Raw genomic sequence first — 56,640 nt, 5'->3', positions numbered from 1 at the left:
GCGGAACGAGGCCACCTGATCGAATTCGAAGCCGTTTTCCGGGCTGCCGACATCGATGCCGTATTTCTGAATGAGCTGCGGCACCAGCGCGCCGCGGTAGCGCTTGCCGTTCCGTTGAATCCCCGCGATCTTGTCGAAGAAGGACGACAGGATCCGCGCATAGGGGTTGCGCACGCAGGTGAAGGCATAGGATTTGTGCGCCCTGACATTCGCCTCGATCGGCTTTTGGCTTTGCTCCTGGCTCCACTTGTGCAGCCCCGCCGTGCTGTCATGGATGTCGCCGTCGAAAAACCGCCCGTGATCGGAATAGAACATGATCTGCCCGATCGAGGAGCAGGCGCATTTCGGAACGACCCGATAGACGACGCTCTCGCTCTCGGTCATCCAAGTGCCGGGAAACCCCATGGTGTGAACCTCCAGTCGCAGTGCGCCAAGCCTGTCACACCACTCTTCAAGAATTCCTACCCTTGAAGCAAAGAACCTCTGTTTTTTCAATGTCCTTTGACGGTATCTAGGCGAATAGGGCATAACTGGCACGGCTTGTTTCCAATATGGCAAAAATCGCCTTCATCCTGCTGACCCATAAAGACCCCGACGGGATCATCGCGCAGGCCGAACGGCTGACCTCGGCGGGGGATTTCGTCGCGATCCATTTCGATGCCCGCGCCAGCCGCGACGATTACGCGCGGATCCGCGCGGCGCTGGCGACCAATCCCGCCGTCACCTTCGCGCGCAGGCGGCACAAATGCGGCTGGGGGGAATGGAGCCTCGTCGCCGCGACGCTCTCGGCGGTCGAAGCGGCGCTCGAGGCCTTTCCGCAGGCGACGCATCTCTACATGCTCTCGGGCGATTGCATGCAGATCAAGACCGCCGAATATGCGCATCGCTTTCTGGACGCCGAGGATGCCGATTACATCGAATGTTTCGATTTCTATGCCTCGGACTGGATCAAGACCGGCTTCAAGGAAGAACGGCTCGCCTATCGGCACTGGTTCAACGAACGCACGCAAAAGACGCTGTTCTACACCTCGTTCGAATGGCAAAGGCGGCTTGGCCTGACGCGGCGGGTGCCCGCGGATCTGCAGATGATGATCGGCTCGCAATGGTGGTGCCTGCGCCGCAGCACCATCGCGGCGGTGCTTGATTTCGCCGCCCGCCGCCGCGACGTGATGCGGTTTTTCCGCACCACCTGGATCCCGGACGAGACCTTCTTTCAGACCATCGTGCCGCATCTGGTCCCCGAAGCCGAGATCCGCCGCCGCACCCTGACCTTTCTGATGTTCACCGATTACGGCATGCCGGTGACCTTCTACAACGACCATTACGACCTGCTCGTGTCGCAAGATTACCTGTTCGCGCGCAAGATCAGCGCCGATGCGCTGACGCTGAAAGCGCAGCTGAGCGCGCTCTGGGAACAGCGCGACGTGTCCTTCACCGTCTCGAACGAGGGGCGGGCGCTGTTCAGCTTCCTGACCGGGCGCGGCCGCGAGGGGCGCCGTTTCGCACCGCGCTTTTGGGAACGCGAATCCAGCCTTGGCCGCGACCGCACCCTGCTTCTGGTCGTGTGCAAGAAATGGCATGTGGCCAAGCGTCTGGTCGAGCAGGTCCGCCAGCAGGCGGGCGTGGCGGCGGTGGAGTATATCTTCAACGAAGACGGCGGCCTGCCCGATCTGGGCGGGATCGAGCGCTCGGTGGAGAAGCGCAACCGGCATCGCCGCGCGCTGTTGCGGATGCTCTTCGACTACCATCAGACCGACCGGCTGGTGCTCTGCCTCGATCCGGCGGCGATCGATCTGATGCGGGATTTCGCCACCGACAAATGCACGGTGCGGCTGCTTGAAATCGAATGCGCCTTTTCCGACGCCTATCTGATCGGTCATGCCCGCCGCGTCGGGCTGGCGGGCGACAGCACCCCGCCCGAGGTGCTCGACCGGCTTTTGCCGACGATCCGCAACGACCTGCGCCACGAAAGCGACCAGATGCGCGACGCGGGCTTCCCGGTCTTCCTGCGGATGCGCCAGTGCGACAGCCCGGAGGAGAACGCCGTCCCGCTGGCGGCGTTTCTGGGCATCGCGCCCGATCTTGCACATCGCATCGCGGCGACCGATTATCTGTTCGTCGATTGAGGAGAACGCCCTTGGCCTATGTCTATGATCCCACGAACATCTTCGCCCGCATCCTGCGCGGCGAGATCCCCAACCGCACGGTGCTCGACACCGCGCACACGCTGGCCTTCCGCGACATCGCGCCGAAAGCCCCCGATCATGTGCTGGTGATCCCCAAGGGCCCCTATGTCACCTACGATCATTTCTGCGCCGAAGCGTCCGAGGCCGAGATCGTCGATTTCACCCGCGCCGTGGCCAAGGTGGTGAGCCTGATCGGCGCCGAGGCGCATTCCGGGGCCAAGGGCTTCCGCGCCATCACCAATGCCGGTGAAAACGGCGTGCAGGAAGTGCCGCATTTCCACCTGCACATCCTGGCCGGGCGCTGCATCGGCCCGATGGTCGTCACCGACTGACGCCCGCCCCGGCCGCCCCCGCGAAAGGGCGTATTTGGACCAAGAAGAAACGGCATCGGCTTCTTCTTGGCGAAAATACGCTGGGGGGCCCGGGGGGCGAAGCCCCCCGTCCTTAACGTTGTGGGGGGGCAAAGCCCCCGGCCGCCTGCCGAGGGGGGCCGCGCGGAACGCTTGCGCGCTGCGGCGTTATTTCGCATAACTCCGTCCGACCCATTTGCCGCGCTCAGGAGCCAGCCATGTCGAACGCCCCCGAAATCAAGGTCGTCACCCATTGGAAAGGCGCCTGCGACGGCGGCGAAGGCGCTTTGGGCCACCCCAAGGTGTATCTGACCATCCCGCGCGAGAGCGGCGAGATCTGCTGCCCCTATTGCGGCAAGAAATTCATCATCGACCGCGCCAACGCCGTCGAAGACCACTGAGCCCGCGCCCCGCGACGATGCAAAGGCGGCCCCGCGGCCGCCTTTTCGTTTGCGGGGGGCTGTGGCACAACGAAGCAAAAGAGGAGGCGCACATGAGTTTCGGAAAAGGCTGCCATCTGCATCTGATCGACGGCTCGGCCTTCATCTTCCGCGCCTATCACGCGCTGCCGCCGCTGACGCGCAAATCCGACGGGCTGCCCGTCGGCGCCGTGGCGGGCTTCACCAACATGATCTTCCGCTACATCGAAGACGCGCGGGGCGCCGATGCGCCCACCCATGCGGCGGTGATTTTCGACTACAGTTCCAAGACCTTCCGCAACGAGATCTATCCCGCCTACAAGGAAAACCGCCCCCCCGCGCCCGAGGATCTGCGGCCGCAATTCCCGCTGACCCGCGACGCCACCCGCGCCTTCAACCTCGCCTGTCTGGAAATCGAGGGCTTCGAGGCCGATGACATCATCGCCACTCTTGCGCGCCAAGCGCGCGAGGCGGGCGGGCGGGTCACGATCATTTCCTCGGACAAGGATCTGATGCAGCTGGTGGGCGATGGCGTGGTGATGCTGGATGCGATGAAGAATATCGTCATCGGTCCCGAGGAGGTCGAGGCGAAATTCGGCGTGCGGCCGAACCGGGTGATCGACGTGCAGGCGCTGGCGGGCGATTCCGTCGACAACGTGCCCGGCGCCCCCGGCATCGGCATCAAGACCGCGGCGCAGCTGATTGCGGATTATGGCGATCTGGAAACGCTGCTGGCGCGGGCGGGCGAGATCAAGCAGCCCAAGCGGCGCGAAACGCTGCTCAATTTCGCCGAGCAGATCCGGGTCTCGAAACGGCTCGTCACGCTCGAGGACCATGTGCCGCTCGACTTCGGGCTCGACAGTCTCGAGGTGAAGGAGCCCGAGCCCGAGGCGCTGATCGCTTTCCTGGAGGCGATGGAGTTCCGCAACCTGACCAAGCGCGTGGCCGAGAAATTCGGCCGCGAAATCCCGGTTGGCGCCCCCGCGCCCAAATCTGATGCCGCCGCGCGCTGGGCCGAGGGGGCGGCGCCGCAGGCCCGGATCCAACCGCAGGCCGAGGATGTCGCGCCGATCGACCCCGGCCGCTATCTGTGCATCACCGAGGCCGCCGCGCTGCGCGACTTTCTGGCCGAGGCGCAGGCAACCGGCGTGCTGGCCGTCGATACCGAGACCACCTCGCTGGACGAGATGCAGGCCGATCTGGTCGGTGTCTCGCTTTGCACCGGGCCGGGGCGGGCCTGCTACATTCCGCTGGGCCATACGACCGGCGGCGACGATCTTTTCGGCACCACCGCGCGGGCGGCGGGGCAGATGCCGATGGACGAAGCGCTTGCGATCCTGAAGCCGGTTCTGGAGGATGAAAGCATCCTGAAGATCGGCCAGAACATGAAATACGACTGGAAGATCTTCGCCCGGCGCAACATCCGCGTCGCGCCTTTCGATGACACGATGCTGATGTCCTATGCGATGTTTTCCGGCCTGCACGGGCATGGAATGGACGCGCTGTCCGAGGAATATCTGCAGCACCGGCCGATCCCGATCAAGGAGCTGATCGGCACCGGCAAGGCGCAGATCACCTTTGACAAGGTTCCCGTGGACAAGGCCACGGCTTACGCGGCCGAGGATGCCGAGATCACCTTCCGGCTCTGGGCCGCCTTCAAGCCGCAGCTGCACCGGGCCAGGGTGACGACGGTCTATGAGACGCTGGAACGCCCGCTGGTGCCGGTTCTGGCGGAAATGGAGATGGCGGGGGTCAAGGTCGATCCCGCCGTCCTCGCCCGGATGTCGAATGTCTTTGCGCAGCGCATGGCGGGGCTTGAGGAGGAAATTCAAGCCCTTGCAGGCCAGCCCTTCAACGTGGGCAGCCCCAAGCAGCTGGGCGAGATCCTGTTTGACAAGCTGGGCGTGCCGGGCGGCGAAAAGGGCAAGACCGGGGCCTGGGCGACCGGGGCCGATGTGCTCGAAGACATCACCACGATGGAGGATCACAAACAGGCGGCAGAGCTGGCTTCGAAGGTGCTCGACTGGCGCCAGATCGCCAAGCTGAAATCCACCTACACGGATGCGCTGCAGACGCATGTGAACCCCGAGACCGGCCGGGTGCACACCTCTTACAGCATCGCGGGGGCGAACACCGGGCGGCTGGCCTCGACCGATCCGAACCTGCAGAACATCCCCGTGCGCAGCGATGAAGGCCGCCGCATCCGCGAGGCTTTCGTGGCAACGCCGGGGCATCGCATCGTCTCGCTCGATTACTCGCAGATCGAACTCCGCATCCTTGCCCATGTCGCGAACCTGCCCGAGATGAAGGCGGCTTTCGCCCGTGGCATCGACATTCACGCGATGACGGCGTCCGAAATGTTCGGCGTTCCGGTCGAGGGGATGGACCCGATGGTGCGCCGCCGCGCCAAGGCGATCAACTTCGGCGTCATCTATGGCATCTCGGGCTTCGGTCTTGCGCGCAACCTGCGCATCCCGCGGAGCGAGGCGCAGGGCTTCATCGACCGCTATTTCGAGCGGTTCCCGGGCATCCGCGCCTATATGGACGAAACCGTGGCCTTCGCCAAGGCGCAGGGCTTCGTGCAAACGCTTTTCGGCCGCAAGATCCACACGCCCGAGATCAACGCCAAGGGGCCCGGCGCGGGCTTTGCCAAACGCGCCGCGATCAACGCGCCGATTCAGGGGGCGGCGGCCGACATCATCCGCCGCGCGATGATCCGCATGCCCGCCGCCATCGCGCATCTGCCCGCAAGGATGCTCTTGCAGGTGCATGACGAACTGATCTTCGAGGTTGCGGAAAGCGCCGTCGATCCGCTGATCGCGGTGGCGCGCGCGGTGATGGAAGGCGCGGCCGATCCGGCGGTGCAGCTTTCGGTGCCGCTTGTCGTCGATGCGGGGCAGGGGGCCAGCTGGGCCGAGGCGCATTGAGCCCCGCCATTTGCGCTGCATCAGGGCGGGCGGCCCCGCCGCATGCTTTGCTGCCGTCAAACGGAGGTGTGCGATGCGTGCGATTCTGATCTGCTTCGGCGGGGCGATGGGGCTGGCGGCCTGCATGGGGGCGGTCGATCTGACGGCGCCCTCGCCCGCAAGGGACTATGCCGATTACTGTGCGGGCTGCCATGGCACCGGGGGCGATCCCGGGCCGATCGCGCAGGAGCTGAAGCTGCATCCGGTCTCGCTGGCCGATCTGACGATGATGAACGACGGCCGCTTTCCCGAGGCGCGGGTGATGTCGAAGATCGTCGGGCACCGCGAACATGGCGAGATGATCGGGGCGCAGGCGGGCGAGATGCCGTCCTTCGAGCCGATGCTGGACGGGCCGGTGGTGCTTTACGACACGGGCGACGGCATCGCGACGCCGACCCCGGCGCGGCTGGTGCGGCTGATGGAATACATCAAGGGCATGCAGCAATAACCGCCTGCCACGGCAACGAAAAAGGGCGCCCTTGCGGGCGCCCTTCGATCTTCCCCGGCAGGGAAGATTACATCATGTCCATGCCGCCCATGCCGCCCATGCCGCCGGCCGGGGCCGCTTTCGGCTCGGGCTTCTCGGCGATCATGCATTCGGTGGTGATCAGCAGACCGGCGATCGAGGCCGCATCTTCCAGCGCGGTGCGGGTGACCTTGGCCGGGTCGATGACGCCGAAGCCGAACATGTCGCCATATTCCTCGGTCTGGGCGTTGAAGCCGAAGGCCGGGTCAGCCGATTCACGCACCTTGCCCGCAACCACGGCGCCATCGACGCCCGCGTTTTCGGCGATCTGACGCAGCGGCGCTTCCAGCGCGCGACGCACGATCGAGATGCCCGCATCCTGATCCGAATTCGCGCCGGTCAGGTCGTTCAGCTTCTTCGCGGCCTGAACCAGAGCCACGCCGCCGCCGACGATGATGCCTTCCTGCACGGCCGCGCGGGTGGCGTTCAGCGCGTCGTCCACACGGTCCTTGCGCTCTTTCACTTCGACTTCGGTCATGCCGCCGACGCGGATCACCGCAACGCCGCCCGCCAGTTTGGCCACGCGCTCTTGCAGTTTCTCACGGTCGTAGTCCGAGGTGGTTTCCTCGATCTGGGTGCGGATCTGGCTGACGCGGGCGGCGATTTCCGCCTTGTCGCCATGACCGTCGACGATCGTGGTGTTCTCTTTCGAGATCGTCACTTTCTTCGCCCGGCCCAGCATGTCGAGCGTGACGTTTTCCAGCTTCATGCCCAGATCGTCCGAGATCACCTGACCGCCGGTCAGGATCGCGATGTCCTGCAGCATCGCCTTGCGACGATCGCCGAAGCCCGGCGCCTTGACGGCGGCGATCTTCAGGCCGCCACGCAGCTTGTTGACCACGAGGGTCGCCAGCGCTTCGCCTTCAACGTCTTCCGCGACGATGATCAGCGGACGGGTCGACTGGATCACGGCTTCCAGGAGCGGCACCATCGGCTGCAGCGAGCTGAGTTTTTTCTCGTGCAGCAGGATGTAGGCGTCTTCGAGATCCGCGATCATCTTGTCGGGGTTGGTCACGAAGTAGGGCGAGAGATAGCCGCGGTCGAATTGCATCCCTTCGACGACTTCGACTTCGGTGTCCATGCCCTTGTTTTCTTCGACGGTGATCACACCCTCGTTGCCGACTTTCTGCATCGCATCGGCGATGAAGCGGCCGATCTGGGCTTCGCCGTTCGCCGAGATGGTGCCGACTTGCGCGACTTCGTCGCTGTCTTTCACCGGGCGGGCGGCGGATTTGATCGCTTCGACGACCGTGGTGGTGGCCAGGTCGATGCCGCGCTTCAGATCCATCGGGTTCATGCCCGCGGCGACGGCTTTCATGCCTTCGCGGACAATGGCTTGCGCCAGAACGGTCGCGGTGGTGGTGCCGTCACCGGCTTCGTCGTTGGTGCGGGAAGCGACTTCCTTCACCATCTGCGCGCCCATGTTCTCGAACTTGTCGGAAAGTTCGATTTCCTTGGCGACCGAGACACCGTCCTTGGTGATGCGCGGGGCGCCGAAGGATTTTTCGATCACCACGTTGCGGCCTTTCGGGCCGAGCGTCACCTTGACCGCATCGGCCAGGATGTTGACGCCGCGCAGCATCCGGTCGCGGGCGTCGGTCGAGAATTTGACTTCTTTGGCTGCCATTCTTTCGGCTCCTTCAAATATCGTGGGGGATCAGGGTCTTCTCGTCGATTACGAGATGATCCCCATGATGTCCGACTCTTTCATGATCAGCATCTCGACGCCATCCAGCGTGACTTCGGTGCCCGACCATTTGCCGAACAGGATGCGATCGCCCACGGCGACCGAGGGCGCGATCAGCTCGCCCGAATCCTTGCGCGCGCCGGCGCCGACGGCGACAACTTCGCCCTCGGCCGGTTTTTCCTTCGCCGTATCGGGGATGATCAGGCCGCCCTTGGTTTTTTCTTCGCTTTGAACGCGTTTGACCAGCACGCGGTCATGCAGCGGTTTGAATGCCATCTGGGTCACTCCCTAAGGTTCCAGGTTCATGCTTTCAGCACTCGACGTTGGCGAGTGCTAACGACCCGGGAGTTAGTCATCGCCCCCCCGGCCTGTCAACACCCGGGGTCGGAAAAATTTGCACGGGCGCCGATCACGCGCCGTGATGCTGCAGGTGCGAAATGGCGTGGGCAAGACGTGACAAGCGGGGGCCAAGGCCCTATAAAGCGCCAAAATCCCCATCCAACACCCGAGGAACGCATGACCACCAAGGTTTTCGGCCACAAATCCCCCGACACCGACTCGACCGGCTCGCCCATCATCTGGGCCTGGTACATGACCGAGGTGCTGGGCCAGCCCGCGAAACCGGTGCTGCTGGGCGAGCCCAACACCGAAGCGGCCTTCGTGCTGAGCCACTGGGATCTGCCGAAACCCGAGATCATCGCGGGCGTCGACGCCGGTGACAAGGTCGTCATCGTCGACACGAACAACCCGGCCGAGCTGCCCGAGGGCATCAACAAGGCCGACATCCTGGCCATCATCGACCACCACAAGCTGGTCGGTGGTCTGGAAACCAAGGGCCCGATCGACATCACCATCCGCCCGCTGGCCTGCACCGCCACGATCATGTTCGACCTGATGGGCGAGGCGGTGGCGAAAGCCCCGCGCGGCATCAAGGGCGCGATGCTGTCGTGCATCCTGTCCGACACGCTGGAATTCCGCAGCCCCACCACCACCGCGCATGACAAGGCCGTGTGCGAGAAACTGGCCGCCGATCTGGGCGTGGACATGGCCGCGCTGGCCACCGCGATGTTCGAGGCGAAATCGGACGTGTCCGAGTTCTCGGATGCCGCGCTCTTGCGGATGGATTCGAAAGAATACACCGTCGATGGCAAGGAGCTGCGCGTCTCGGTGCTGGAAACCACCGCGCCGAAGCTGATCCTGGACCGCAAGGACAGCCTGATGGAATCGATGGTCGATGTGGCCAAGGAAGACGGCGCCGATCAGGTGCTTCTGTTCGTCGTCGACATCCTGAAGGAAGAGGCGACGCTGCTGGTGCCGAACGATTTCGTCAAGCGCATCGCCGAGGCCTCTTTCCCCTGCACCGTGACCGGCGACACCGTGGTTTTGCCGGGCATCATGAGCCGCAAGAAACAGATCATCCCGGCGCTGAAGGTCTGAACGGATCTTGTCGCCCGGGCGACCGGATCAGGCGGGGGGGCTTCGGCTCCCCCGTTTCATTTCGGGGGGCGTGACGTCAGGCGGGTCTGCCGCAGGATTGCATCCGCAAGCCGGGCGCAAGGCCACAAGCCGCGCTGGTCAGCGCGCCGGTTCAAATTCACGAAGGGGGAAGTTGGTGGCGAGGGGGGGACTCGAACCCCCGACCCCGTGATTATGAGTCACGTGCTCTAACCTGCTGAGCTACCTAGCCACTGGCGGCGTCACTAAGGGATGGCGGCGGGGGCGTCAAGGGCGAAATCGGGAAAAAGTGCTTCAGGCCAGCAACCGCCCTGCCGCAGCCATGACATCGGCCGCCAGCGCGGCCAAAGCCTCGGGGGCAAGGCTCGCGGCTGCAATCTCGATCACCCGGTGATCCTGCCGCGCGCGGTGCTTGTCGTAGCGCGGATCGTAATGGCGCTGCATCAGCTCGGCCGCCAGCGCCTCGAAGGCCCGCGCCCCGGCCAGCCCATGCCAGCGGTGGATCACCTCGGCGGGGTGATAGGGGCGCAGCTGGTCGATCAGCCGCGACAGCCGCAAGGGATCGGCGACGATATCGGCATAGGCCCGCGCCAGATAGGCCGCGCGCGCGGGCAGGGGCGCCGCCAGCCGCAGTCGCGGCGCCGCCCGCAGCGCCGCCCACAGGCTTTTCGGCAGCTGGATCTGCCCCACCTTGGCGCTTTCGCCCTCCAGGATCACCGGCCGCGCCGGATCCAGCTGCGCCAAGGCCAGCGCCAGCCTGCCCTCGAAGCCGGTCTGCGCCGGTTGCCCGCCCGGCAGCGCGCCAAAGATCGAGCCGCGGTGATTGGCCAGCCTCTCGAGGTCGATCACCTGCGCGCCCTGCGCCCGGGCGGCCTGCAAGATCGCGGTCTTGGCCGAGCCGGTGTTGCCATCCAGCACGACGACCGGCGCCCGGATCGGCTGCGCCAGCGTCTCCAGCACCAGCCGCCGCCAGCTCTTGTAGCCGCCCTCGAGCAGATCGGTGCGCCAGCCCACCGCGCGCAGGATCGTCGCAAACGACCCCGAGCGCTGCCCGCCGCGCCAGCAATAGACCAAGGGCCGCCAGCCCCCGGTCTTGTCCGCCAAAGGGCCCTCCAGATGCGCGGCGACATTCCGCGCCACCAGCGCCGCGCCGATCTTGCGCGCGTCAAAGGGCGAGACCTGCTTGTAGATCGTGCCGACCCGGGCGCGTTCCGCATCCGAGAGCGCGGGCAGGTTGATCGCCCCCGGAAGATGATCAAGCGCATATTCCGCAGGCGAGCGCACGTCGATGATCGTGTCAAAATCAAGCGCCGCCGCCTCGGCGACCGAGGTCAGAAGCATCAGTAGACCGTGACCGGCGTGCCCAGCTCGACCACCTTGTAAAGCGCCATCACATGATCGTTCACCATGCGCAGGCAGCCGTTCGAGACGGCATGGCCGATCGAGGCGGGCTCGATCGTGCCATGGATGCGGATGCCGGTGTCATGGCCGTTCTGGAACAGATACATGGCCCGCGCCCCCAGCGGGTTGCCCGGGCCCCCGGCCATGCCGGTTTCGGCATATTTCGCGTAATGGCTGGGGCTGCGCTTCACCATCTCGGGGGTGGGTTTCCAGCTCGGCCATTCGACTTTCCGCGCCACCGTGGCCTGACCGCGGAACTGCAGCTCCGCGCGGCCGACGGCCACGCCGTAGCGCATCGCCTTGCCCGGCGCGATGATGTGGTAAAGGAAGAACTTGTCCGAGACGACGATGATCGAGCCCACCGCCAGATCGGGCTTCACATCCACCTCGGTCGGGTAGAATTGCGGCGCGATCGGCCAGGTCTTGGCGGGGGCAACCGCCGCCGGAGACGCCGCCGCAGGCGCGGCAGCGGCGGCCGGAGCCGCGGCGGGGGCCTGCGCGAAGAGCGGCTTTGCAGCCACGCCCAGCGCGGCCAGACTTGTCAGAAAAGTGCGGCGATACATGCAGGTCTCCCGGTTCGGTTGGGGCAGGCTAGCAAAGCGCCTGCCCCCGCTCAACGTCAAAAGGGGGGGGAGCCTACTCCGACTTGCCCAGCGCCGCGGCCTCCATCTGCGCCTCGTGCTCGCGCCGCAGCGCCTTGCGCAGCTCGGCCGCCTTCCAGCGCAGCATCTCGGTCTCGTCCGCAGGCTCCAGCATCGGCACCGGCACGGTCTTGCCGGTCTCATCCACCGCGACCATGGTGAAATAGCAGCTGTTGGTGTGCCGCCGCGTGCCCTCGCGGATGTTTTCCGCCTCGACCCGGATGCCGATCTCCATCGAGGACCGCCCGGTGTGGTTCACCGAGGCGCGAAACCGCACCAGCTCGCCGACATGGATCGGTTCCTTGAAGATCACCTGATCGACGGAAATCGTCACCGCATAGCGCCCCGAATAGCGCGAGGCGAGCGAGAAGGCGACGCGATCAAGCCAGTTCAGCAGCGCGCCCCCGTGCACCTTGCCGGAAAAATTCGCCAGATCCGGCGTCATCAACACGGTCATTTCCAGCGTCTTGCGCTCTTCGGCGGACAAAGGGTTCATCATCGGTGACCTCGTGCAAATCGAAAACGTGCCAGAGGCGTATTTCAGCCAAGAAGAAACTGCCACAGCTTCTTGGCACATTTGCGCGATCGGAGAATTGGCCGCAACCCGGCGCCCTTTTACCTTGGCGCAAATATCCCGGGGGGGCGTCCCGCAGGGACGGGGGGGCAGCGCCCCCCTAGCCGGTCAGATGCCGCAGGCCCTGCGTGACATCGGTGCGCACCGCCAGCCGCAGCCCCGGTTCGTCGCCCGCCCGCAGCGCCGCCAGAATCAGCCGGTGATGCCGCGGCGGCTCGGTGCGGGGGAACTTGCCGTGCAGCTGCCGCATCGTCGGGCCCAGCTGCAGCCAGACCGTTTCCAGCACGGCCAGCATCGCCGGGGCCTGGGCGCGCAGGTAAAGCGTGCGGTGGAATTCCAGATTGGTGCGGATATAGGCCACCGCATCGCGCCGCGCGACGGCCTCGGCATTCGCCGTGTTGATCGCGGACAGCCGGTCGATCAGCGCCAGATGCGCGCGGGGCAGGGCGCGCGAGGCCAGTTCCGGCTCGATCAGCGCGCGCAGCGCCGCCAGCTCCTCGATCCGCTCGTTCGTCAGCTCCGGCGTCGAGACCCGGCCCGAGGACGACAGCGTCAGCGCCCCCTCGGCCACCAGCCGGCGCAAAGCCTCGCGCACCGGGGTCATCGACAGGCCATATTGCTTGCCAAGGCCGCGCAGCGTCATCGCCTGGCCGGGCGCGAGCTCGCCGGTCAGGATCTGCTGGCGCAGGCTGCGGTAAAGCCGGTCATGCGCGGCGGTTTCGGTCGGTCGGGTCGCGGGTTGGGCCATGCCCCTTTGTGATCACGAATCCGGTCGCGGTCAATCCGTCAGACGGATCGCCTGCAGCGCCGCGCCGTTTTGTTTCAGCCAGGCCCGATGCGCGGCATAATCCGGGCAAAGCCGCGCCACCACCGCCCAGAAGGCCGGGGAATGGTTCATCTCGGCCAGATGCGCGACCTCATGCGCGGCGACGTAATCGAGCACCTCGGGCGGTGCCATGATCAGCCGCCAGCTGTAAGAGAGCGACCCATCGGGCGCGCAGGAGCCCCAGCGCGAACGGGTGTCGCGCAGCGTGATGCGCTTGAACGGGCGGCCAAGGGCTTTCGCATGGGTCTCGGTCGCGGCCTGCAACCGGATCCGGGCGCAGTGGCGCAAAAACGTCTCCAGCCGCGCGCCGAGCCGATCTTCGCCCGCGGGGACCAGCAGCCGGTCCCCCTCGCGTCTGGGTGCGCGCAAGGCCGCCGCCTCGATCCGCAGCGCCTGCCCCTCGAAGGGCAGAAGGTCGCCAAAGCCCGGACGGCTTTGCGCGGGCAGCTGCGAAAGCGTGCCGCGCAGCCAATCCGACTGCGCCGCGGCAAAGGCCACCGCCTCGGCCAGCCGGGCGCGGGCGGGCAGGGTCAGCGTCACCGCGCCGTCGATCCGGCTGACGCGCAGCGAAAACCGCCGCGCCCGGGCCGAGCGGCGCAGATGCACGGCGACACCGGGCAGATCGGGCAGGATCAGGGGGCTTTCGGTCATCGCGGGCTCTGGTCCGGCTGGAAGCGACAGGTTGCACGCGAAAAGGCTTTGACACCCCGCGGCGGTTGTGGCAGTTGGCTGCGACTCTGTGCGATAGAGCTTGCCAGGAGACTTCCATGCCGAAAGAGGATTGGGGCGTCAAGCGCCTCTGCCCGCATTGCGCGAGCCGGTTCTATGATCTGGCCAAAGACCCGATGACCTGCCCGGTCTGTTCGAACAGCTTCAGCCTTGAAAGCCTGACGGCCGCGGGCCGCAGCCGTGTGATGGTGTCCGACAAGGTTGCCCCGCGCGCGGCGGATCTTGATGTCGATGATCTGACCGATGACGATCTGGACGAAGACGGCGGCGACGTCGATCTGGACGACGATCTGCTCGAGGATGACGAGGACGACAACGTCTCGCTGGATGACATCGCCGATGTGGCGGGCGGCGAAGACGAAGCTTGAGTCGGCCCGAAAGGGGCGGATCACGGAAAAGACGGGACCGGGCGCGAGGGCAACTTCGCGCCTTTTCCTTTGCCGCAAGGGGGTTTTCAGGGGGCTGAAAAATTTTGCGACGAGGCGTGTTTTTTCCTCTTGCGCCCGTCGCTTGAGGTCCATATACACCGCTTCACGCAAGACGGAAACGTCAAGCGGACCCGGTGGGGTCATAGCTCAGATGGGAGAGCGCTTGAATGGCATTCAAGAGGTCCGGGGTTCGATTCCCCGTGGCTCCACCAAATAAAACAAAGACTTGAACGACAGTCGCCCCGCCTCGTGCGGGGCGTCGTCGTTTTCGGGGGGGCGAATGGGGCAGCTGGCGAGAGCTTCTGTCAGCTCGTTGCCGTGGCCCCTGCGCTGGTGCCGCTGCGTCGTTACCCGGGGGCGTTTCCGGTGCCTGTCTCCCCGCCGCCGATGCCGGATCGACGCCCCGCCGCGGGTGGGCTGGGGCGGGCGATCCGACCTCGAAGGGAACATGTCGCGTCGGCCAAGGCGCGCCGGTCTGGCCGCGGCGGAAGCCCCCGGCGGGCCGTCTCGGGCCCTGCGAGCGCGCTTGATCGTTGCCGCGGCAGGGCGCGGCGCATCGTGGCTTTTCGGCTTGGCGGCCGCAGAAGGGCCGCAGAAGGGCCGCAGAGGGGCCGCCGTCGATGATGGCGACGTGGCTCGGGTGCCGTCTGGGGCGGTTCTGTCAGAAGATGGTCCGCGGCTTGCGGCAAGGCGCCTGGATCACCGCGAAATCCGCGCTGCGTGGCGCGCGGGGCCGATCTCTGCCTGTGCGGAAATCGGCCCGGTCGGATCGCCGCTTGCGCCGCGATCCGGTTTTCAGAACGGCCGCGTCCTCAGCGATGCGCGGCGTAGATCTGCGCGATGCGGTCCACCGCCGCTTCGGCCGACATTTCCTCGCTTTCGCCGGTGCGGCGCGAGGTCACCTCGACGACGCCATTGCCCAGACCACGCGGGCCGACGGTGATCCGCCACGGCAGGCCGATCAGATCCATCGTGGCGAATTTCGCCCCCGCGCGTTCGTCGCGGTCGTCGTAAAGCGGATCGAGGCCCTGCGCCACCAGCGCCTTGTAGATCCCGGCGCAGGCCGCGTCGGTCGCCGCGTCGCCCTGTTTCAGGTTGACGATGCCGACATGGAAGGGCGTCACACCCTCGGGCCAGATGATGCCGCGCTCGTCATGGTTCGCCTCGATCAGCGCGCCCAGCAGCCGCGAGACGCCGATGCCGTGCGAACCCATCTCGACCGGCACGCGCGAGCCATCGGGGGTGACGACGGTGGCGCCCATCGCTTCGGAATATTTCGTGCCGAAGTAGAAGATCTGCCCGACTTCGATGCCGCGGCCGACGCAGCGGCGCTCTTCCGGGATTTCGTTGAACACCGCCGCGTCGTGGGTTTCGTCGGTGCGGGCGTAAAGCGTGGTGAATTCCTGACAGATCGCCGCCACCTGATCGCGGTCGTCGTAATCCACCGCCCGATTGCCCAGTTTCAGATCGGGCACCTGCGCGTCATAGAAGACCTCGGATTCGCCGGTCTGGGCAAGGACGAGGAATTCATGCGTGTTGTCGCCGCCGATCGGGCCCGAGGCGGCGCGCATCGGAATCGCGGTCAGCCCCATGCGCTCATAGGTGCGCAGATAGCTGACCATGTGGCGGTTGTAGGCATGCAGCGCGTCTTCGCGGGTCAGGTCGAAGTTGTAGCCGTCTTTCATGTAGAATTCGCGGCCGCGCATGACGCCGAAGCGCGGGCGGACCTCGTCGCGGAACTTCCATTGGATGTGGTAAAGCGTCAGCGGCAGATCCTTGTAGGACGAGACATGGGCGCGGAAGATGTCGGTGATCATCTCCTCGTTCGTCGGGCCGTACAGCATCTCGCGTTCGTGCCGGTCCTTGATGCGCAGCATTTCCTGACCGTAATCGTCGTAGCGGCCGGATTCCCGCCACAGATCGGCCGGTTGCAGCGTCGGCATCAGAAGCGGAATGTGACCGGCGCGGATCTGTTCCTCGTGCACGATCTGCTCGATGCGCTTGAGCACCTTGAAGCCGAGCGGCAGCCAGGAATAGATCCCCGCCGCCTGCTGCTTGATCATGCCTGCGCGCAGCATCAGCCGGTGGCTGACGATCTGCGCCTCGGCGGGGTTTTCCTTGAGAACGGGGAGGAAGTAGCGGGAAAGGCGCATGGACAAGCCTCGGCACAGGGTTTCGTTGCGCAAGTGGGTAGTGGAAACGGCGTCGCGGGGCAAGATGGGCCGGGGCCACCGCGGGCCGGGCGCGCGCCGCCGCGGTGCCGGACCTGTCCAAAAAGACAGCCGTCACACGCCGGAAACGCGATCTTGTCGCAGTCGGGCCATGGCGGATCGGGTGTATCCTGTGACCGTCGTCCGTAACCCAATGGACAAGGCCAATTCCGGCTGACGTCATGCTGCACAGCGGACGAAAGAGGAGGAGACCATGGCTATTACTGGACTTCCCGTCACCGGTGGCAACAATACCGTGACCGTCACGCCAACCGGGATCTACAGCGTCAATGCCGAGGGGGGCGTCGACACGCTGGTGGTGAATTACGCGGCGCTCACCAGCGACATCATCTATGAATATGCGGGCAACGGCTTTTATCGCTTCACCGATTATCTCGCGTCCAGCATCGATTTCTACAACTTCGAGCGCTTCATCCTGCGCGGCGGATCGGGGGATGACGACCTGCGCGGGGCCAATGACGTCGACCAGCTTTACGGCGGGGCCGGGGCCGACAGCCTGACCAGCGGGCTCGGTGCCGACACGATCGACGGCGGCGCGGGGGTCGACCGCTGGACCGCCGGTTACGGCGCCGTCACCGGCAATGTGCTGATCACGCTCTCTGCCGATCCCGCGATCACCCAGCTGGTCGCGGCCACCGGCGCCCGCTTCAGCCAGATCGAGACGCTCTCGATCACCACCGGCATCGGCGATGACGCGATCAACACCTCGGCCTTTGTCGGCAATGATGACATCTCGACCGGCAACGGCAGCGATCAGGTCAACGGCGGGCGCGGCATCGACTGGGTCAATGGCGGCGACGGCACCGACATCCTGATCTTCGACTGGTCCGCGATCACCGATCCGAGCTTCGCGATCCGCAATTCCTATGTCTCGAACGGCTGGTATCGCTATGCGGCGCTCAGCGGCGATCAGGTGAACTACATCAACTTCGAGCGCTATTTCCTGACCGGCGGCGCGGGCAACGACTGGCTCTCGGGCGCGGGGCTGGCCGACCGGCTGACCGGCAATGGCGGCAATGATACGCTGATCGGCGGCACCGGGGCCGACACCGTCGCGGGCGGCGCCGGGATCGACCTGTGGCAGGTCGACCTGTCCGACATCGAGGCGAACACCACGGTCAGCCTGATCAGCCAGACCAGCAACACCGGCGCGGTGCTCAGCGGCATCGAACGGCTGACCTATACCGGCTCGGCCTTCGACGACACCGTCCTGGCGCAATCCGGGCGCTACAACGACAGCTTCAGCATGGGCGCGGGCGACGATTCCGTCACCACCGGCCGCGGCGTCGACGGCGCCAATGGCGAGGCGGGCGAAGACCTGCTGGTGATGAACTGGTCGGCCATCACCGATGCCACCCAGGGGATCAGCCGCAACTATGTCTCGAACGGCTGGTATAGCTTCAGCGCGGCCAGCGGCGACCGTCTGGATTACATCAACTTCGAACGCTTCTTCCTGACCGGCGGGGCGGGCAGCGACTATCTGCTTGGCGCGGCGCTGAACGACCGGCTGGTCGGCAATGGCGGCGATGACACGCTCTCGGGCGGCGGCGGGGTCGACGTGATCACCGGCGGCGACGGCGTGGACCTGTGGGAGGCGAACCTCTCGGAACACGAGACCAACGTCACCATCAACTTCCAGACCCAGACCACGAATTACGGTGCGGTGATCAGCGGGCTGGAACGGCTGAATTACACCGGCACCGCGATGCGCGATCTCATCACCACCCGCAGCGGCGCTTATGACGACACCCTCTATCTGGGCGCGGGCAATGACAGCGCCGCGGTCTGGCGCGGCGTCGATGCGGTCAATGGCGCCGAGGGCGAGGACACGCTGATCCTCGACTGGTCGGGCATCGCCGGGGCGACGCAGGGCATCACCTACAGCTATGTCTCGAACGGCTGGTATCGCTTCAGCTCGACCAGCGGTGATCGGGTCGATTTCATCAACATCGAGCATTACGACATGACCGGCGGCGCGGGCCATGACAGCCTGGTCGGCGGCGCGATGACCGACACTTTGCGCGGCGGCGCGGGCAATGACACGCTGGACAGCGGCGCCGGGCGGGCGGTGATCGACGGCGGCGCGGGCACCGACCTGTGGCGGGCGGATCTGTCGGCGATCTCGGCGGGGCTGCGCTTCAGCGCGACGGCCAGCCAGACCGCGGCGCAGGCGACCGGCTCGGGCTGCGACGTGCGCAACATCGAACAGGTCAGCCTGACCGGCGGCGCCGGGGCCGATCTGATCGACACCACCGGCCAAAGCGGCAACGACTGGTTCGCGGGCAATGCGGGCAATGACACCGTCTCGCTCGGGCTGGGTCAGGACGGGTTCGACGGCGGCGCCGGGGTCGATCTGCTGATCCTCGACTATTCCGCCAGCACCGAGGCGATCCAGAGCCGCTACACCTCGAACGGCTGGAACCGCTACGGCGAACAGGGCGACGCGCATTTCCTCGACTACATCAACGTCGAGCGCTTCAACGTGACCGGCGGCGCCGGGGCCGACACGCTGATCGGCGCCGGGGCGGCCGACACGCTGACCGGCGGCGCGGGCAATGACTGGCTCAATGGCGGGGCCGGGGCCGACGCGATCAACGGCGGCGCGGGCGTCGACACTTGGCAGGCCAGCTATGCGGGCGCGACGGTGGTGATCGGGCTGACGCTGAGCGCGACGGGCGCGGCCACGGTGAGCGGGGCGGGCACGGTCCTGACCGGGATCGAGGCGGTCTCGCTGACCACCGGGCAGAATGCCGACATCGTCAACCTCTCGGCGGGGACCGGCAATGACGCGGTGGCGACGAACGAGGGCAACGACACCGTCAATCTGGGCCGCGGCCGGTCGGAATGGGCGGATGGCGGCGCGGGCAGCGACAGCCTGACGCTGAACGCCTCGCTGGCGACGGCGGGGCTGCGGATGGATTACGTCTCGAACGGCGCCTATCACATCTATGCCGCCGACGGCAGCTATGATGCGACCTTCAACAACTTCGAGACCTACAACATCGTCGGTTCGGCCCGCAACGACCGGCTTTACGCCTTTGGCGGCAACGACCGGATCAGCACCGGCGCCGGCAATGACATCCTGAACGGCGGCGACGGCAACGACACGCTGCTCGGCGGCGCGGGGGCGGATGTGTTCCAGTTCACCAACCTTTACGGCTGCGGCATCGACACGATCGCCGATGGCGCCATCGGCGACCGGCTGCGGCTGAGCGGGCTGACGCTGACCGGCATCAGCAACGGCGCGGGCACGACGCTTGGCGCCGGGCAGATCGCCGTCTCCGCCGCGGGCGGGGTGACGACGCTGGCGATCGGCCTGGACGGCACCGCCGGGGCGGATCTGACGATCCGGCTGACGGGCACCTTCACCGCGGCCGATTTCAGCCTCTCGGGCAGCGACGTCATCTTCATCTGACGCGCTCCGTCTCGCCCGGGGATGTCCCGGGCGGGGCTTTGCCGCCTCATCACCGGGCCTGCCCGCGATCTGCGGATCCACACCGGATCGTGAGCCCGTCCCGGCCCCGAACCGATTGAAAACAAAGCCCGCGCCGCAAGGCCGCGGGCTTTTTCCTCACGTCCCGGGCACGGGCTCTTGAGCGAACGTGTTTCGATGTTCCCGGTCAAAATATTGAACTTGTTCGGAAAAATGCAAATCTTGCGGGCATGACGCATCTTTGCTGAAGGAAGAGTAAGATGAAAAAGCTCAGTGTTGCGATCGCCGCGATGGCCAGCCTCGCCGCCCCCGCCTTTGCCGGTGGCCTCTCCGCGCCCGTGGTCGAAAGCGAACCGACGGTGGCGGCGACCCCGGCGCCCGCGCCCGTGCAAGCCTGGGACGGGTTCTATGCCGGTATCACCGGCGGCTCTGTCACCGGCGGCGGCGCGAGCTACACGCCCGACGGCACCGCCTTTGGCATGGGCCGCGGCAGCTACGGCGTGATGGGCGGCTACAATCTGCAATCGGGCGCGCTCGTCTACGGTGGCGAGATCGCGGCTCAGGCCACCGACTTCAACCTCGATGGGGCGCCGGGCAAGTTCGACAACATGATCGACCTGAAGGCCCGCGCCGGGATGGCCTATGGCAAGGCGCTGCCCTATGCCTTCGTCGGCTATTCGCGCGGCGACTGGAAGAACGGCGATGGCCAGACGAACGGCGCGGCCGACGGCATGAACTACGGTCTGGGCGTCGATTACGCGGTGAACGACAAATGGTCGGTCGGTGCGGAACTGATGCGCCGCGAGCTCAGCACCGATTTCAACGGGTCTGCGCGCAGCATCGACACCAATTTCAACACCGTGCAGGTGCGCGCGGGCTTCCGGTTCTGAGCCGGAGCGCTTGCGACACACCGGGGAGGGGGGCTCTGCCCCCCGTCCTTTCAGGACTCCCCCCGGGATGTTTGCACCAAGGTGAAACAACGCCCTTTCACCTTGGTGCAAATATCCCGGGGGGTGAATTGGCCGAAGGCCAAGAGGGGGGCAGCGCCCCCCTTTTGCCTGCGCAAAAGCGCCACGGTTGACACGCCTGCCGCCGCGTCGCATAGACCGTTCATCATAACCCGCAACCGGGCGCTTTGTAGCCGCCAAACCGACGAGGAGGACGCATGTCCCAAATCTCCCTTTCCTTTCCCGATGGCGCGAAGCGCGATTACCCCGCAGGGGTGACGGCGGCCGAAGTGGCGGCCTCGATCTCGCCCTCGCTGGCGAAGGCGGCGATCTCGGCGAACCTCGATGGCGCGCATTGGGATCTGCAATGGCCGATCACGCGCGACGCCCGGATTTCGATCAACACGATGAAGGACCCGGTTCCGGCGCTGGAGCTGATCCGGCACGATCTGGCCCATATCATGGCCCGCGCGGTGCAGGAGATCTGGCCCGATGTGAAGGTGACGATCGGCCCGGTCCGCGATGCGGGCTGGTTTTACGATTTCGACCGCGCCGAGCCCTTCACCCCCGAAGACCTTGGCCAGATCGAAGCGCGGATGAAGCAGATCATCAACGCCCGCGAGCCGGTGAAGACCGAAGTCTGGTCGCGCGCCGATGCCATCGCGCATTACGAAAAATCGGGCGAGCCCTACAAGGTCGAGCTGGTGAACCGCATCCCCGAGGGGGAAGACCTGCGGATGTATTGGCACGGGAGCTGGCAGGATCTGTGCCGCGGCCCGCATCTGCAACACACGGGCCAGGTGCCCGCCGACGCCTTCAAGCTGACCCATGTCGCGGGCGCCTATTGGCTGGGCGACAGCACGCGGCCGATGCTGCAGCGCATCTACGGCATCGCCTTCCGCTCGCGCGATGACCTGAAAGCCCATCTGACCATGCTCGAGGAGGCCGCCAAACGCGACCACCGCAAGCTGGGCCGCGAGATGGACCTTTACCACATGCAGGAGGAAGCGCCGGGCCAGGTGTTCTGGCATCCGAACGGCTGGACCATCTACACCACGCTGCAAGATTACATGCGTCGCCGCCAGCGCGCCGACGGCTATGTCGAGGTGAACACGCCGCAGGTGGTGAACCGCAAGCTCTGGGAGGCCTCGGGGCACTGGGAAAACTACCGCGAGAACATGTTCATCGTCGAAGTCGATGAAGAGGGCGCGCGGGAAAAGGTGATCAACGCGCTCAAGCCGATGAACTGCCCCTGCCATGTGCAGATCTTCAACGTCGGGCTGAAATCCTACCGCGATCTGCCCTTGCGGATGGCGGAATTCGGCTCCTGCGCGCGGTATGAACCCTCGGGGGCGTTGCATGGCATCATGCGGGTGCGCGGCTTCACGCAAGACGACGCGCATATCTTCTGCATGCCCGATCAGATCGAGGCGGAAACGAAGAAATTCATCGAATTCCTGTCCGCCGTCTATGCCGATCTGGGCTTCGACACATGGCGCATCAAGCTGTCGACCCGGCCGGAAAAGCGGATCGGGACCGAGGAAAGCTGGGATCATGCCGAAGCCGCGCTGGCCAATGCCGTCACCGCGGCCGGGCATGAATACGAGATTTTCGAGGGCGAGGGGGCGTTTTACGGGCCGAAGCTCGAATTCGTGCTGACCGATGCGATCGGGCGCGACTGGCAATGCGGCACGCTGCAGGTGGACCCGAACCTGCCCGAGCGGCTCGATGCGAATTACATCGGCCCCGACGGCGCGAAACACCGCCCGATCATGCTGCACCGCGCCTGTCTGGGCAGCTTCGAGCGCTTCATCGGGATTCTGATCGAATCGCATGCGGGCAAGCTGCCGCTGTGGCTGGCGCCGCGGCAGGTCGTCGTCGCCTCGATCACCTCGGAGGCCGATGATTACGTCGAAGAGGTCGCGGCGACGCTGATCGCGGCGGGGATTCGCGCCGAATGCGACACCCGCAACGAAAAGATCAACTACAAGGTCCGCGAGCACAGCCTGGGCAAGGTGCCCTATATCTTCGCCATCGGCGCGAAAGAGGTCGAGACGCGCACCGTTTCGGTCCGCCGTCTGGGCGATACCCGCACCGAGACGGTGGCGCTGGATGCGATCGTCGCTGCGCTGAAGGCCGAGGCGACACCGCCCGATCTGCGCTGAAATCGCCGCCTGAACGACCGGGACGCCATGGGGAAACCTGTGGCGTTCCTGCATTTTCAAGCCCTGCGCGGCTATGGCGCGGGGCGCGCGGAAGGGGCGGCTGTTTTGGCTTTGTTCCGGCTTTTGGCCGTCTGACAACACCCTGAAACTATTCCATCTTCAACTTGGGGATGCAAAAATGTCGCAGCCTTTGAAATCAGCGCCTGCGGCGCTTTGGCCGTTGATTTTTGGACGGTCTATGGCACGCTTCCCTTCGCGTGAACTGGACTTTCCTACCGCTCCCTTTTCGGGGCAGCCGGAAGACACTGGAAGACCTGGCTGCACGTCCGGGGGCAATGTCGCCCCAGGCCAATACGAGGAGAGAGACATGGCTACCGGAACCGTGAAATGGTTCAACACCACCAAGGGCTACGGGTTCATCGCCCCCGATGGTGGTGGCAAGGACGTCTTCGTCCACATCTCGGCGGTGGAACGCGCCGGGCTGAAGTCGCTCAGCGACAACCAGAAGATCAGCTTCGAACTGATCTCGGGGCGCGACGGCCGCTCGTCGGCGGGCGATCTGAAACTTCTCTGAACGACGCTCCTGCCGTCGAGAAGGCCCGCGGCGCCCACGCGGGCTTTTTTCTTTTCCGGGGTGTCTCAGTCTTGCAGATCGCCTGCGCTCAGTCTTGCAGATCGCCGACCCCAAGCCCCAGCGAGGCCGCCAGTGCGACCAGCTCCAGCCGGCTGGGGGTGTGACGCCGCGCTTCGATCGCGGTGATGGTTTCGGGATCGACGCCCGATTCCCGGGCAAGATCGCTCACGCTCATCCGGGCGGCGCGGCGCCAGGCCATCAGCGGCGAGGCCCCCGCACTGATCCATGCGAGCTGTGTCCAGAAGCTTTGCGACTGGGAACGGATTTCCTCGCGCGGGATTTCTATCCGCGGCTTCGGAATTGCGGTCATGACGTCCTGCCTGTATCTCGCCTCTTCCCCATGGGAAAAGTAGCGCGAAAAGGCGCGCCATCCTATCGTCCAGAAGTTATAAGATGTCGCAACTTTGAGATTACTTGGACGCGTCGGAGGTAAGAAAGAGTTATAATTGAGCCATTTGCGCGGCAGCGTCCCAGCCCAGCGTCAGGCTGTCGCCACGGATCACCGGCCGTTTCATCAGCGTCGGATGGGCGCGCAAAAGGGACTCGATCGGCGCGTCGCGCTCGGCTTCCGACAGCGCCCGCCAGGTGGTCGAGCTGCGGTTGATCAGCTTGTCGCCAAAGGCCGCGATGAATTCCGCGATCTCGGCCTCGGTCAGCGGCTCTTTGCGCACATCGCGCAGCACCGGCGCCTTGCCCGCCGCCGTCAGCGCCGCCAGCGCCTTTTGCACCGTGCCACAGGTCTTGATGCCGTAAACGATCATTTTGCCTCCACCAGTTGCCCGTCGCTCAGCCGCAACACCCGGTCCATCCGCGCCGCAAGCTCCAGGTTGTGCGTCGCGATCAGCGCCGAAAGCCCGGTCGCCCGCACCAGCTCCATCAGCGCCGAGAACACGGTTTCCGAGGTGGTCGGGTCAAGGTTGCCGGTGGGCTCGTCGGCCAGAAGCAGGGCAGGGCGGTTCGCCAGCGCCCGGCAAAAGGCCACGCGCTGCTGTTCCCCCCCCGAGAGCGCCGAGGGCCGGTGCCCGGCGCGCGCCGCCAGCCCGACGCGGGCGAGCAATTCCTGCGCCCGCGCCTCGGCCGCCTTGCGCGCGGTGCCATTCGCCAGCTGCGGCAGGACGATGTTTTCCAGCGCGGTGAATTCCGGCAGCAGATGGTGGAACTGATAGACAAAGCCCAAAGCCTCGCGCCGCGCCGCGGTGCGGGCCGCGTCCTTCGCCCCGGTCAGATCCTGCCCGTTCACGATCACCCGGCCGGAATCAGGCGTGTCCAGAAGCCCGGCGATATGCAGAAGCGTCGATTTCCCCGCCCCCGAGGGCGCGACAAGCGCCACCACCTGCCCGCGCGGAATGACCAGAGAGGCCCCGCGCAGAACGATGATTTCATTCGCCTTGCCGCGGTTGTAACCCTTTTCGAGCGCATCAAGCCGCAACACCTCATTCATAGCGCAGCGCCTCCACCGGGTTCAGCCGCGCCGCCCGGCGGGCCGGAAAGATCGTCACGACGAAGCTGAGGCCAAGCGCCAGAAGCACGGCCTTGGCGACGTCCCAGGGCAGCAGTTTCGCGGGCAATTCATAGATGCCGCGGATCGACGGATCCCAGGCGCCACCGCCGCTGACCCAGTTCACCGCCTCCATCACATGGCTGATGTTGAGCGCGAAAAGCACCCCCAGCCCGACGCCCAGCGCCGTGCCTATGGTGCCGGTGAACGCCCCGCAGAGGAAAAACACCCGCATCACCGAGCCCTCGGTCAGCCCCATGGTGCGCAGAATGCCGATGTCGCGGCCCTTGTTCTTCACCAACATGATCAGCCCCGAGGTGATGTTCATCGTCGCGATCAGCACCAGCACGGACAGGATGACGAACATCACGTTGTCCTCCATCGTCAGCGCGCGCAGGAACGAGCCCGAGGCATCGCGCCAGCTCCACAACATCGTGCCCGCGCCCCCCGCCGCGATCAGCTGCGGCGTCAGGTCATCGACCCGTTCGGGGTCTTTCACCATCACCTCGATCTCGTCGGCGCCGCCCTCGCGGTTGAAGAAGCTCTGCGCCTCGGCGAAGGGCATGTAGATGCGGGTGCGGTCGATGTCCCAGCGCCCGGCGGTGAAGATGTAGACGACGGTATAGGCATTCACCCGCGGCGAGACGCCGAAGGGGGTCTTGACCCCGTTCGGAGAGATCAGCTTGACCGTGTCGCCCGCCGCCACGCCCAGTTCCCGCGCCAGTTCCGAGCCCATGGCGATGCCCTGACCGAAGCTTTCGATTTCCCCGTCGATCTGCGTCGATTGCGCGACGCGGGGGATGGTCATCAGGTTTTCGTAAGAAATCCCATAGACTTCCGCGACGTTCGAGCGGTCGTTCATCGTCGCCATCACCTGGCCCCGGATCAGCGGCGCGGCCCGGGTGACGCCCGGCACCTGCGCCAGCCGCGCCGCGCGGTCGGCGTAATCGGGCATCAGGCTGGAAAAGATCCCGGTCTCGGGCGCGACTTCCATCGGCGCGGAATAGACGGTGACATGGGCGTTCGATCCCAGGATCGTGTCGACGAATTCGGCGCGAAAGCCCGCGCGCACGGCCAGCGTGATGATCAGCGCGGCGACGCCGAGCATGATGCCGATCAGGCTGATCCAGGTCATCACGCTGACGCCGCCCTCGGCGCGGCGGGCGCGCAGGTAGCGCCAGGCGATCAGGAATTCGAAGCCGGAAAACGGCGCGGTGCGTGTGGCCATGGATCGCTCCCAAAAGTCGGCGCAAGCTGGCCTCTGGGCGGCCAAAGGTCAAGGCAAGATGCGTAAAGATGCCGCGAGGGGGCCGTCGGCTGCGACGAATCCCCCCCGCAAGGCGCCTTGGGGCGCTGCGCTGCGGCCTGGCGATGGCGCGCGGTTTCGGCGCCGCAGCGGGGCCAGGCGGCCTGCGCCATCGTCCCCCGGTGCCGGATTTTCAGCCTTTTCCTGTCTTTGATCCGGATGAAAATGCAAAATCGCAACGCAATATGCGCAAGAGTGCAGCGAAATTCCAAAAACGCGGGACAAGCGCGCAATTTCGATTGCCGGTGCGGCGGGAGGTCGCATCCTCGGGGGATCACCCCTGACAGACGGCCAGATGACACAGATTTCTTCCCCCTTTGCCGAACTGCCGATGCCGGTGCTGGCGCTGTCCGCGCCCGGCACCGCGCAGCCCGCCAACCCCGCGGCCGCGCTTTGGCTGGCCGGGCGGGGCATGGCGGCCGGGGGGCGGCTGGCCGATCTGTTCCCCGCGGCCAGCGCCGACCGGCTGCAGGCGATCATCGCGGGCGCCGATTGGGAACCGCTCGCTTTTTCGGCCCGGGTGCTGGGCGAGGACAGGCCCGCCGTGCTGCAATGCGCGCAGCGCGCCGGGGGTGGGCTGTGGCTTTTCGTGATGCGCCTGACCGAGGCGGTGCCCGCGGCCTTTGCCGATCAGCTCGACCGCGTCGAGATCCTGTCGCAGATGATCGATGCCGCCCGCGACGCCTGCTGGTGCATCGATTTCCTGGACCCGGTCGATCTGCGCCGCCCCGAGGAAGAGATCGTCGATCAGGTGTTTCGCAACCGTGCGCGCTGGCGGGCCTGCAACGATGCGATGGCGGCGCTTTATGCCGTGCCCGCGGATCAGGATTTCAACACCCAGCCGGTCAGCCGCTACTTTCCCGAAACGCCGGTGAACCGGGCGATGATCCGCGATCTGGTGCACATGGGCTATCGGCTGGATGGTGCGCAGGCGATCGACCAGCGCCATGACGGCACGCCGATGCTGGTGGAAAACGATTTCCGCGCCCTGATCCGCGATGATCAGCTGATCCGGCTTTGGGGCACCACCCGCGACATCGGGCCAAGCCGCGCCCGCGAACGCGCGATCAGCGCCGAGGCCGAGGTGATGCGCGACATTCTGGGCGCCGTGCCCGATCCGATCTTCGTTCTGTCCGAGGCGGGGCTCATTTTGGCGACGAATGCGGCGGCCGACCGTGCGCTGGGCGGCAGCGGGCTGCTGGGCGCGCCCTTCGACAGCCTGGCCGCGACGCGGCACGCCTTTGAGCGGCTGTGCAGCGCGGCGTTGGACGACAGCGAGGCGGAGACCGAACTCGCCCTGCGCGAGCCCGATCAGCCCCGCGCGGCCTGGCTTTTCCGGGTCACGCTGATGCCCGAGGGGCCGCGCCGCTACGTGCTGCGCGGCCGCCGCAAGACCGCGCGACGGCGCGCATCCGCGGGGGAACCGGCATGAGGTTTTATCGCAGCGAACCGCAGGCCGGGCTGGGGCGGCGCCGTCCGGGCTTCATCGACGATCCCGGCTTTCCAAGTTTTCTCAACGGGTTGACCGATGGCGCGGCGCTGGTCGAGCTGGATGGCCGGATCCGGCTGGTGAATGCGCCGATGGAGCGGCTCTTGCGCGCGAGCCGGGCCGATCTGCTGGGCGCGGATCTGGCGCGGCCTTTGCGCGGCACCGGGCGGCTGGCGGCCGAATTGTCCGAGGGGCTGATCCGGCTGCGGCGGACCGAGACCACGGGCACCTTGCCCTCGGGGCGGGCGGTCAGCGCGCAGCTCTCGATCCTGCGGCAGGACGACGATCCCTATGCCGCGCTGGTGACGCTGCGCGAGTTGGGCGCGCATCCGGTGGCCAGCCCCGCGCGCGGGCAGTTCCGTCTGGCCCGCGATCTGGCCCCGCAGGCGCCCTTTGTCACCAGCCCGGCGCGTCAGGCGCTGGCCGGGCAGCTTGACGCCGCTTTGGTGCAGGGGCTGGCGGTGCATCTTTCGGGCGAGACCGGCACCGGCAAGACGACGCTTCTGACCCGCGCATTGGCCGGGCAGGGGGCGCCGGTGGCGACGATCTCCTGTGCCGCGCTCGATGCGGCGACCTTCGACGCCGAATTGTTCGGCACGGGCGCCACCGATCCGGGCCGCATCGGCCGGATCGAGGCGGCGGCGGGCGGCACGCTTGTCCTTGAGGCGGTCGATCTGCTGCCCCCCGCGCTGGCCGGGCGGCTGCTTGCGACGCTTGATGTGGTGCTGGAAACGGGCGGCACAAGGATCCTGTCCACCGCCACGCGCCCGCTCTGGCCGCTGTGCGCGGCGGGCAGGCTGCCCGAGGCGCTTTATTTCCGGCTTTGCGGGCTGAGCCTGACCCTGCCGCCCTTGCGCGACGACCCCGCCTTTCTGGTGCCGCTGCTGGACGCCTGGCTGGCCGAGATCAACCGCGCCCGGCCGCAGCCGCTGGCGCTTTCGGCGCGTTTCGTCAAGGCGCTGGCCGCGCGTCCGCTGCCCGGCAACCTGCGCGAAGTGATCGCGGCTCTGCGCCGCGCCGCGCTTTTGGCCGAAACCATGGCCGAGCCCGCGCAGCTGCCGCCGGTGCAGGACACCGCCCCGCCGCGGAGCCCCGATCGGACGGGGCTGCCGCTCAAGGATCTGGTCCGGGCGTTTGAAATCCGGACCATCGAGAATTCCGTGGCCGACCACGGAAGCAAGCGAAGCGCCGCCAAGGCGCTCGGCATCGATGTCGCGACCCTGATCCGCAAGATGAACAGGTCACGCGACACGCAACCAACAAGGAGTGAAGACACATGACTGGGAGACGGACCGCGCGGGCGCTGACCGCGTTTGCCCTGGCCGCCCTGCCGCTTGCGGCCGCGGCGGGCGAATTGAACATTCTCACCTGGGAGGGCTATGCCGACCCCGCCTTCCTCAAGCCCTTCGAGGAAGCCTCGGGCTGCACCGTCAGCGCCACCTATGTCGGCTCGAACGACGATTTCGCGGCGAAGCTTGCGGCGGGCGGTGGCGTCTATGACGTCATCACCCCCTCGCTTGACACGGTGGCGATGATGCGGCTGGCGGGTTTCGTCGATCCGGTCGACACCGCGGCGGTGACCGGCCTCGACGGCATCTATCCCGAATTCGCCAAACATCCCGAAATCGTGGTCGAGGGCGAAACCTGGGCCGTGCCGCTGATCTGGGGCTCGGTCTCGGTGATCTACCGCCCCGACAAGGTGACCGGCACGCCGGACTCGATCGGCGTTCTGTTCGACCCGGCCTACAAGGGCAAGATCTCGCTTTGGGACGACAAATCGGCGATCTACTGGACGGCGCGCTATCTGGGCTTTCCGAACATCTTCGATCTGAGCGACGCCGAGTTGGAGGCGGTCAAGGCCAAGCTGATCGAGCAAAAGCCGCTGATCCGCAAATACTGGTCCAGCGCGGGCGAGCTGACGGATCTGATGGCGAACAACGAAGTCTGGGTCTCGAACGCCTGGACGGGGCTCACCAGCAAGGATGTGAACGCGCTTGGCAAGGGCTTCACCGTGGCCGAATTCTCGCCCCGGGAAAAGGCCGAGGGCTGGATGGATTCGATGATGCTCGTCAAGGGCACGCCGAACCAGGACTGCGCCGCGAAATTCATGTCCTACATGCAATCGCCCGAGGGTCAGTGCGGCATCGCCAAATCGACCGGCTATTTCCCGGTGAACCCGGGCGCCGTGGGCGGCTGCATGGATGCGGCGATGAAGGCAGAGCGCAAGGTCGACAACATCGACTTCGTGAAAAGCCTGGTGATGTGGCAGCAGCCGGTGCGGCTCGACAAGTATCTTGAAGTCTGGAACGCGGTGAAAGCGGCGCCCTGAGGCCCATTCCCCACCGTCCTGCACCCAGATCTGCGGCCCCGGCCAAGCCCCGGGGTCGCCCCCTTCCGCATCGCACAGGATTGGCCCATGTCCTCACGCCCTATCGTGACGCTCGACGGCGTCACCAAATCCTTCGGCAGTTTCAAGGCGCTGCATGAAACCAGTTTCTCCATTGGCGAAGGCGAATTCGTCACGCTGCTGGGCCCCTCGGGCTGCGGCAAGACGACGACGCTGCGGCTGATCGGCGGCTTCGAGCTGCCCAGTTCCGGCAAGATCGGCATTGCCGGGCAGGATGTGACGACCAATCCGCCCTATCGCCGCCCGGTGAACACGGTGTTTCAGGATTACGCGCTGTTTCCGCATATGACGGTGGCGGAAAACGTCGCCTACGGGCTGACCGTGCGCGGTTCGACTGTGGCGCGGTCCGACATTCCCCGGCAGGTGGCCGAGGTGCTTGAAATGGTCGGGCTGACGCAGATGGGGACGAAACGCCCCGGCGCGCTATCGGGCGGGCAAAAGCAGCGCGTGGCGATGGCGCGGGCGCTCATCCGCAAGCCGCGGGTGCTGCTGCTCGATGAGCCGCTTTCGGCGCTCGATGTGAAACTGCGCGAGGTGATGCAGGTCGAACTGAAGCGGCTGCACCGGGAATTGGGCATCACCTTTCTCATGGTCACGCATGATCAGACCGAGGCTTTGGCGCTGTCGAACCGGATCGTGGTGATGGAGGCGGGGCGGATCCGCCAGATCGGCACGCCGAACGATCTGTATGACCGCCCGGCCACGCCCTATGTCGCCGATTTCATTGGCGCGACGAACCTGATCGAGGCGCATTACGCCGGGCGCGAGGCCGAATTCGACGTGATCACCCTGCCGGGCGGGGGGGTGTTGCGCCGCAAAACCGCGGGCAATGGCGGTTTCCATCCGGGCAGCGCGGTGCTGATCGGCATCCGCCCCGAACATCTGCGCCCCGCCACGGGCGACAATCTGGTGCAGGGCAGGGTGGTCGACACGCTGTTTCACGGCGACAGCATAAGGCTGGAATTCCTGCCCGATGGCGCGGTGCAACCGGCCTTTGCGCAGCTTTCGCGGGGCTCCTCGCTTTCCGCCGATGCGCTGCTGCCGGGCCAGCCGATCCGCTTTGCCGTCGCCCCCGAGGATGTGATGCTGTTTGCCAAGGTGGCCGCATGAGACGCCCCGCCTCCTCGATGCTGCTGACGGCGGGGCTTTTCGCGCTGCCGCTGGGCTGGGCGCTTCTGCTTCTGATCGTGCCCTATCTGCTGATGATCGCGGTCGGCTTCTGGACCCGGCAATTCCCGCTTTTCGTGCCCGACTTTCAGTTCGGCAACTACCTGCAGCTCTTTTCAGACCCGCAATACACGACGGTGATCCTGCGCACGCTGAAGATCGCCGCGATGGTGACGGGTTGCGCGCTGATCCTGGGCTATCCGCTCGCTTATTTCCTGGTCTTCACCATCCGCTCCGACAAGCTGCGCAATCTGATCTACATGGCGGTGATCGTGCCGCTCTGGGTCAGCTACCTGCTGCGCGCCTATACCTGGAAGATCATTCTGGGCACCGATGGCGCGCTCAATTCCGCGCTGATCTGGCTGGGCCTGATCGACACGCCGCTGGATGCCTTCCTTTACAACCAGACCGCGATGGTGATCACGCTCACCTATATCTTCGTGCCCTTCATGGTGATGCCGATCTATTCGGTGCTTGAAAACATCCCCAAGGGGCTGATCGAGGCCTCGGAAGACCTTGGCATCGGGCCTTTGGGCACCTTTCGCCACGTGATCGCGCCCTTGTCGCTGGGCGGTGTCGTGGCGGGGTCGATGATGACCTTTTGCCTGAGTTTCGGCGATTTCGTCGCCCCGGTGCTGGTCGGCGGCCCCGACGGGACGATGGTGGCGAACCTGCTGCAAACGCAATTCGGCGCGGCGCTGAACTGGCCGCTGGGCTCGGCGCTCGCCACGCTCGTGCTGATCATGGTGCTGGCGATCCTGGGCGTGACCGGCTGGGCCGAACGCGCCTCGGCGCGCAATCTGCGATAGGGGGCGGTGATGAAACAGCTTTTGTGGTGGCAAAAGGGGATGGTCGGCTTCGTCTTCGGCGTGCTCGCCTTCCTGTACCTGCCGATCGTCGTGCTGGTGGTGTTTTCCTTCAACGACAGCAAGGTGACCTCCTTCCCGCTGTCGGGCTTCACCTGGCACTGGTATCAGGCGGTCTTCGCCAATGCGCAGATGCTGACGGCGCTGAAAAACAGCCTGATCGTCGCCACCTGCGCCACCGGCCTGACGCTGAGCATCGGCACCTTGGCGGCGTTGGTCCTTGACCGGCACGACTTCCCGGGCAAGGGGCTGTTCCGCAATGCGATCTTGCTGCCGCTCAGCCTGCCGGGGCTGGTGACCGGCATCGCGATGCTGAACTTTTACAAGCAGATCGGCATTCCCCAAAGCCTGACCGCGGTGGTGATCGGCCATGCGACGGCGCTTTTGGGCGTGGTGGTCAGCCAGGTGATGGCGCGGCTCGCAAAGACCGATCACCGGCTGCTGGAAGCCTCGGCCGATCTGGGGGCAGGGCCGGTCGAGACCTTCTTTCGCGTCACCCTGCCCGCGATCCGGCCGGCGATCCTGGGCGCGGGGCTTTTGTCCTTCACCCTCTCCTTCGACGAGATCCCGGTGACCTATTTCCTGACCGGGCGCGACATCACCCTGCCCATCTACATCTATTCCACGCTGCGCCGTGGCATCACCCCCGAGATCAACGCCATCGGCTCGCTGATCGTTCTGGTCTCGCTTCTGCTCATCATCCTCTCGGTCGGGCTGCTGCGCGACCGCAAATAACCACAGGGAGAGAAAAATGACCGATACCACCTTGGCCTATTGGCAGGGGCTTGCCGAAAAGCTGACGCTGCGCACCCGCCATTTCATCGGCGGCGACTATCTGCCCTCGGCCGATGGCCGCACCTTCCAGACGATCAACCCCGCGAATGGCGCCGTCCTGGCCGAGGTCGCCCGCGGCGGTCAGGCCGAGATCGACCTGGCCGTGTCGGTCGCCCGCAAGGTCTTTCGCTCCGGCGTCTGGTCAAAGATGGAGCCGCGCGCCCGCATGGCGGTGCTGGAGAAATTCGCCGCGCTGATCGAGGCGCATGGCGAGGAATTCGCCGTCCTTGACAGTCTCGACATGGGCAAGCCGGTGATGGACATGATGAACATCGACGTGCCCTTCTCGGCCACCTCGATCAAGTTCTTCGGGGAATCGATCGACAAGTTCCACGGTCAGGTGACGGCGACGGCGACCACCGCGCTGCATTACATCCTCAATCAGCCGCTTGGCGTTGTCGGCATCATCACGCCCTGGAACTATCCGCTGATGATGGCGGCGTGGAAGCTGGGCCCGGCGCTGGCCACCGGCAATTCGGTGGTGCTGAAACCGGCCGAGCAGTCGCCGCTTTCGGCCTGTCTGCTGGCCGAGTTGTTCATCGAAGCGGGCGGCCCGCCCGGGGTTCTGAACGTTGTCCACGGTCTGGGCGAGGAGGCGGGCAAGGCGCTTGCGTTGCACATGGATGTCGACAAGATCGCCTTCACCGGCTCGACCGAGGTCGGCAAGCTTCTGATGATCTATGCCGGTCAATCGAACATGAAGCGCGTCTCCACCGAATGCGGCGGCAAGACCCCGCAGATCATTCTGGGCGACTGGGACGATCTGGACACCGCCGCGACCTATGCGGTGAACGGCATCTTCGGCAATCAGGGCGAGGTCTGCAATGCGGGCTCGCGCATCCTTGTGGCGCGGGAGTTGCACGACGCCTTTGTCGAAAAGTTCATCGCCACCGCGCAGCAGAACTTCGTCGTCGGCGATCCGCTGGATCCGGCGACGACGATGGGGCCCTTGGTCACCACCGACCAGCAGGCCCGCGTTCTGGGCTATATCGACAAGGGCCGCGCCGAGGGGGCGACACTGGCGCTGGGCGGTGGCACGCCCGCGGGCCTGTCGCACGGCGCCTATGTCGAACCGACGCTGTTCACCGGGGTCAACAATGCGATGACCATCGCGCGCGAGGAAATCTTCGGCCCGGTCGGCACGATCATCCCGATCGACGGGCTCGAAGACGGGCTCGAAATCGCCAATGACTCGCCCTATGGGCTGGCCGCTTCGGTCTGGACCCGCGATCTGGCCAAGGCGCATACCTTCGGGCGTGACATGGAAGCGGGCGTGTGCTGGGTGAACTGCTTCGATCACGGCGACATGACCTCGATCTGGGGCGGCTTCAAGCAGACCGGCAACGGCCGCGACAAGTGTTTCGAGGCGCTGTCGCAATATACCCAGACGAAATCGGTCTGGATCAATCTGGGCTGACAGATCCGGCCCGGCCCGTCCCGGTTACGGGGCGGGCCCACGCTCGACATTGACCGGCGCCGACTTGTCGAACCGCGGCGGCGCATAGCCCCCCAGCCGCGAGGTGGCCAGACCGAGCCGCACCATCCCCTCGGCCAGGGCCACGGCGCAGACGACGCCATCGAGCACCGGCAGCCCATGCGCCTGCGACAGCGCCCGGGCCAGATCGGTCATGCCCGCGCAGCCCAGCACGATCGCCTCGGCCCGGTCCTCAAGGATCGCCCGCGCGACTTCGTGGCCGATGCGCGCACAGGCGTCGCTGAGCGGGTCTTCCAGATCCAGCACCGGAATTTCCGAGGCCCGCACCCGGGCGCAGCGCGTGGCCAGACCGTAACGGGCCAGATTGTGCGAGATCGCCGGAACCGACCGGCCCAAAGTGGTGACGACGGAAAAGCTGTTCGACAGCATCGCCGCCATGTGAAAGGCCGCCTCGCCGATGCCGATCACCGGCTTGTCGGTCAGGCAGCGCGCGGCATCCAGCCCGGTATCGTCGAAACAGGCGATGATCACCGCGTCATAATCCGACCGCCCGCCGATCACCTCCAGCAGACCGGCCAGACTGATCGCCTCGTCGTAATAGCCCTCGATCGAGGCGGGGCCGCTGCCCGGATTGACGGCAAGGATCTCGGTCCCCGGCGCGGCCACCCGACGCGCGGCGGCGCCGATCTTTTCCGTCATCGTGGCGGTGGTGTTGGGATTGATCACCAGCAGTCGCATCAGATGTCTCCGCCCAGATAAGCCGCCTTGATGCGCGGGTCGTGCATCAGATCCTTCGACGCGCCCGAGAGCGCCACGGTGCCGGTCGAGAGCGCATAGGCGCGCGCGGAAATCGACAGCGCCATGCGGCTGTTCTGCTCGACCAGCAGCACCGACACGCCCTCGTCGCGGCTGATCGCCACGATCGACCGCGCGATGTCCTGCACCAGCTTCGGCGCGATGCCCAGCGAGGGCTCGTCGAGCAAAAGCAGCTTCGGCGCCGCCATCAGCGCGCGGCCGATCACCATCATCTGCTGCTCGCCCCCCGAGAGCGTGCCCGCCTGCTGGCCATAGCGTTCCTTCAGCCGCGGAAACCGGGTCAGGACGGCCTCGAGCGAACGCGCGATCCCGGCCTTGTCGGAGCGGGTGAAGGCGCCCATCAGCAGGTTGTCCTTGACCGACATCAGCGGAAAGACGCGCCGCCCCTCGGGCACCATGGCGATGCCCATTTTCACGATCTCGGCGGGGGATTTGCCGTCGATCCGCGCGCCGCGATAGGTGATCGTGCCCGCGCGCGGTTTGCGCAGCCCTGTGATCGCGCGCAGGATCGAGGATTTCCCCGCCCCGTTCGCGCCGATCAGGGCCACCGTCTCGCCCTCGGCCAGGTTGAGCGACACGCCCTTGAGCGCATAGACGTGATCGTAATAAAGTTCGATGTTTTCAAGGCTCAGAAGCATGTCTTACATCCCGATCGCAGCATCTTCCGAGCCCAGATAGGCCTCGATCACGCGCGGATTTTCCTGAATTTCCGCGGGCGTGCCCTCGGCGATCTTTTCGCCGAAGTTCAAGACCACGATCCGGTCCGATATCTTCATCACCGCCGGCATGTCATGTTCGACCAGAAGCACGGTCACCCCGCGTTCATCGCGCAGCCGCCGCACCAGCGCCACCATCCGCATCGTCTCGTCATGGTTCATCCCGGCGAAGGGCTCGTCGAGCAGCAACACCGAGGGGTTGGTGGCGAGGCCAATCGCCATGCCCAGCGCGCGCAGATGCCCCTGCGGCAGGTTCGACGCCAGCTCGCCCGCAATCGGCGCAAGGCCCAGAAAGCCGATGATCTCGTCGGCCGAGGCGGCAAAGGCGGTCTCGTCCGCCCGCGCGGCACTTGATCCGAAAAAGAACCCGGCGAGCGTCGCCCGGGCGCGCAGGTGATGCGCGACGATGACGTTTTCGCGCAGCGTCATGGCGCGGAAGATCGTCGTTTCCTGAAAGGTCCGCACGACGCCCTTGCGCGCCACCGCATGCGGCGAGAGGTTCGAGATGCGTTCGCCGCGAAACAGCACCTCTCCGGATGTGGTGCGCAGGAAGGACGAGATCATCTTGAACAGCGTGGATTTCCCCGCGCCATTCGGGCCGATGACGGAAAGGATCTCGCCCTCGGCGACGTCGAAGCTGATGTCATTGTTCGCGACCAGCCCGTCGAAGCGCTTGGTGACGTTGCGGATTTGCAGGATCGGGGTCATGGCTTGTCCTTTTTCCGCAACATCGCGGGCAGGCTGAGCAGGCCGTTCGGCACGACCAGCATCGCGGCGATCAGCAGCGTCGAATAGATCAGCATCTGGTATTTCGCGGCGGCAAAGAGCAGCGACCAGCCGAAGTAAAGAACGAGCGTGCCCAGCATCGGACCGAAGACGAAGCCAAGCCCGCCCAGGAAGCAGTTCAGCATGAAGTTGACGCTGTCGGCGACCTGAAAGGACGAGGGATAGATCGACTGCGAGATCACCACGAAGCCCGCCCCGGCGATGCCGCCCATGAACGACGAAATCGCATAGGCCAGCACCCGCAGGAACGCGATGTTGACGCCGATCGAAGCCGCCAGATCCTCGTTTTGCTGCAAGGACCGGAACAGATGCCCCAGCCGCGACCGGGTGATGCGCCAGAGCACCAGATAGGCAAGGCACATCAGCGTCACGGCCATCAGGTAAAACGCCAGTTTCGGGTTTTCGAGCGTGGCGAAATCGGGGATCAGGGTCAGGCCGAAGACCGACACCTCGCCCGGCAGCGGGATCGAGGTGATGCCGCGCGCGCCATTGGTGATCGGCAGGGCCAGCGCCGAAAGCCGGGCGACCTCGGTCAGAACCAGCGTCACCATCGAGAAATAGACGCCCCTCAGCCGCAGGATCGGCAGGCCTATCAGCACCGCCAGCGCGGCGCAAAAAAGCCCCGCCAAGGGCAGCGTGGCCCAGAAGTTGACCCCCGCCCTGGTGATCAGGATGGCGGCGACATAGCCGCCCGCCAGCGCATAGGCGCCCTGACCGATGTTGATGCGGCCGATGTAGAAGGTCAGCCAGACCCCGGCCGAGCCGATCGACAAAAGCGCGACCGAAGTCAGCGTGTAGTAGAAATCCCACCGGCCGGTGAGGCTGATCAGCCCCGGCACGCCGATGTAAAGCGCCAGCAGGAAGGCGGCGAGGGAAACGGCACGGATCATGGCTCAGCCCCAGGGTTTGCCCATCAGCCCCTGCGGGCGGAAGGCGAGGAAGATCATCAGCGAGGCGAAGATGACAAGATAGGTGATGTCGCCGTAAGCGGCGAGCAGCGACAGCCCCACGGATTCCAGCATGCCCAGAAGGAAGCCCCCGGCGATGGCGCCCGAAATCACCCCGGCGCCACCGATCATGATCATCAGGAAGGCCTTGATCGAGGTCGGCCCCCCCATGCCCAGATTGACGCCGACGATCGAGACGAGAAGCCCGCCGACCAGCCCCGCCAGCATCGCGCCAAGCGCAAAGCCGATCATCGAATAGCGCGCGACATCGACCCCCATCAGCTCGGCCGCCATCCGGTCCTGCGCCAAGGCCCGCATCGCGCGTCCGGTGCGCGACTGGCGCATGAACAGGATGAAGGCGACGATCAGCGCCACGGCCAGAGCCCCGATCAGGATCCGGTCATAGGGCATGACGATGCGGAAATCCCAGTTGAAGACGCCCGGAACAAGCTTCGGAATGCCGCGCTGCTTCTCGCCAAAGACCAGCAGCGTCACCGCATCGAGGAAAAACGCGATCCCGGCCGCCAGAAGCATCGTCGATTCCTCGCGCTGCGAGCGGCGGATGACCGGGGCGAACAGGAACCTCTCGGCAAAGGCGCCCAGCGCCGCCAGCGCCACGGCCGAGGCGATCAGCCCGACGACGAAGGGCAGGTGGAACTGCGCCACCACCGTATAGGTGATGAATCCGCCGATCACATACATCTGCCCATGGGCGAAATTGAGCACGTTCATCAGCGAAAAGATGAGCGTGAGGCCGAGCGCGATCAGCGCATAGGATGCGCCAAGAAAGAGCCCGTTGACGATGATCTGCTCCATGTCCTCTCCCCGGACCAAGAAGGGCCCGGCCGGTCGCGGCCGGGCCGGGCGTGTCAGTCGGGCGCGTCAGTCGACGGTGGCGACGAACAGCGTCTGGAACGCGCCGTCCTTGTATTCGTTCACCACGAGCGGCACCGACAGCTGCCGCTTCTGCCCGAAGGAGGTGGTGCCGACATAGCTCAGGCTCGCTTCGCCCTTCATGTAGGGGTTCGGCGCGGCGAAACTGTCGATCGCGGCCTTGAAGGCGGCGATGTCGGTCAGGCCCTTCGGATCGGCTTTCAGCGTCTCGAGGATGTATTGCAGCGCATAGACCTTGGTGTTCGACTCGTCGTTATATTCGCCGAACATCTCGGTGTATTTCGCGACGAAGTCCTTCATGTAATCCGAGGCGATCTCGGGCGTCGAAGCGCCGCCGACCGAGATGAAGCCATTCGCCGCCTCGCCCGCGCCTTCCTCGATCACCTTGGCGTCCTGCGCGGTCTCGGTCGAGATCAGCCCGGCATAGCCCAGATCGCGGGCCGAGCGGATCAGCTGCGGCGCGGCCGCCGGGGCGACACCCGAGAGCACCAGCAGGTCGGGCTGCGATTTCAGCACCGGCAGCAGGACCGGGGTGAAATCGGTGGTGTCGACCTGATAGGTCACGTCCGCGGAGGTCACCTCAAGGCCGAGCGCCTTCGCCGCCGCGACGCCGCTGTCGCGCTGGCTCAGCGGGTCGGATTCATTCGCCGCGACAAAGGCGACCTTGCTGACGCCCTTGTTCTCCTTGAGATATTTGTAGATCGCCGGGCCGGACTGATAGCTGGCCACCATGCCCAAAATGGCGTTTTCGGCGGGCTTGGTGTAAAGCTCCTTCGGGAAGGCATAGGGGATGTAGATGATGTCATTCGCCTCGGCCACCGGGCGCACCGCGGCCGCGCCGTCATCGACATTCGGGCCGACGACATAATGGATGCCCTGCTGCGCCATCTGCTCCATGCCGGCAATCGCGCGTTTGGGGTCTTTCTGGTCGTCAAAGGTGACGATCTCGATCTTGTAGGCGGTGCCGCCGATCTCGACGCCGCCCTTTTCGTTCAGCATCGCCGCCAGCGTCTGCATCGAGCGCACGTTCGAGGTGCCCCAGGCCGCCGCCGGACCCGAGGTGACGCCGACAAAGCCGATCTTCAGCGTCTCTTCGGCCCGGGCCAGCGTGGCGGAAAGCGAAAACGCCGCCGCGACCGCAAGCGCGGTGGTGGCGAGCATGGTGCGTCTGTTCATCGTGGAAACTCCCTGTGGACCGTCGTTGCGGTGCGGCTGTGCCATGCTCCGGCGCTGCGTCCGGCTGGCCAGGATCAGGGAAAAGATTGTTAACAATCCTGTCAACCATCCTGTTAAGCTGGTTGTGACCGCCGCGACGCTTGCTGGCTTCGGGGGGCGGATGTATTTGCCTGTGAAGACAGGATGTTTTGGACCCGGCGTGATGAACGAGAGCCCTGCACAAGAGACAGACGGTTCCGGTGCTGGTGACGAAATCACCGAAACCGAGATCGTCGAGCGTATTTTCGAGGCGGTGATGGAACGGCGGCTGGCCGCGGGGACCAAGCTGTCCGAATCGGAATTGTGCAAGGCCTTCGGGGTCGGGCGGATGCGGATCCGCCGCTGTCTGCTGCTTCTGGCCAGCCGCGAGGTGGTGGAGCTGCGCGAAAACCGCGGCGCCTATGTGGCCAGCCCGACGCCTGCGCAGGCGCGCGACGTGTTCGAGGCGCGCGCGGCGCTGGAACCGGCGATCGCGCGTCTGGTGGCCGAGCGCGCGGGCGCCGCGGAAATCGCCGCGCTGGAGCGGTTCATCGCCGAAGAGGCCGCCGCGCATGATCGCGGCAGCCGCCACGAGGCGATCCGGCTTTCGGGGCAGTTCCATCTGCAGCTGGCCGAGGCGAGCGGCAATGCCACGCTCGAACGGATCGCGCGCGAGCTGGTGGCGCGCAGCTCGCTGATCGTGGCGATTTACGGCGCGCCGGGGCTGGAGACCTGCCGCGATCACGACCATGCCACGCTGCTGCAGGCGCTGCGGGCGCGCGACGGGGCGGCGGCGGAACGGCTGATGGCGGCGCATCTGCAAGACATCGCCGCCACGCTGGATCTGTCGGGCAGGGCGCCTGCCGGGGGCGATCTGGTGGCGGTGCTCTCTGCCCGCTGAGGCCGCCTACCAGCTTTTGGTGTCGATCGGATAGGCGGTGGTGTGGCGCAGCCGCTCCATCGCGAAATGCGAGGTGATGTTGCGGATCGGCACCGCATCGGTCAGGCGGCGATAGAGCAGGTCATAGGCCGCCATGTCCGAGACCGCGACGCGCAGCAGGTAGTCCATTTCCCCCGCCATGCGCCAGACCTCCATGATTTCGGGCAGTTTTTCGACCGCAGCCGCAAAGGCGGCCCGCCAGTCCGGGCCGTGATCGGGGGCCTCGATGGCGACAAAGACGGTCAACCCCAGCCCCAGTTCCTGCGGATTGGCCAGCGCCACGCGCTTTTCGATCACCCCCGAGGCTTCCAGTTTCTGGATCCGCTTCCAGCACGGGGTCTGCGACAGCCCGACACGGTCGGCGATCTGCGCCACCGGCAGCGTCGCGTCGCGCATCAGTTCCGAAACAATCTTGCGGTCGATCAGGTCAAGCTGGGCCATCCGGGCTCTCCGAAGAAGGGTCTGCGCCAAAGGAATGCCATCTTCGGAAAAAAGTCCACTGTGTTTATCGAGTTTTGGTATTTTTTATGCGCGACCGGGAAAAACCGGGGTTTCGCGGCGGGCTCCGGTCCCCGTCATGGCCCCGCTTCACCCCCGCTTCTGGCCCCGGCGCCGGGCGCGGGCGGCGGACCGCAAGCGCCGACGAATCCCTCTTGACCCCCGGGATTTGCGATGATCTTCCTGCAGATACGGGGCCTGTCCTGCGGGGCGTGTCGCTTGGAATTGTGCCGGTACGCGGTTGGTCTGGCCTTCGCCAAAGACGTCCGGGCGTCGGTGTTGCGGGCAAAGGCGCCGTCAAGCCAGCCGATCGGTGCGCTTTCGGGCCATCCCCGCCATCCGCAGCCCGGGGTTGCGTCGCTTCAGGAGGGTGCGAAAGCCCATGACATCTCCGCTGCCGCGACAGGCGATCCCTCCCGGGGGGCGGCCGTCCCTGTCCACCCTGCATTTCGACATCGTCGGCGGCTGCCAGCTGCGCTGTGTCGGCTGCCCGAATTCCGGCCTTGATCCGCGGCCCGAGTTCATCGCGCCCGATCTGTTCGCGCGCTGCCTCTCCAACATCGACGTGCCGAAGATCACCCTGCTGCGCCTGTTCAATTATGGCGAGCCGCTGCTGCATCCCGAGCTGGAGGAGCTGGGGCGGATCCTGCTGGCCGCCCCGATCGAGCGGCATTGGGTGGAGATTTCGACCAATGCGCAAAGCGACGCCCGCGACCGGCTGGAGGCGCTGGTGGCGATGGGGGCGGTCAATCTGCTGACGGTCAGCTGCGATGGCGACGGCACGCCCGCCCGTTACGAAGCCCTGCGCCCACCGGCCAAGTGGTCGAAACTGATGTCTTTTCTGGTCTTTGCCCGGGATCTGGCGGCGACATATCCGGGGCTGCGCCTGCAGGCGCGCTGCGTGATCGAGACGCCCGAGGACAAGCTGCGCTGGCGCGACGTGCTGCGGCCCTTTGGCGTTCATCCCGAATTCCGCGGCTGGATCCAGCTGCCCGACAGCCTGCGCGACCGCGCCCGCGATCAGGTGGCGACGGGCACCGGTGGCTGCGCGATCGCCGCCGATCCGGGCAATCTTTACGTCGATCATCGCGGCAACATCGTGCCGTGCTGCTTTCACCCGGGCGCCGCGCAGCTGGGCAATCTGGGGCAAAGCTGCTACAGCGCGCTTTGGGCCGGGGAAGGGCGGGCAGAGTTCCTGCAGGCGCTGGCCACGCGCCGGGCGACGATGCCGGTCTGCAACCGCTGCGAGATGGGCGCAGAGCTGACGCTCGGCCCCGCCACCGAGGCGGTGGCGCGGTTCCGGCAGGGGGGGCGATGATGGCGCAGACGACCGGGCCGGGGGGGCTTGCGCCCCTGCCCACCGATCAGACCACGACTTTGGCGCAGGTTCTGCAGCGGCACGCCCAGAGCCGTCCCGACAAGATCGCGCTGCGGTTTCTGGACCGCGGCGAGGGCGAGGGGCAAAGCCTGACCTATGCCGATCTGGACCGTCAGGCCCGGCTTTGGGCGGCCGAACTGCTGGCGCGCGGCGCGCGCGGGCGGACCGTGCTTCTGGTCTATCCGCCGGGCCTGCCCTTTGTCATCGGCTTCTGGGCCTGTCTTTACGCGGGCGCCATCGCCGTGCCGACGCCCTTCATCACGCCTGCGCGCTCTGCCCCGCGGATCGCGGCGATCGCCGCCGATGCGCGGCCCTGTCTGGTGCTGAGCGCGGCCGCGCTGGCCGCCGAGGCGACGATCCGCGGGGCCGTCGCCGCCGTGCGGCCCGATCTGGACTGGATCGCCACCGACGGGCCTGCGCCTGCGGGCGATCCGCCGCCTCCCGCCCCGCCGCATCCCGAAGATCCGGCCTTTTTGCAATATACCTCGGGCTCGACCGCCGATCCGCGCGGGGTGATCGTCACCCAGGGCAATCTGATCGCCAACATGAAGATGATCCGCGAAGCCTTTGCCCATGACAGTGAGACGCGGATGGTCAGCTGGCTGCCGCTCTTTCACGACATGGGGCTGGTCGGCGGGATGCTGCAGCCGCTTTATCTGGGGGCCGAGACGGTGCTGATGGCGCCGATGGATTTCATCCAGCGGCCGCTGCGCTGGCTGCAGGCGATCGCGCGCCACCGCGCCACCAGCAGCGGCGGGCCGAATTTCGCCTATGCGCTTTGCGCCGAACGCCTGCGCCCCGAGCAGCTTGAGGGTCTTGATCTGTCCAGCTGGCGCGTCGCCTTTTGCGGCGCCGAACCCGTCCGGGCCGAGGATCTGCGCCGCTTCGCCGCCCGTCTTGCCCCGGCGGGCTTCGACCCGCGGGCGCTGTTTCCCTGTTACGGCATGGCCGAAACGACGCTTTTCGTCTCGGGCGGTCCGGCGGGTAGCGGGCTGGCGACGCTTCCCGGCGCCCCCGATCTGCCCGAGCGGGTGATCTGCGGCCTTGGCGCCGCGGGGCAGGCGCTGGCCATCGTCGATCCCGAAACCCGCGAACGCCTGCCCGAGGGTAAGGTGGGCGAGATCTGGGTGGCGGGCCCGCATGTCGGCGCGGGCTACTGGCAGCAGCCCGAGCGCAGCCGGGACAGCTTCGGGGCGCGGATCGCGGGCGAAGACGGCCCGGCCTTCCTGCGCACCGGCGATCTGGGGCAGATGTCGGGCGGGGGGCTTGCCGTCGTCGGCCGGCTGAAGGATATCGTGATCATCCGCGGCGCCAAGCACCACCCCGAGGATATCGAGGCCGCCGCCACCCGCGCCCATCCCGCGCTCTCCGCCACCGCCGCCGCCTTTGCCGTGCCGCAGGACGGGGCCGAGGCGCTGGTCGTCGTGCAGGAGGTCAAGCGCGGCCATCAGGCCGATCCGGCGCTGGATCTGGCGGCGCAGGCGGTCGTGGCGGCGATCTGCGAGGGCTTCGGGGTGCGCCCGCTCGAGGTCGTGCTGGTGCGGCCGGGCACCTTGCCGCGCACCACCAGCAACAAGATCCGCCGCGGCGCCTGCCGCGCCGCCTATCTGGCCGCAGAGCTGGCCCGCTGTCCGGCTGCGCCGAAAGAATGTGTTGCAATTTCAGGAGGTTCCGATGGGTGATCTTGGATCGTTCAACAGTCTTGCGCCGCTTTTGCGCGACGACCCCTATCCGGTCTATGCGACGCTGCGCGCCCGCGCGCCGGTGTTCTGGACCGAGACCGAACAGGCCTGGGTGCTGCTGCGCCATCAGGACGTCAGCGCGGCCTTTTGCACCCCCGGCCTGCTGACGCTGGATCTGGGGCAGTTCGTCGCCGAGGTCTCGCAGGCGCTGGGCGATCATCCGGTCGAGCTGTTGCGGCTGCTCGAAATGGCGATCTTTTTCCGCAACCCGCCCGCGCATGGGCCGCTGCGCGCGCTGGTGGCGCGGCTTCTGGCGCTGCGCCCGCAGGCCGCCTGCGCCGCCGAGGTGACGCGCATCGCCCGCGATCTGCATGCGCCGCTGGCCCGCGACGGCGGTCTTGACCTGATGACCGGCTTTGCCGATCCGCTGCCGCCGCGCTTCATGGGCTGGCTTTTGGGGCTGGCCGATGCCGATGCGCTCTGGCTGGCGCAGACGCTTTCGGGGGTGCCGGTGATCCTCAACCGCGGCGCCTCGATCCGCGATTTCCGCGCCGCCGAGCGGCGCCTGACCGAGGCGCATGCCTTCCTGCGCGCCGAGATCGCCGCCCGCCGCCTTGCCCCGCGCGACGACGGCCTGTCGCTTCTGGTCAGCCGCAATGACGCCTCCGAGGCGCCCTTTGACGACGACCGGCTGACCGCCCTGACCAGCTTCGTCTTCATGGCGGGCTTCGAGACCACCTCGGCGCTGATCGGCAATGCTTTGTGGCTGCTGCTTGACCATCCCGATCAATGCGACCGCGTCGCCGCCGACAGGACGCTGCTGGCCAGCGCCGCCGAGGAGGCCTTGCGGCTGGAGGCGCCGATCCAGCAAGTCCGCCGCCGCGCCGCCACCGACATGACCCTTGCCGGGCAGGAGATCCGGGCGGGGCAGCAGATCGTGCTGATGATCGCCGCCGCCAACCGCGACCCGCAAGCCTATCCCGACCCCGACCTTTACCTGCCCGGCCGCACCGGGCGGCCGGTGCAATCCTTCGGCGCCGGGCTGCATCACTGCCTTGGCGCCTGGGTCGCCCGGATGGAGGCCGAGATCGCGCTCGGCACCGTGCTGGACGGGCCGCGCCCGCGGCTGTGCATCGACCGGCCCGGCTGGCGGCCGCTGCACAATCAGCGCCGCATGACCACCCTTCCCGTGCAGGTCTGACCCGCATGGCCCCCGAAATCACCTGCTGCGAGGACCCGATGCTGAACGAAACTGCCGTCAGAACCTGGATCACCGAATTTCTCGTGTCGCTGACGGGGGCCGAGGCGGCCACCATCACCGGCGACGCGCCGTTTTACAACCTCGGGATCGACTCGGTCGATGCCGTGGTGATGGCGGGCGCGATGGAGGAGCATTTCGGCACCGAGATCGCGGCGACGCTGGTCTTGCGCAATGCCACGATCGACGAGCTGATCGCCGATCTGCGCGAAAGCGGCCTGCTCGCATGACCCCCAAGCCGCCCGAACTGAGCCTCATCGTGATCAGCCACGAGATGGCGCGCGAATTGCCGCGGACGCTTTACAGCCTCTCGCCGCGCTATCAGCAGGGCATCGCCGCCGAGGATTACGAGGTGATCGTGATCGACAACGGCTCGCGCCAGCCGCCGCGGGCCGAGGATTTCGCCGATCTGGGCCTCAATCTGCGGATCGAGCGCTTTGCCGATCCGACGCCGTCGCCGGTGCGGGCGATCAACCACGGGCTTGGCCTGGCCGCGGCGCCGCTGGTCGGCGTCAGCATCGACGGCGCGCGGATGGCCAGCCCGGGCCTGCTGGAGGCCTGCCGCCGCGCGGCGCGGATCGATCCGATGCCGGTCGTCAGCACGCTCTCGTTCCAGATCGGGCCGGGGCCGCAATGGCTGACCCAGCAGCAGGGCTATGACAGCGCCTGGGAAGACCGGTTGCTGGCCGGGATCGACTGGCAGGCCGACGGCTACCGGCTGTTCGACATCAGCCCCTTTGCCGAGAATGTCGGGCGCGGCTGGTTCGGGCCTTTGAGCGAAAGCAACCTGTTGGTCCTGCCGCGCGATCTGTGGACGGCGCTGGGCGGGTTCGATCCGGCCTTCGAAAGCCCGGGCGGCGGGGCGGCCAATGCCGATCTGCTCTGGCGCGCGCTGGAACATCCGGGCACGCGGCAGGTGGTGGTTCTGGGCGAGGGGATCTTTCATCAGATCCACGGCGGCACCCACACCAATGCCGGGGCCGCCGCGCTGGAGGTGCACAAGCGCGCCGCCAAGGAATATTACCGCCTGCGCGGCCGGATCCGGGTCGTCGATACCGAGCGCAGCTATTTCGGCCCGGTCTCGCGCCGCGCCGCCGAGGCTTACGCGCGCCAGCTGGCCGCGGGGCAGACGGCCCCCCCGCGCGCGGTTGCAACGCCCCTGCGGCCCGGCCCCGAGGCGGGCGAGCGCTATCTTGACCTGCTCAAGGCGGTGCTTTTGAACGAGACCGGGCTGGAAACCGAGGTCGCGCTGGATACGCTGCGGGGCATGAAGGACATCCCCCCCGCTTTCTGGAGCGAGACGCTTTACGACGTGCCCGGAAAACTGGCCCCGGCGCTGGCGGAAAAGCGGCGGCGGCGGGCGCAGGGCCTTGACACGCTGACCGCGCAAGCCGGTCCGCCGCTGGGCTATACGATGATCGGGCGTCGGCGGCTGGACCATCTGCAGGACTGCGTCGGCACCGTTCTGGCCGAGGCGGTGGCGGGCGATCTGATGGAATGCGGGGTCTGGCGCGGTGGCGCCTGCCTGCTGATGAAGGCGATGCTCGATCTGGCCGGGGCGCAGGACCGCAGTCTCTGGGTGGCGGATTCCTTTGCCGGGCTGCCGCCGCCCGCGCTGCCCGAAGACGAGGGGCTGGATCTGTCGCGCGACCAGTTTCCGGCGCTCGCCGTCTCGCAGGCGCGGGTGGAGCGGGCCTTTGCCGATTTCGGTCTGCTCGATGCGCGGGTGCGGTTTCTGCCCGGCTTCTTTGCCGACACGCTGGCGGGCTGCGCGGTGGAAAAACTGGCGTTGCTGCGGCTCGATGGCGATCTTTACAGCTCCACCCTGCAGGCGCTGGAGGCGCTTTACGACCGCGTTGCGCCCGGGGGCTTCGTCATCATCGACGATTACGGCGGGCTTGGCCAATGCGCGCTGGCGGTGGACCGCTTCCGCGCCGCGCGCGGCATCACCGAGCCCCTCGGCATGATCGACTGGACGGGCGCCTTCTGGCGCAAGTCGTGACCCTTCTTCGGAGACAGCCCCGTGTTCCAATTCTGGCCAAGTGTCGTCAAACCCATCCTGGAAGCCGCCGAAGCGCGCCGCGTGATCGAGGTCGGCGCCGATGCGGGCCGCCATTCCCGGCTTCTGGCCGCCTGGGCCAAGGCCGCCGGGGCGCGGCTTGACATCGTCGATCCCGAACCCGGGCCCGAGCTGGCGCGGCTGGGGGATCGCTTCGCCGGGACGGTGGCGCTGCATCCGCACCCCAGCCTTGAGGTGCTGGGCGCTCTTCTGCCCGCCGATGTCGTGCTGCTGGACGGCGACCACAACTGGTACACGATGTATCACGAGCTGGAGGCGATCTACGGCCGCGAAGGCCCGCTTGCGCCCGATGCGCCGATCAGCATCTGCCACGATGTCGAATGGCCCTATGCGCGGCGCGATCTTTACTATTGCCCCGACCGCATCCCCGCCGCGCATCGCCAGCCTTTCCGCATCGGCGGGCTCTTGCCGCGGGAGCGCGGCCTCTCGCCCGGGGGCTACAATGCGGGCTTTGCCCATGCCGAGCACGAGGGCGGTCCGCGCAATGGCGTCAAGACCGCGATCGAGGATTTTCTGGCCGAACGCGGGGCAGAGTTTCATGTCGTCTGGCTGCCGCTTCTGTTCGGTCTGGCGGTGATCGTGCCGCAGCCGCGGCTGGCGGCGGACCGCGAGGGGGCGCTGTCGGCGGTGCTGGCCGCGCTGGAACTGAGCCCCCCGCTGCGCAGCCTGTGCAAGATCGCCGAGCTGGAACGGCTCGATGCCAGCCGCCCGATGCTGGCGCCGGCGGGATCGGGGCCAGGACCGGCGGCGGGGCAGGGCGGCGGGGCGCGGGAGTTTTCCAGCGCGCTTCCCGACGCGGTGCTGACCGACCTGCTCAAGGGCAGCCTCGAGACCCGCTACAAGGGCCGGGCGATGCTGCTCAACCCGCTCGACATGGCGAATTATCTGGCGTTGCTGGGCGCGCTGAAACCGGCCGCGGTGATCGAGATCGGCAGTCTGGAAGGCGGGCGGACCGAATGGCTGGCCGACATGATGGCGGCGCTGGGCCTGCCCGGGCCGGTGATCAGCATCGATCTTTTGCCGCGCAACCCCAGCGCGCATCCGCAGGTCGATGCCCGCATCGGCGACGCCCGCGATCTGGCGCGGGTGCTGCCGCCCGAGGAGCTGCGCCGCCTCGGCCATCCGCTGCTGGTGATCGAGGATTCCGCCCATGACGAGGCGACCTGCACCGCGGTTCTGGACTACATCGATCCGCATCTGACCCCGGGCGATTACGTGATCATCGAGGACGGCGCGTTTCGCGATGCCGCCGACATCGCGGCGGTGGCCTCGGCGCTCTCGCCGCCCTCGCGCGCGATCGACGCCTTTTTGGCCCGCCGCGGCGCCGATTACGCGATCGACACGCAGTATTGCGACCGGTTCGGCTATAATGCGACGTTCAACGTCAACGGCTGGTTGCGGCGAACATGAGCAAGATCGCCTCTCCCGCCGTGCAGGACAGCCCGGCCGCCGCCCCCGCCGGGGCGGGGCTGATCGATCCGGCGCTCGTGGCCGATCTGCGCAAGAAAATCGCGGCGGTCACCCGGCCCTGGTGGCAGGGCGAGGTGGTCAGCGCCAACGGGCTGATCTTCGGGGTCAATGTCGCGGGCTCGCGCCCGCCGCTCGTCTGGAGTTGTCAGGGCTATGCGCCCTTCGCGGCGCTGGCCGCCGCGCTTGGCCCCGATCAGCCGCTTTACGGCATGCGCTCGGGGCATCTGGTGGTGAAGCCCGGGGCAAAGACCCATCTGCATCTGGCGGCGATGTGCGCCGAGGAGGTGCTGTCTCTCGGTCTCTCGGGGCCGCTGTTTCTGGGCGGCAATTGTCAGGGCGCGCTTCTGGCGCAGAAGACCGCGCAACTGCTGACCGCGGCCGAGCACCCGGTCGCCCTGCTGATCTGTCTCAACCCGCTCCAGATCACCCCCTATGGCGGCCGCGCGGCCTTCATCCTCGGGCGCCATGACGAGACCAACCCGCTGTCGCGCTTTCACGACGCCGAGGCGCTGTTGCGCGCCAACCTGCCGAACTGCACGCTCGACACCATTCCCTCGGAACATGGCAAGCTTTTCAACGGCAAGATCCTGGAGCTGTGGACCGACATCCTGCGCCGGCGCATGGATGCGGTGACGGGAACCAGCCCCGGGGTCTTCCCGCTCTGGTCGCTTTCGGCCGAAATCACCGCGCCCGCGCAGCTGGAGATGCCCGCATGCGGCCTGTGCGAGGTGCCGGTGACCTTGCGCAACAGCACCGATCAGCTCTGGGCGCCCAGCCGCGAAAGCGGTCTGACGCTGGGCAACCACTGGCGCGCGCCCGATGGCAGCCTTTTGCAGTGGCTTGACGGCCAGCAGCCGTTCACCCGGCCGCTGCCGCCGGGCGGCACGCTGGAGACGACGCTTCTGGTGCGCGCCCCCGACCGGGAGGGCGATTGCCTGCTCGAGATCGACCTGCAGCAGGCCGGGGTGCTGTGGCTGGGCGAGATCGGCCCCGCCCCCGCGACCTGCCGGGTCACCGTCCTGCCGCGCTGAGGGCCGCGCTCAGCGCCCCTGCCGCCGCGCCATGAAGGCCAGCCGCTCGAACAGATGCACATCCTGTTCGTTCTTCAAAAGCGCCCCGTGCAGCTTCGGCAACAGGTTTGCCGGATCGGCCTTCAGATCCTCGGGCGACAGATCCTCGGCCAGCAAAAGCTTCAGCCAGTCGAGCACCTCCGAGGTGGAGGGTTTCTTCTTCAGCCCCGGGGTTTCGCGGATCTCGTAGAATCGGCTCAGCGCGGCGGCCAGCAGCGCCTCCTTGATGCCGGGGAAATGCACCTTGACGATGGCGCGCAGGGTCTCGGTGTCGGGGAAGCGGATGTAGTGAAAGAAACAGCGCCGCAAGAAAGCGTCGGGCAGTTCCTTTTCGTTGTTCGAGGTGATGATGACGATCGGCCGATGCGCCGCGCGGATCGTCTCGCCGGTCTCGTAGACGTGGAACTCCATCCGGTCGAGTTCCTGCAACAGATCGTTCGGAAATTCGATGTCGGCCTTGTCGATCTCGTCGATCAGAAGCACCACCTTGCCCTCGGCCTCGAAGGCCTGCCAGAGCTTGCCCTTGCGCAGGTAGTTCCGGACCTCGTTCACCCGCGCATCGCCCAGCTGGCTGTCGCGCAGGCGCGAGACCGCGTCGTATTCGTAAAGCCCCTGCTGCGCCTTCGTCGTCGATTTCACCGCCCATTCGAGCATCGGCAGGCCCAGCGCCGCCGAGACCTGCCGCGCCAGTTCGGTCTTGCCGGTGCCGGGCTCGCCCTTGACCAGCAGCGGCCGCTCGAGCGCGACGGCGGCATTCACCGCCACGATCAGATCGGGGGGGGCAACGTAATCCTTGGTCGAGCTGAACTGCACTTGCCTCTCCTTGCTTGCTGCCGAAAGCCTAGCCGGGCGCCAAAATCGCCGCAAGCGCCGCGCGGGATCGGCGCAGGAAAGATGCCGCAGCCGCAAAGCGGGGGTGACAACCCAAGCGCGTTAGGGTAAGTGAGCCCGCAGCGGTGCCGGGGGGCAACCCCGACATGACCGAGGGCCCGACAGTGAGTGACGCGATGAAAGCCGAGACCTTCCTTCCCGACAATTACCGCCCGGCCGAAGACGAGCCTTTCATGAACGAAAGGCAGCTTGAATATTTCCGCCGCAAGCTGATGGCGTGGAAATCGGAACTGCTCGAACAATCGCTCGAAACCCTCGAAGGGCTTGCCGAATCGGCGCGCAACGTGCCCGATCTGGCCGACCGCGCCAGCGAGGAAACCGACCGCGCGCTGGAATTGCGCACCCGCGACCGGCAGCGCAAGCTGGTCTCGAAGATCGACGCCGCGCTGCGCCGGATCGAGAATGGCGAATACGGCTATTGCGAAATGACCGGCGAGCCGATCTCGCTCAAGCGGCTTGACGCCCGGCCGATCGCCACGATGACGCTGGAAGCACAGGAAAAACACGAACGCCGCGAGCGCGTGCACCGCGACGACTGACCCCGGCCGCCGCCTCGACAGGGGGGGGTGCGACAGGGGGTGCGACGCGACGCCCCAGCGCGGGGGGTTTGATTTCGCGCAAGGACATGGGACACCGGCACCAGCAGGGGCCGGTGCTTTTTTTTGGAAGACGGCTCCGGGTCGGGCGGGGTCCAACGGTTCGGAAAGGGTCTGGTCGTGCTGATCGGTCGGAAGGTGACGGTGCTTGGGGCCGGGGTTGCGGGTCTTGCGGTGGCCCGGGCGCTGGCGCTTCGGGGCGCCGAGGTGACAGTGCTGGAACAGGCCGATGCGATCCGCGAGGTCGGCGCGGGCCTGCAGATTTCGCCCAATGGCGCGCGGGTGCTGCATGCGCTTGGTCTGGGCGAGGCGCTGGCCGCGGCCGGTCCGCAGGCCGAGGCGATCGAGCTGCGCGAGGGCGAGACCGGCAAGCGGGTGACGCGGCTCGATCTGGCGCGGCTGCGCCCGGGCGAGGAATACCGGCTTTTGCATCGCGCCCGGCTGATTGAGCTTCTGGCCGAGGGCGCGCGCGCGGCGGGCGTCGAGATCAAGCTGCAGCAACGCGTGGCCGAGGTCACGCTGGGCCTGCATCCGCCGCGGCTGAAGATGCTCAAGGGCGAGGAGATCGAGACCGGCCTTCTGATCGGCGCCGACGGGCTGCAATCGCGGGTGCGGCGCGCGCTGAACGGCGAGGGGCGGCCCTTTTTCACCCATCAGGTCGCCTGGCGGACGCTGGTGCCCTGCGACGATGCCGAGCCCAAGGTGGCGCAGGTCTTCATGGGCGACGGGCGGCATCTGGTCAGCTATCCGATCGGGCGCGGCCTGCGCAACATCGTGGCGGTCGAGGAACGGCAGCGCTGGACCGCCGAGGGCTGGTCGCATCGCGACGATCCGCGCAGCCTGCTGGCCGCCTTCGAGGACTTCTGCCCGCAGGTGCAGGACTGGCTTGAGGCGGTGAAGGAGCCCTGGCTTTGGGGGCTGTTCCGGCACCGCGTGGCGCGGGTCTGGCAGGGCCGCGGCGCGGCGATCCTCGGCGATGCGGCGCATCCCACCTTGCCCTTCATGGCGCAGGGCGCGGTGATGGCGCTGGAAGATGCCTGGGTGCTGGCGGCCTCGCTGGCGGAAGCGCAAAGCGACGCCGAGGGGCTGGCCGCCTATCAGGCGGCGCGGCGCGGGCGCTGCGAGGCGATCGTCGAGGCGGCGAATGAAAACGCCCGCAACTATCACCTCTCGGGCCCGGCCCGCGTCATCGGGCATCTGGCGCTGCGCACGGCCTCGGCGATTGCGCCGGGCAAGATCTTGGGCCGCTTCGACTGGGTCTATGGCCACGACGTGACGGCCCCGCGCAAATAGGGGCCGCGGAAATAGGCGCCCCGCAAGTCAGGCTCAGGCGTCCAGCTCGATCCAGACCGGCACGTGATCCGAGGGTTTCTCGCCCGCGCGGACCTCCTTGTCGATGCCCGCATCGCGCAACAGATCGGCCGCCTGGGGGCTCAGCAGCAGGTGGTCGATGCGGATGCCGTTGTTTTTCTGCCAGGCGCCCGCCTGATAATCCCAGAACGAATACTGCCCCGGACCGGGCACCCGGGCGCGGAAGGCATCGGTCAGGCCAAGGTTCACGATCCGCCGGAACGCCGCGCGGCTCTCGGGCAGGGCCAGCGCATCCGCGCGCCAGCTGTCCGGTTTCGCGGCGTCCTCGTCTTGCGGGATCACGTTGTAATCGCCCGCGAAAACCAGCGGCTCCTCGGTTTTCAGCAGGGTTTCCACCCGCGCCTGCATCCGCGCCATCCAGTGAAGCTTGTAATCGTATTTCGGCCCCGGCGCCGGGTTGCCATTCGGCAGGTAAAGCCCGCAGACCCGCACCGCGCGGGTGCCGATCACCGTCGCCTCGATCCAGCGGGCCTGATCGTCGCTGTCGTCGCCGGGCAGGCCGCGGCGGACATCTTCCAGCGGCAGCCGCGACAGGATCGCCACGCCGTTGAAGCCTTTCTGCCCGTGCGTGTGCACCGTGTAGCCGGTGCCGTCGAGAACCTCCTGCGGGAAGGCCTCGTCGGTCGATTTGATCTCCTGCAGCAGCACGACATCGGCTTCGGCCGCGCGCAGCCAGGCGGGCAGGGCCTCGGCGCGGGCCTTGATGCCGTTGATGTTGAAGGTGGCGATCTTCATGGTCTCTCCTTCCGGGCGGGGGTGGCCCGGGTCACAGCAACAACAGCACGATGATCTGCGGCGCAAGGATCCGCATGCACATCACCAGCGGATAGACCGAGGCATAGCCGACCGAGGCCGCCGCCGAGCCCGACATGCCATTGGCAAAGGCGAGCGCGGGCGGATCGGTCATCGAGCCCGCCAGCACGCCCGAAAGGCTCAGGTAGTTCACCCGATAGACGATGCGGGCGACGAAGCCCACGATCATCAGCGGCACGAGGGTGATCACCATGCCGTAGAGCATCCATGAAAGCCCCGGCCCGTGGATCAGCGTCTGCACGAATTGCCCGCCCGCCTTCAGCCCGACCGCCGAGAGGAACAGCACGATGCCCAGCTCGCGCAGCGCATGGTTGGCGACGGGCGGCATGAAGAAGACGAAGGGACCGATGAAACCGATGCGCGAGAGCAGGATCGCCGCGACGAGCGGCCCCCCCGCCAGCCCCAGTTTCAGCGGCGCGGGCAGGCCCGGAAAGGCGATCGGGATCGAGCCGAGGATCACGCCGAGCAGGATGCCGAAGAAGACGCCGGAAAACTGCACCAGATCCAGGCTTTTCATCTGATCGCCGAAGAGCGGCTTCACCGCCTCGATATCGGCGGGGGCGCCGACCACGGTCAGGATGTCGCCGAATTGCAGCGCCAGATCGGGCTCGACCGGCAGCTGCGTCCCCGCCCGGGTGACGCGGGAAATCGAGACCGAGCGTTCCTCGAGCCCCAGATCGCGGATATGCTTGCCCAGCGCCTTTTGCGCCGTCACCGCGACGCGCTGCCAGCTCAGCTGCGTGCCCTTGGTCGAGGTGAGCGAGACATCCACCTCCTCGCCCAGGATCAGCACCATCGCATGCAGCTTGTCCGCGGGGCCGACCAGATGCAGCACGTCGCCCATGTGCAGCGCCATCGAGCGCAGGGGATGCATCAGCACCTCGCCGCGCTTGAGCCGCGACACCACCACGCCCTGATCGTAAAGATCGGGCACCTCGCCCAGCTCCAGCCCTTCAAGATTGGGGTTGCGCACCACCACATTGAGCGCGGGCAGCTCCTTCGTGCCGCCCTTGGCCCGGGTCGCCTCGAACTCCGCCTCTTCGCGCTCGATGCGGATCGCCAGCACCTGCCGCACCGCGATCATCGTCAGCAAGATGCCAATTATACCAAAGGGATAGGCGACGGCATAGCCGAGCGAGGCTTCCGAAATCACCTCCGAAGGGATGCCCGCATCCTTCAGCACCTGCGTTGCCGCGCCCAGCCCCGGGGTGTTCGTCACCGCCCCCGACATCAGCCCGACCAGTGCGGGCACCGGAATGTCGGCAAGGAAATGCAGCGCCACCGTGGTCGCCACGCCCAGAAGGACGATCGCGGCGGCGATCAGGTTGAACTGCAGACCGGCGCGCTGCAACGAGGCGAAAAAGCCCGGGCCGACCTGGATGCCGATCGTGAAGACGAAGATGATGAGGCCGAATTCGCGCACGAATTCCAGCATTTCCGGGGCAAGATGCAGGCCCGCGACCGAGGTCCAGTGACCGACGAAGAGCCCCGCGAACAGCACCCCGCCGATGCCCAGCCCGATGCCGCGCCAGTTCAGCCCGCCCAGAAGCAGACCCAGCGCCCCCGCCAGCGCCAGCGCCGCCGTCGCCAGCCCCACCGGCGAGATCGTGCTCAGGAAATTCAAAAGCGCCATGGCCACCCCTCTGTTGCTGGGGTGTCCTCCCCCCACGGCAAATTGCGCTTCCCGGCCAGAGAGGTCAAGTTCTTGTGACCGGCACAAAAAAGGGGGCCAAGGCCCCCTTTTGCGACACCCGCCCTGTGGCGGGACGGTGATGCGGTCCGGTTCGGCCCCCGGGCCCGGGGCTCAGTCCAGATAGGGCATCGGATCGACCGAGTCGTAGCCCTTGCGGACCTCGAAATGCAAAAAGCCGGTGTCGCCCGCGCGGACCTTGGCGATGCTCTGGCCGCGGCTGATCCGGTCGCCCTTGGCGACGGTGATGCCGTCGATATTGGCATAGACGGTCAGCAGCCCGCCCTCGTGGCGCAGAACCAGGATCGGCACCTGTTCGGTGTCCTTGGTGATCGCCGCGACCGTGCCCGCATCGGCGGCCTTGACCGCGGTTCCGGCGGCGGCGCGGATGTCGACGCCGTCGTTCTTGCCCTTGGCATAGGGGCGGATGATCGCACCCGGCACCGGCATGACGAATTTCGAGCTGCGCGAAGCCTCGGTGCGGGCGGCGCCCAGATCGGGGGCGGCGGATTTGTCGACCGGGGCCGAGGCTTTCGGCGGCACCTCTTTCGGCAGCGGTTTCGCCGCCGAGGGCGGCTCGGGCGTGGGCGAGCCTTCGCCCGGTTCGGTCAGCGCCGCGGTGGCGGGCCGCGGCGCGGCGCCGGTCGCGGGCGGGATCATCAGCATCTGGCCTTCGCGCACGCTCAGATCGGCGGGCAGGCCGTTCCAGTCCGCCACCGATTTCGCCGGGACATTGTAATAGCGCGCGATCGAATAGGCGGTTTCGCCGCGGGCGACGCGGTGGCGGATCGGCTCGGCGCCGGTCTGGGCGGGGGCGGTCCGGGCGGGGGCGGCGGGTTTCGCCACCGGGCTGGCACTTGGCGCGGCGGGACGGGGCGCGGCGGCGGGGGCGGCAGGCGGCTGGTTGACGGCGGCGCGGTCGATCGCGGCCCCCGCCAGCGAGGTGATGT

Annotated in this window: 52 protein-coding genes and 2 tRNA genes (1 of these 54 only partly in view); 29 read left to right on the top strand and 25 right to left on the bottom strand. The window is 66.7% G+C overall.

What is annotated here, in order from left to right; translation table 11 throughout:
• Nucleotides 1-405 carry the 5' portion of a sulfotransferase family protein gene (locus tag FBT96_RS04790; protein WP_136905195.1) on the bottom strand. It extends 414 nt beyond the left edge of the window, so the window shows 405 of its 819 coding nt (coding positions 1-405); the start codon lies at nt 403-405; its stop codon lies beyond the left edge, outside the window.
• Nucleotides 406-551: 146 nt separating this feature from the next.
• On the opposite strand from FBT96_RS04790, the gene FBT96_RS04785 reads away from it, so the two are divergent.
• The 5 genes from FBT96_RS04785 (at nt 552) to FBT96_RS04765 (ending at nt 6,369) form a co-directional block, all read left to right on the top strand.
• Nucleotides 552-2,126: a DUF5928 domain-containing protein gene (locus FBT96_RS04785; protein ID WP_136905194.1), complete on the top strand. Its 1,575-nt coding sequence runs from the start codon at nt 552-554 to the stop codon at nt 2,124-2,126.
• A gap of 11 nt (nt 2,127-2,137) precedes the next feature.
• The gene (locus FBT96_RS04780; RefSeq protein ID WP_136905193.1) at nt 2,138-2,518 is read left to right on the top strand and encodes an HIT domain-containing protein; all 381 of its coding nucleotides are present in this window, start codon (nt 2,138-2,140) and stop codon (nt 2,516-2,518) included.
• A gap of 236 nt (nt 2,519-2,754) precedes the next feature.
• Nucleotides 2,755-2,937, top strand: a complete 183-nt coding sequence (locus FBT96_RS04775) for a zinc-finger domain-containing protein (RefSeq protein ID WP_136905192.1) — start codon at nt 2,755-2,757, stop codon at nt 2,935-2,937.
• Nucleotides 2,938-3,029: 92 nt separating this feature from the next.
• A complete protein-coding gene (gene polA, locus FBT96_RS04770) occupies nt 3,030-5,882 on the top strand; it encodes a DNA polymerase I (protein WP_136905191.1) in 2,853 nt (950 codons plus the stop codon).
• 73 nt (nt 5,883-5,955) lie between these two features.
• Nucleotides 5,956-6,369 (top strand): cytochrome c family protein, encoded by a 414-nt coding sequence (locus FBT96_RS04765; protein ID WP_136905190.1) that lies wholly within the window; start codon nt 5,956-5,958, stop codon nt 6,367-6,369.
• Nucleotides 6,370-6,436: 67 nt separating this feature from the next.
• Here the strand turns inward: FBT96_RS04765 and groL are convergent, their stop codons facing one another.
• The gene (groL, locus tag FBT96_RS04760; RefSeq protein WP_136905189.1) at nt 6,437-8,074 is read right to left on the bottom strand and encodes a chaperonin GroEL; all 1,638 of its coding nucleotides are present in this window, start codon (nt 8,072-8,074) and stop codon (nt 6,437-6,439) included.
• A 48-nt stretch (nt 8,075-8,122) separates the two neighbouring features.
• Entirely contained in the window at nt 8,123-8,410 is a 288-nt protein-coding gene (locus tag FBT96_RS04755; protein ID WP_055212665.1) for a co-chaperone GroES, read from the bottom strand.
• Between the two features lie 240 nt (nt 8,411-8,650).
• On the opposite strand from FBT96_RS04755, the gene FBT96_RS04750 reads away from it, so the two are divergent.
• Nucleotides 8,651-9,571: a manganese-dependent inorganic pyrophosphatase gene (locus FBT96_RS04750; RefSeq protein WP_136905188.1), complete on the top strand. Its 921-nt coding sequence runs from the start codon at nt 8,651-8,653 to the stop codon at nt 9,569-9,571.
• 173 nt (nt 9,572-9,744) lie between these two features.
• Here FBT96_RS04750 and FBT96_RS04745 read toward each other — a convergent pair.
• The 6 genes from FBT96_RS04745 to FBT96_RS04720 form a co-directional block, all read right to left on the bottom strand.
• A tRNA-Met gene (locus FBT96_RS04745) sits at nt 9,745-9,821 on the bottom strand.
• Nucleotides 9,822-9,883: 62 nt separating this feature from the next.
• A complete protein-coding gene (gene mnmH, locus FBT96_RS04740; RefSeq protein WP_136905187.1) occupies nt 9,884-10,930 on the bottom strand; it encodes a tRNA 2-selenouridine(34) synthase MnmH in 1,047 nt (348 codons plus the stop codon).
• On the bottom strand, nt 10,930-11,553 hold the full coding sequence (locus tag FBT96_RS04735) for a L,D-transpeptidase (protein ID WP_136905186.1): 624 nt from the start codon (nt 11,551-11,553) through the stop codon (nt 10,930-10,932). The genes mnmH and FBT96_RS04735 overlap by 1 nt, the downstream gene beginning before the upstream one ends.
• Before the next feature lie 73 nt (nt 11,554-11,626).
• Complete coding sequence (locus FBT96_RS04730) at nt 11,627-12,127, bottom strand: acyl-CoA thioesterase (RefSeq protein ID WP_136905216.1); 501 nt, start codon at nt 12,125-12,127, stop codon at nt 11,627-11,629.
• A gap of 178 nt (nt 12,128-12,305) precedes the next feature.
• Entirely contained in the window at nt 12,306-12,953 is a 648-nt protein-coding gene (locus FBT96_RS04725) for a GntR family transcriptional regulator (protein ID WP_055212675.1), read from the bottom strand.
• Between the two features lie 30 nt (nt 12,954-12,983).
• Nucleotides 12,984-13,682, bottom strand: coding sequence for a M48 family metallopeptidase (locus FBT96_RS04720; protein WP_136905185.1), 699 nt, complete (start codon nt 13,680-13,682; stop codon nt 12,984-12,986).
• A 116-nt stretch (nt 13,683-13,798) separates the two neighbouring features.
• Here FBT96_RS04720 and FBT96_RS04715 point away from each other — a divergent pair, with 116 nt between their 5' ends.
• Nucleotides 13,799-14,128, top strand: coding sequence for an FYDLN acid domain-containing protein (locus FBT96_RS04715; RefSeq protein ID WP_055212676.1), 330 nt, complete (start codon nt 13,799-13,801; stop codon nt 14,126-14,128).
• 196 nt (nt 14,129-14,324) lie between these two features.
• A tRNA-Ala gene (locus tag FBT96_RS04710) sits at nt 14,325-14,400 on the top strand.
• Nucleotides 14,401-15,000: 600 nt separating this feature from the next.
• Here the strand turns inward: FBT96_RS04710 and proS are convergent.
• A complete protein-coding gene (proS, locus tag FBT96_RS04705) occupies nt 15,001-16,341 on the bottom strand; it encodes a proline--tRNA ligase (protein WP_136905184.1) in 1,341 nt (446 codons plus the stop codon).
• A gap of 271 nt (nt 16,342-16,612) precedes the next feature.
• Between proS and FBT96_RS04700 the strand changes: the two genes are divergently transcribed.
• From FBT96_RS04700 to FBT96_RS04685, 4 genes are all read left to right on the top strand, one after another.
• Nucleotides 16,613-19,834, top strand: coding sequence for a beta strand repeat-containing protein (locus tag FBT96_RS04700; protein WP_136905183.1), 3,222 nt, complete (start codon nt 16,613-16,615; stop codon nt 19,832-19,834).
• Between the two features lie 278 nt (nt 19,835-20,112).
• Nucleotides 20,113-20,742 (top strand): outer membrane protein, encoded by a 630-nt coding sequence (locus tag FBT96_RS04695; RefSeq protein WP_136905182.1) that lies wholly within the window; start codon nt 20,113-20,115, stop codon nt 20,740-20,742.
• A gap of 275 nt (nt 20,743-21,017) precedes the next feature.
• Nucleotides 21,018-22,964: a threonine--tRNA ligase gene (gene thrS, locus FBT96_RS04690; RefSeq protein WP_136905181.1), complete on the top strand. Its 1,947-nt coding sequence runs from the start codon at nt 21,018-21,020 to the stop codon at nt 22,962-22,964.
• Nucleotides 22,965-23,331: 367 nt separating this feature from the next.
• Nucleotides 23,332-23,538, top strand: coding sequence for a cold-shock protein (locus FBT96_RS04685; RefSeq protein ID WP_055212694.1), 207 nt, complete (start codon nt 23,332-23,334; stop codon nt 23,536-23,538).
• An 88-nt stretch (nt 23,539-23,626) separates the two neighbouring features.
• Here FBT96_RS04685 and FBT96_RS04680 read toward each other — a convergent pair whose 3' ends face one another.
• The 4 genes from FBT96_RS04680 to FBT96_RS04665 form a co-directional block, all read right to left on the bottom strand.
• Nucleotides 23,627-23,908 (bottom strand): helix-turn-helix transcriptional regulator, encoded by a 282-nt coding sequence (locus FBT96_RS04680; RefSeq protein ID WP_136905180.1) that lies wholly within the window; start codon nt 23,906-23,908, stop codon nt 23,627-23,629.
• 130 nt (nt 23,909-24,038) lie between these two features.
• On the bottom strand, nt 24,039-24,359 hold the full coding sequence (locus tag FBT96_RS04675) for an arsenate reductase family protein (protein WP_136905179.1): 321 nt from the start codon (nt 24,357-24,359) through the stop codon (nt 24,039-24,041).
• On the bottom strand, nt 24,356-25,039 hold the full coding sequence (locus FBT96_RS04670; protein WP_136905178.1) for an ABC transporter ATP-binding protein: 684 nt from the start codon (nt 25,037-25,039) through the stop codon (nt 24,356-24,358). The genes FBT96_RS04675 and FBT96_RS04670 overlap by 4 nt, the downstream gene beginning before the upstream one ends.
• Nucleotides 25,032-26,324, bottom strand: a complete 1,293-nt coding sequence (locus FBT96_RS04665; RefSeq protein ID WP_136905177.1) for a lipoprotein-releasing ABC transporter permease subunit — start codon at nt 26,322-26,324, stop codon at nt 25,032-25,034. Before FBT96_RS04665 ends, FBT96_RS04670 begins: the two co-directional genes overlap by 8 nt.
• Before the next feature lie 373 nt (nt 26,325-26,697).
• Between FBT96_RS04665 and FBT96_RS04660 the strand changes: the two genes are divergently transcribed.
• The 7 genes from FBT96_RS04660 to FBT96_RS04630 all read left to right on the top strand — a co-directional run bounded on the left by FBT96_RS04660 (nt 26,698) and on the right by FBT96_RS04630 (nt 34,582).
• On the top strand, nt 26,698-27,834 hold the full coding sequence (locus tag FBT96_RS04660; RefSeq protein WP_136905176.1) for a PAS domain-containing protein: 1,137 nt from the start codon (nt 26,698-26,700) through the stop codon (nt 27,832-27,834).
• A complete protein-coding gene (locus FBT96_RS04655; protein WP_136905175.1) occupies nt 27,831-29,171 on the top strand; it encodes a sigma 54-interacting transcriptional regulator in 1,341 nt (446 codons plus the stop codon). Before FBT96_RS04660 ends, FBT96_RS04655 begins: the two co-directional genes overlap by 4 nt.
• Nucleotides 29,168-30,220, top strand: coding sequence for an ABC transporter substrate-binding protein (locus FBT96_RS04650; protein WP_136905174.1), 1,053 nt, complete (start codon nt 29,168-29,170; stop codon nt 30,218-30,220). The genes FBT96_RS04655 and FBT96_RS04650 overlap by 4 nt, the downstream gene beginning before the upstream one ends.
• Before the next feature lie 87 nt (nt 30,221-30,307).
• Nucleotides 30,308-31,408 (top strand): ABC transporter ATP-binding protein, encoded by a 1,101-nt coding sequence (locus tag FBT96_RS04645; RefSeq protein WP_136905173.1) that lies wholly within the window; start codon nt 30,308-30,310, stop codon nt 31,406-31,408.
• Entirely contained in the window at nt 31,405-32,274 is an 870-nt protein-coding gene (locus FBT96_RS04640) for an ABC transporter permease (protein ID WP_136905172.1), read from the top strand. Before FBT96_RS04645 ends, FBT96_RS04640 begins: the two co-directional genes overlap by 4 nt.
• 9 nt (nt 32,275-32,283) lie before the next feature.
• A complete protein-coding gene (locus FBT96_RS04635; RefSeq protein ID WP_136905171.1) occupies nt 32,284-33,066 on the top strand; it encodes an ABC transporter permease in 783 nt (260 codons plus the stop codon).
• A gap of 16 nt (nt 33,067-33,082) precedes the next feature.
• A complete protein-coding gene (locus FBT96_RS04630; RefSeq protein WP_136905170.1) occupies nt 33,083-34,582 on the top strand; it encodes an aldehyde dehydrogenase in 1,500 nt (499 codons plus the stop codon).
• A gap of 24 nt (nt 34,583-34,606) precedes the next feature.
• Here the strand turns inward: FBT96_RS04630 and FBT96_RS04625 are convergent, their stop codons facing one another.
• The 6 genes from FBT96_RS04625 to FBT96_RS04600 form a co-directional block, all read right to left on the bottom strand.
• Nucleotides 34,607-35,338: an aspartate/glutamate racemase family protein gene (locus FBT96_RS04625; protein WP_136905169.1), complete on the bottom strand. Its 732-nt coding sequence runs from the start codon at nt 35,336-35,338 to the stop codon at nt 34,607-34,609.
• Nucleotides 35,338-36,054 carry an ABC transporter ATP-binding protein gene (locus FBT96_RS04620; protein WP_023922518.1) on the bottom strand — a complete coding sequence of 239 codons (717 nt, stop codon included), beginning with the start codon at nt 36,052-36,054 and terminating at the stop codon, nt 35,338-35,340. The genes FBT96_RS04625 and FBT96_RS04620 overlap by 1 nt, the downstream gene beginning before the upstream one ends.
• A gap of 3 nt (nt 36,055-36,057) precedes the next feature.
• Nucleotides 36,058-36,840 (bottom strand): ABC transporter ATP-binding protein, encoded by a 783-nt coding sequence (locus FBT96_RS04615; RefSeq protein WP_023922516.1) that lies wholly within the window; start codon nt 36,838-36,840, stop codon nt 36,058-36,060.
• Nucleotides 36,837-37,808, bottom strand: coding sequence for a branched-chain amino acid ABC transporter permease (locus tag FBT96_RS04610; RefSeq protein WP_136905168.1), 972 nt, complete (start codon nt 37,806-37,808; stop codon nt 36,837-36,839). Before FBT96_RS04610 ends, FBT96_RS04615 begins: the two co-directional genes overlap by 4 nt.
• A 3-nt stretch (nt 37,809-37,811) precedes the next feature.
• The gene (locus FBT96_RS04605; protein WP_136905167.1) at nt 37,812-38,681 is read right to left on the bottom strand and encodes a branched-chain amino acid ABC transporter permease; all 870 of its coding nucleotides are present in this window, start codon (nt 38,679-38,681) and stop codon (nt 37,812-37,814) included.
• A 66-nt stretch (nt 38,682-38,747) separates the two neighbouring features.
• The gene (locus tag FBT96_RS04600; protein ID WP_136905166.1) at nt 38,748-39,935 is read right to left on the bottom strand and encodes an ABC transporter substrate-binding protein; all 1,188 of its coding nucleotides are present in this window, start codon (nt 39,933-39,935) and stop codon (nt 38,748-38,750) included.
• 202 nt (nt 39,936-40,137) lie between these two features.
• On the opposite strand from FBT96_RS04600, the gene FBT96_RS04595 reads away from it, so the two are divergent.
• Complete coding sequence (locus FBT96_RS04595; RefSeq protein WP_169583215.1) at nt 40,138-40,854, top strand: GntR family transcriptional regulator; 717 nt, start codon at nt 40,138-40,140, stop codon at nt 40,852-40,854.
• Nucleotides 40,855-40,860: 6 nt separating this feature from the next.
• Here FBT96_RS04595 and FBT96_RS04590 read toward each other — a convergent pair whose 3' ends face one another.
• Nucleotides 40,861-41,334 carry an Lrp/AsnC family transcriptional regulator gene (locus FBT96_RS04590; RefSeq protein ID WP_136905164.1) on the bottom strand — a complete coding sequence of 158 codons (474 nt, stop codon included), beginning with the start codon at nt 41,332-41,334 and terminating at the stop codon, nt 40,861-40,863.
• A 439-nt stretch (nt 41,335-41,773) separates the two neighbouring features.
• Here FBT96_RS04590 and FBT96_RS04585 point away from each other — a divergent pair, with 439 nt between their 5' ends.
• Genes FBT96_RS04585 through FBT96_RS04555 form a run of 7 tightly spaced genes read left to right on the top strand, consistent with a single transcriptional unit; the run spans nt 41,774 to nt 50,290 of the window.
• Entirely contained in the window at nt 41,774-42,709 is a 936-nt protein-coding gene (locus FBT96_RS04585) for a radical SAM/SPASM domain-containing protein (RefSeq protein WP_136905163.1), read from the top strand.
• Nucleotides 42,709-44,451, top strand: a complete 1,743-nt coding sequence (locus tag FBT96_RS04580; RefSeq protein WP_169583213.1) for a fatty acyl-AMP ligase — start codon at nt 42,709-42,711, stop codon at nt 44,449-44,451. The genes FBT96_RS04585 and FBT96_RS04580 overlap by 1 nt, the downstream gene beginning before the upstream one ends.
• Nucleotides 44,444-45,652, top strand: a complete 1,209-nt coding sequence (locus FBT96_RS04575; RefSeq protein WP_136905161.1) for a cytochrome P450 — start codon at nt 44,444-44,446, stop codon at nt 45,650-45,652. The genes FBT96_RS04580 and FBT96_RS04575 overlap by 8 nt, the downstream gene beginning before the upstream one ends.
• 5 nt (nt 45,653-45,657) lie before the next feature.
• Nucleotides 45,658-45,939 carry an acyl carrier protein gene (locus tag FBT96_RS04570; RefSeq protein ID WP_136905160.1) on the top strand — a complete coding sequence of 94 codons (282 nt, stop codon included), beginning with the start codon at nt 45,658-45,660 and terminating at the stop codon, nt 45,937-45,939.
• Complete coding sequence (locus FBT96_RS04565) at nt 45,936-47,711, top strand: TylF/MycF/NovP-related O-methyltransferase (protein ID WP_212635356.1); 1,776 nt, start codon at nt 45,936-45,938, stop codon at nt 47,709-47,711. The genes FBT96_RS04570 and FBT96_RS04565 overlap by 4 nt, the downstream gene beginning before the upstream one ends.
• Before the next feature lie 21 nt (nt 47,712-47,732).
• Complete coding sequence (locus tag FBT96_RS04560; RefSeq protein ID WP_136905159.1) at nt 47,733-49,199, top strand: CmcI family methyltransferase; 1,467 nt, start codon at nt 47,733-47,735, stop codon at nt 49,197-49,199.
• On the top strand, nt 49,196-50,290 hold the full coding sequence (locus FBT96_RS04555; RefSeq protein ID WP_136905158.1) for an alpha/beta hydrolase family protein: 1,095 nt from the start codon (nt 49,196-49,198) through the stop codon (nt 50,288-50,290). The genes FBT96_RS04560 and FBT96_RS04555 overlap by 4 nt, the downstream gene beginning before the upstream one ends.
• A gap of 9 nt (nt 50,291-50,299) precedes the next feature.
• Here the strand turns inward: FBT96_RS04555 and FBT96_RS04550 are convergent, their stop codons facing one another.
• Complete coding sequence (locus FBT96_RS04550) at nt 50,300-51,142, bottom strand: AAA family ATPase (protein ID WP_136905157.1); 843 nt, start codon at nt 51,140-51,142, stop codon at nt 50,300-50,302.
• Nucleotides 51,143-51,336: 194 nt separating this feature from the next.
• On the opposite strand from FBT96_RS04550, the gene dksA reads away from it, so the two are divergent.
• Together dksA and FBT96_RS04540 are read left to right on the top strand one after the other, a co-directional pair.
• Nucleotides 51,337-51,759, top strand: a complete 423-nt coding sequence (gene dksA / locus FBT96_RS04545) for an RNA polymerase-binding protein DksA (RefSeq protein ID WP_055212729.1) — start codon at nt 51,337-51,339, stop codon at nt 51,757-51,759.
• Nucleotides 51,760-51,936: 177 nt separating this feature from the next.
• A complete protein-coding gene (locus FBT96_RS04540; protein ID WP_136905156.1) occupies nt 51,937-53,109 on the top strand; it encodes an FAD-dependent monooxygenase in 1,173 nt (390 codons plus the stop codon).
• Between the two features lie 33 nt (nt 53,110-53,142).
• Here the strand turns inward: FBT96_RS04540 and xth are convergent, their stop codons facing one another.
• The 3 genes from xth to FBT96_RS04525 all read right to left on the bottom strand — a co-directional run.
• Complete coding sequence (gene xth, locus FBT96_RS04535; protein WP_136905155.1) at nt 53,143-53,922, bottom strand: exodeoxyribonuclease III; 780 nt, start codon at nt 53,920-53,922, stop codon at nt 53,143-53,145.
• Nucleotides 53,923-53,953: 31 nt separating this feature from the next.
• Nucleotides 53,954-55,633, bottom strand: coding sequence for a putative transporter (locus FBT96_RS04530; protein WP_136905154.1), 1,680 nt, complete (start codon nt 55,631-55,633; stop codon nt 53,954-53,956).
• A 171-nt stretch (nt 55,634-55,804) separates the two neighbouring features.
• On the bottom strand, nt 55,805-56,640 hold an 836-nt coding region (locus FBT96_RS04525; protein ID WP_136905153.1), incomplete at its 5' end, for a M23 family metallopeptidase.

The organism is Rhodobacter capsulatus (genome assembly GCF_005144475.1).
GTDB lineage: Bacteria > Pseudomonadota > Alphaproteobacteria > Rhodobacterales > Rhodobacteraceae > Rhodobacter > Rhodobacter capsulatus_C.
Note: the sequence above shows the minus strand (reverse complement) of the source record. Positions and strands in the feature narration are given on the sequence as shown.

Coding starts and splice junctions, on each gene's coding strand:
- FBT96_RS04785 (WP_136905194.1), top strand. CDS start 552: ATGGCAAAAATCGCCTTCATCCTGCTGACCCATAAAGACCCCGACGGG.
- FBT96_RS04775 (WP_136905192.1), top strand. CDS start 2,755: ATGTCGAACGCCCCCGAAATCAAGGTCGTCACCCATTGGAAAGGCGCC.
- polA (WP_136905191.1), top strand. CDS start 3,030: ATGAGTTTCGGAAAAGGCTGCCATCTGCATCTGATCGACGGCTCGGCC.
- FBT96_RS04765 (WP_136905190.1), top strand. CDS start 5,956: ATGCGTGCGATTCTGATCTGCTTCGGCGGGGCGATGGGGCTGGCGGCC.
- groL (WP_136905189.1), bottom strand. CDS start 8,074: ATGGCAGCCAAAGAAGTCAAATTCTCGACCGACGCCCGCGACCGGATG.
- FBT96_RS04755 (WP_055212665.1), bottom strand. CDS start 8,410: ATGGCATTCAAACCGCTGCATGACCGCGTGCTGGTCAAACGCGTTCAA.
- FBT96_RS04750 (WP_136905188.1), top strand. CDS start 8,651: ATGACCACCAAGGTTTTCGGCCACAAATCCCCCGACACCGACTCGACC.
- mnmH (WP_136905187.1), bottom strand. CDS start 10,930: ATGCTTCTGACCTCGGTCGCCGAGGCGGCGGCGCTTGATTTTGACACG.
- FBT96_RS04735 (WP_136905186.1), bottom strand. CDS start 11,553: ATGTATCGCCGCACTTTTCTGACAAGTCTGGCCGCGCTGGGCGTGGCT.
- FBT96_RS04730 (WP_136905216.1), bottom strand. CDS start 12,127: ATGAACCCTTTGTCCGCCGAAGAGCGCAAGACGCTGGAAATGACCGTG.
- FBT96_RS04725 (WP_055212675.1), bottom strand. CDS start 12,953: ATGGCCCAACCCGCGACCCGACCGACCGAAACCGCCGCGCATGACCGG.
- FBT96_RS04720 (WP_136905185.1), bottom strand. CDS start 13,682: ATGACCGAAAGCCCCCTGATCCTGCCCGATCTGCCCGGTGTCGCCGTG.
- FBT96_RS04715 (WP_055212676.1), top strand. CDS start 13,799: ATGCCGAAAGAGGATTGGGGCGTCAAGCGCCTCTGCCCGCATTGCGCG.
- proS (WP_136905184.1), bottom strand. CDS start 16,341: ATGCGCCTTTCCCGCTACTTCCTCCCCGTTCTCAAGGAAAACCCCGCC.
- FBT96_RS04700 (WP_136905183.1), top strand. CDS start 16,613: ATGGCTATTACTGGACTTCCCGTCACCGGTGGCAACAATACCGTGACC.
- FBT96_RS04695 (WP_136905182.1), top strand. CDS start 20,113: ATGAAAAAGCTCAGTGTTGCGATCGCCGCGATGGCCAGCCTCGCCGCC.
- thrS (WP_136905181.1), top strand. CDS start 21,018: ATGTCCCAAATCTCCCTTTCCTTTCCCGATGGCGCGAAGCGCGATTAC.
- FBT96_RS04685 (WP_055212694.1), top strand. CDS start 23,332: ATGGCTACCGGAACCGTGAAATGGTTCAACACCACCAAGGGCTACGGG.
- FBT96_RS04680 (WP_136905180.1), bottom strand. CDS start 23,908: ATGACCGCAATTCCGAAGCCGCGGATAGAAATCCCGCGCGAGGAAATC.
- FBT96_RS04675 (WP_136905179.1), bottom strand. CDS start 24,359: ATGATCGTTTACGGCATCAAGACCTGTGGCACGGTGCAAAAGGCGCTG.
- FBT96_RS04670 (WP_136905178.1), bottom strand. CDS start 25,039: ATGAATGAGGTGTTGCGGCTTGATGCGCTCGAAAAGGGTTACAACCGC.
- FBT96_RS04665 (WP_136905177.1), bottom strand. CDS start 26,324: ATGGCCACACGCACCGCGCCGTTTTCCGGCTTCGAATTCCTGATCGCC.
- FBT96_RS04660 (WP_136905176.1), top strand. CDS start 26,698: ATGACACAGATTTCTTCCCCCTTTGCCGAACTGCCGATGCCGGTGCTG.
- FBT96_RS04655 (WP_136905175.1), top strand. CDS start 27,831: ATGAGGTTTTATCGCAGCGAACCGCAGGCCGGGCTGGGGCGGCGCCGT.
- FBT96_RS04650 (WP_136905174.1), top strand. CDS start 29,168: ATGACTGGGAGACGGACCGCGCGGGCGCTGACCGCGTTTGCCCTGGCC.
- FBT96_RS04645 (WP_136905173.1), top strand. CDS start 30,308: ATGTCCTCACGCCCTATCGTGACGCTCGACGGCGTCACCAAATCCTTC.
- FBT96_RS04640 (WP_136905172.1), top strand. CDS start 31,405: ATGAGACGCCCCGCCTCCTCGATGCTGCTGACGGCGGGGCTTTTCGCG.
- FBT96_RS04635 (WP_136905171.1), top strand. CDS start 32,284: ATGAAACAGCTTTTGTGGTGGCAAAAGGGGATGGTCGGCTTCGTCTTC.
- FBT96_RS04630 (WP_136905170.1), top strand. CDS start 33,083: ATGACCGATACCACCTTGGCCTATTGGCAGGGGCTTGCCGAAAAGCTG.
- FBT96_RS04625 (WP_136905169.1), bottom strand. CDS start 35,338: ATGCGACTGCTGGTGATCAATCCCAACACCACCGCCACGATGACGGAA.
- FBT96_RS04620 (WP_023922518.1), bottom strand. CDS start 36,054: ATGCTTCTGAGCCTTGAAAACATCGAACTTTATTACGATCACGTCTAT.
- FBT96_RS04615 (WP_023922516.1), bottom strand. CDS start 36,840: ATGACCCCGATCCTGCAAATCCGCAACGTCACCAAGCGCTTCGACGGG.
- FBT96_RS04610 (WP_136905168.1), bottom strand. CDS start 37,808: ATGATCCGTGCCGTTTCCCTCGCCGCCTTCCTGCTGGCGCTTTACATC.
- FBT96_RS04605 (WP_136905167.1), bottom strand. CDS start 38,681: ATGGAGCAGATCATCGTCAACGGGCTCTTTCTTGGCGCATCCTATGCG.
- FBT96_RS04600 (WP_136905166.1), bottom strand. CDS start 39,935: ATGAACAGACGCACCATGCTCGCCACCACCGCGCTTGCGGTCGCGGCG.
- FBT96_RS04595 (WP_169583215.1), top strand. CDS start 40,138: ATGAACGAGAGCCCTGCACAAGAGACAGACGGTTCCGGTGCTGGTGAC.
- FBT96_RS04590 (WP_136905164.1), bottom strand. CDS start 41,334: ATGGCCCAGCTTGACCTGATCGACCGCAAGATTGTTTCGGAACTGATG.
- FBT96_RS04585 (WP_136905163.1), top strand. CDS start 41,774: ATGACATCTCCGCTGCCGCGACAGGCGATCCCTCCCGGGGGGCGGCCG.
- FBT96_RS04580 (WP_169583213.1), top strand. CDS start 42,709: ATGGCGCAGACGACCGGGCCGGGGGGGCTTGCGCCCCTGCCCACCGAT.
- FBT96_RS04575 (WP_136905161.1), top strand. CDS start 44,444: ATGGGTGATCTTGGATCGTTCAACAGTCTTGCGCCGCTTTTGCGCGAC.
- FBT96_RS04570 (WP_136905160.1), top strand. CDS start 45,658: ATGGCCCCCGAAATCACCTGCTGCGAGGACCCGATGCTGAACGAAACT.
- FBT96_RS04565 (WP_212635356.1), top strand. CDS start 45,936: ATGACCCCCAAGCCGCCCGAACTGAGCCTCATCGTGATCAGCCACGAG.
- FBT96_RS04555 (WP_136905158.1), top strand. CDS start 49,196: ATGAGCAAGATCGCCTCTCCCGCCGTGCAGGACAGCCCGGCCGCCGCC.
- dksA (WP_055212729.1), top strand. CDS start 51,337: ATGAAAGCCGAGACCTTCCTTCCCGACAATTACCGCCCGGCCGAAGAC.
- xth (WP_136905155.1), bottom strand. CDS start 53,922: ATGAAGATCGCCACCTTCAACATCAACGGCATCAAGGCCCGCGCCGAG.
- FBT96_RS04530 (WP_136905154.1), bottom strand. CDS start 55,633: ATGGCGCTTTTGAATTTCCTGAGCACGATCTCGCCGGTGGGGCTGGCG.